The organism is Pseudomonas sp. UBA6310 (genome assembly GCF_002438225.1).
GTDB lineage: Bacteria > Pseudomonadota > Gammaproteobacteria > Pseudomonadales > Pseudomonadaceae > Pseudomonas_O > Pseudomonas_O kuykendallii.
This window is the reverse complement of the sequence record NZ_DJTK01000076.1, coordinates 54,584-112,254: the sequence shown is the minus strand read 5'-3', so window position 1 is coordinate 112,254 and position 57,671 is coordinate 54,584. Positions and strand designations below refer to the sequence as shown.

General features: G+C 66.9%; 41 protein-coding genes and 1 pseudogene (2 of these 42 running past the window's edge). 26 read left to right on the top strand and 16 right to left on the bottom strand.

The features are described from left to right. From B3E91_RS19000 to B3E91_RS18990, 3 genes are all read left to right on the top strand, one after another. Positions 1–1,325, top strand: partial view of a GMC family oxidoreductase gene (locus tag B3E91_RS19000; protein ID WP_287030995.1) — the 3' portion only. The gene continues 268 nt to the left of window position 1, outside the view; the window shows 1,325 of its 1,593 coding nt (coding positions 269–1,593); its start codon lies off the left edge, out of view; the stop codon is at positions 1,323–1,325. A gap of 132 nt (positions 1,326–1,457) precedes the next feature. Then, entirely contained in the window at positions 1,458–1,889 is a 432-nt protein-coding gene (locus B3E91_RS18995) for a PaaI family thioesterase (RefSeq protein ID WP_287030994.1), read from the top strand. Between the two features lie 4 nt (positions 1,890–1,893). Then, positions 1,894–2,907, top strand: a complete 1,014-nt coding sequence (locus tag B3E91_RS18990) for a zinc-dependent alcohol dehydrogenase (protein WP_287030993.1) — start codon at positions 1,894–1,896, stop codon at positions 2,905–2,907. Between the two features lie 5 nt (positions 2,908–2,912). Here B3E91_RS18990 and B3E91_RS18985 read toward each other — a convergent pair whose 3' ends face one another. Beyond that, a complete protein-coding gene (locus B3E91_RS18985) occupies positions 2,913–3,374 on the bottom strand; it encodes a MarR family winged helix-turn-helix transcriptional regulator (protein WP_287030992.1) in 462 nt (153 codons plus the stop codon). A gap of 91 nt (positions 3,375–3,465) precedes the next feature. On the opposite strand from B3E91_RS18985, the gene B3E91_RS18980 reads away from it, so the two are divergent. Beyond that, entirely contained in the window at positions 3,466–4,074 is a 609-nt protein-coding gene (locus B3E91_RS18980) for a glutathione S-transferase N-terminal domain-containing protein (protein WP_287030991.1), read from the top strand. 34 nt (positions 4,075–4,108) lie between these two features. On the opposite strand, the gene B3E91_RS18975 is transcribed toward B3E91_RS18980, so the two are convergent. From B3E91_RS18975 to B3E91_RS18950, 6 genes are all read right to left on the bottom strand, one after another. Further along, complete coding sequence (locus B3E91_RS18975) at positions 4,109–4,846, bottom strand: SDR family oxidoreductase (RefSeq protein WP_287030990.1); 738 nt, start codon at positions 4,844–4,846, stop codon at positions 4,109–4,111. 233 nt (positions 4,847–5,079) lie between these two features. After that, the gene (locus tag B3E91_RS18970) at positions 5,080–9,279 is read right to left on the bottom strand and encodes an OmpA family protein (RefSeq protein ID WP_287030989.1); all 4,200 of its coding nucleotides are present in this window, start codon (positions 9,277–9,279) and stop codon (positions 5,080–5,082) included. Further along, positions 9,276–16,877, bottom strand: a complete 7,602-nt coding sequence (locus tag B3E91_RS18965; protein ID WP_287030988.1) for an SdrD B-like domain-containing protein — start codon at positions 16,875–16,877, stop codon at positions 9,276–9,278. The genes B3E91_RS18970 and B3E91_RS18965 overlap by 4 nt, the downstream gene beginning before the upstream one ends. 543 nt (positions 16,878–17,420) lie before the next feature. Further along, a complete protein-coding gene (locus tag B3E91_RS18960) occupies positions 17,421–19,772 on the bottom strand; it encodes a TonB-dependent receptor (protein WP_287030987.1) in 2,352 nt (783 codons plus the stop codon). Then, on the bottom strand, positions 19,756–22,137 hold the full coding sequence (locus B3E91_RS18955) for a hybrid sensor histidine kinase/response regulator (protein ID WP_287030986.1): 2,382 nt from the start codon (positions 22,135–22,137) through the stop codon (positions 19,756–19,758). The genes B3E91_RS18960 and B3E91_RS18955 overlap by 17 nt, the downstream gene beginning before the upstream one ends. Then, a complete protein-coding gene (locus tag B3E91_RS18950) occupies positions 22,134–22,937 on the bottom strand; it encodes a helix-turn-helix domain-containing protein (RefSeq protein WP_287030985.1) in 804 nt (267 codons plus the stop codon). Before B3E91_RS18950 ends, B3E91_RS18955 begins: the two co-directional genes overlap by 4 nt. 244 nt (positions 22,938–23,181) lie before the next feature. Between B3E91_RS18950 and B3E91_RS18945 the strand changes: the two genes are divergently transcribed. Then, positions 23,182–24,156, top strand: coding sequence for a LysR family transcriptional regulator (locus B3E91_RS18945; RefSeq protein ID WP_287030984.1), 975 nt, complete (start codon positions 23,182–23,184; stop codon positions 24,154–24,156). Positions 24,157–24,209: 53 nt separating this feature from the next. Here B3E91_RS18945 and B3E91_RS18940 read toward each other — a convergent pair whose 3' ends face one another. Further along, entirely contained in the window at positions 24,210–25,079 is an 870-nt protein-coding gene (locus B3E91_RS18940; protein ID WP_287030983.1) for a helix-turn-helix transcriptional regulator, read from the bottom strand. 98 nt (positions 25,080–25,177) lie between these two features. On the opposite strand from B3E91_RS18940, the gene B3E91_RS18935 reads away from it, so the two are divergent. Continuing rightward, positions 25,178–26,107, top strand: a complete 930-nt coding sequence (locus B3E91_RS18935; protein WP_287030982.1) for an SDR family oxidoreductase — start codon at positions 25,178–25,180, stop codon at positions 26,105–26,107. Here the strand turns inward: B3E91_RS18935 and B3E91_RS18930 are convergent. Next, positions 26,104–26,727, bottom strand: a complete 624-nt coding sequence (locus B3E91_RS18930) for a LuxR C-terminal-related transcriptional regulator (protein ID WP_414708302.1) — start codon at positions 26,725–26,727, stop codon at positions 26,104–26,106. The two genes, B3E91_RS18935 and B3E91_RS18930, sit on opposite strands and share 4 nt — an antisense overlap. A gap of 210 nt (positions 26,728–26,937) precedes the next feature. On the opposite strand from B3E91_RS18930, the gene B3E91_RS18925 reads away from it, so the two are divergent. From B3E91_RS18925 to B3E91_RS18875, 11 genes and pseudogenes are all read left to right on the top strand, one after another. Then, on the top strand, positions 26,938–27,462 hold the full coding sequence (locus B3E91_RS18925; protein ID WP_287030980.1) for a dimethylamine monooxygenase subunit DmmA family protein: 525 nt from the start codon (positions 26,938–26,940) through the stop codon (positions 27,460–27,462). Further along, the gene (locus tag B3E91_RS18920; RefSeq protein ID WP_287030979.1) at positions 27,459–28,385 is read left to right on the top strand and encodes a PDR/VanB family oxidoreductase; all 927 of its coding nucleotides are present in this window, start codon (positions 27,459–27,461) and stop codon (positions 28,383–28,385) included. Before B3E91_RS18925 ends, B3E91_RS18920 begins: the two co-directional genes overlap by 4 nt. A gap of 15 nt (positions 28,386–28,400) precedes the next feature. Continuing rightward, positions 28,401–29,417, top strand: a complete 1,017-nt coding sequence (locus B3E91_RS18915; protein WP_287030978.1) for a heme-dependent oxidative N-demethylase family protein — start codon at positions 28,401–28,403, stop codon at positions 29,415–29,417. Positions 29,418–29,449: 32 nt separating this feature from the next. After that, the gene (locus tag B3E91_RS18910) at positions 29,450–30,580 is read left to right on the top strand and encodes an aminomethyltransferase family protein (RefSeq protein WP_287030977.1); all 1,131 of its coding nucleotides are present in this window, start codon (positions 29,450–29,452) and stop codon (positions 30,578–30,580) included. Positions 30,581–30,647: 67 nt separating this feature from the next. After that, entirely contained in the window at positions 30,648–32,018 is a 1,371-nt protein-coding gene (locus tag B3E91_RS18905) for a flavin-containing monooxygenase (RefSeq protein ID WP_287030976.1), read from the top strand. An 8-nt stretch (positions 32,019–32,026) separates the two neighbouring features. Next, positions 32,027–34,372 carry a DUF1989 domain-containing protein gene (locus B3E91_RS18900; RefSeq protein ID WP_287030975.1) on the top strand — a complete coding sequence of 782 codons (2,346 nt, stop codon included), beginning with the start codon at positions 32,027–32,029 and terminating at the stop codon, positions 34,370–34,372. 64 nt (positions 34,373–34,436) lie between these two features. Further along, positions 34,437–35,382 (top strand): annotated as a pseudogene (locus B3E91_RS18895) (methyl-accepting chemotaxis protein); the annotation flags it as partial. 251 nt (positions 35,383–35,633) lie between these two features. Continuing rightward, complete coding sequence (locus tag B3E91_RS18890; RefSeq protein ID WP_287030973.1) at positions 35,634–36,995, top strand: ammonium transporter; 1,362 nt, start codon at positions 35,634–35,636, stop codon at positions 36,993–36,995. Between the two features lie 60 nt (positions 36,996–37,055). Then, on the top strand, positions 37,056–37,235 hold the full coding sequence (locus tag B3E91_RS18885; protein ID WP_287030972.1) for a hypothetical protein: 180 nt from the start codon (positions 37,056–37,058) through the stop codon (positions 37,233–37,235). A gap of 350 nt (positions 37,236–37,585) precedes the next feature. Further along, entirely contained in the window at positions 37,586–38,905 is a 1,320-nt protein-coding gene (locus tag B3E91_RS18880; RefSeq protein WP_287030971.1) for an ammonium transporter, read from the top strand. An 11-nt stretch (positions 38,906–38,916) separates the two neighbouring features. After that, on the top strand, positions 38,917–39,255 hold the full coding sequence (locus B3E91_RS18875; RefSeq protein ID WP_287030970.1) for a P-II family nitrogen regulator: 339 nt from the start codon (positions 38,917–38,919) through the stop codon (positions 39,253–39,255). A 351-nt stretch (positions 39,256–39,606) separates the two neighbouring features. On the opposite strand, the gene B3E91_RS18870 is transcribed toward B3E91_RS18875, so the two are convergent. The 5 genes from B3E91_RS18870 to glnT all read right to left on the bottom strand — a co-directional run bounded on the left by B3E91_RS18870 (position 39,607) and on the right by glnT (position 44,419). Beyond that, complete coding sequence (locus B3E91_RS18870; RefSeq protein ID WP_090227985.1) at positions 39,607–39,942, bottom strand: DMT family transporter; 336 nt, start codon at positions 39,940–39,942, stop codon at positions 39,607–39,609. A gap of 65 nt (positions 39,943–40,007) precedes the next feature. Continuing rightward, positions 40,008–41,330: an FMN-binding glutamate synthase family protein gene (locus B3E91_RS18865; protein ID WP_287030969.1), complete on the bottom strand. Its 1,323-nt coding sequence runs from the start codon at positions 41,328–41,330 to the stop codon at positions 40,008–40,010. Between the two features lie 86 nt (positions 41,331–41,416). After that, a complete protein-coding gene (locus B3E91_RS18860; RefSeq protein WP_287030968.1) occupies positions 41,417–42,100 on the bottom strand; it encodes a protein glxC in 684 nt (227 codons plus the stop codon). Then, positions 42,097–43,011: a class II glutamine amidotransferase gene (locus B3E91_RS18855; protein WP_287030967.1), complete on the bottom strand. Its 915-nt coding sequence runs from the start codon at positions 43,009–43,011 to the stop codon at positions 42,097–42,099. Before B3E91_RS18855 ends, B3E91_RS18860 begins: the two co-directional genes overlap by 4 nt. Positions 43,012–43,084: 73 nt before the next feature. Then, on the bottom strand, positions 43,085–44,419 hold the full coding sequence (glnT, locus tag B3E91_RS18850) for a type III glutamate--ammonia ligase (RefSeq protein ID WP_287030966.1): 1,335 nt from the start codon (positions 44,417–44,419) through the stop codon (positions 43,085–43,087). Between the two features lie 245 nt (positions 44,420–44,664). On the opposite strand from glnT, the gene B3E91_RS18845 reads away from it, so the two are divergent. Further along, positions 44,665–45,264, top strand: coding sequence for a helix-turn-helix domain-containing protein (locus B3E91_RS18845; protein ID WP_287030965.1), 600 nt, complete (start codon positions 44,665–44,667; stop codon positions 45,262–45,264). A 146-nt stretch (positions 45,265–45,410) separates the two neighbouring features. Here B3E91_RS18845 and B3E91_RS18840 read toward each other — a convergent pair whose 3' ends face one another. Together B3E91_RS18840 and B3E91_RS18835 are read right to left on the bottom strand one after the other, a co-directional pair. Continuing rightward, positions 45,411–47,351, bottom strand: coding sequence for an ATP-dependent nuclease (locus tag B3E91_RS18840; RefSeq protein ID WP_287030964.1), 1,941 nt, complete (start codon positions 47,349–47,351; stop codon positions 45,411–45,413). Between the two features lie 200 nt (positions 47,352–47,551). Beyond that, the gene (locus B3E91_RS18835; protein ID WP_287030963.1) at positions 47,552–48,268 is read right to left on the bottom strand and encodes an IclR family transcriptional regulator; all 717 of its coding nucleotides are present in this window, start codon (positions 48,266–48,268) and stop codon (positions 47,552–47,554) included. A 131-nt stretch (positions 48,269–48,399) separates the two neighbouring features. Between B3E91_RS18835 and B3E91_RS18830 the strand changes: the two genes are divergently transcribed. The 8 genes from B3E91_RS18830 to B3E91_RS18795 all read left to right on the top strand — a co-directional run. Continuing rightward, entirely contained in the window at positions 48,400–49,695 is a 1,296-nt protein-coding gene (locus B3E91_RS18830; RefSeq protein WP_287030962.1) for an NAD(P)/FAD-dependent oxidoreductase, read from the top strand. Between the two features lie 752 nt (positions 49,696–50,447). After that, positions 50,448–51,314: a formyltetrahydrofolate deformylase gene (purU, locus tag B3E91_RS18825; RefSeq protein WP_287030961.1), complete on the top strand. Its 867-nt coding sequence runs from the start codon at positions 50,448–50,450 to the stop codon at positions 51,312–51,314. After that, the gene (gene folD, locus B3E91_RS18820; RefSeq protein WP_090228012.1) at positions 51,311–52,189 is read left to right on the top strand and encodes a bifunctional methylenetetrahydrofolate dehydrogenase/methenyltetrahydrofolate cyclohydrolase FolD; all 879 of its coding nucleotides are present in this window, start codon (positions 51,311–51,313) and stop codon (positions 52,187–52,189) included. Before purU ends, folD begins: the two co-directional genes overlap by 4 nt. After that, a complete protein-coding gene (locus B3E91_RS18815; protein ID WP_287030960.1) occupies positions 52,189–53,430 on the top strand; it encodes an FAD-dependent oxidoreductase in 1,242 nt (413 codons plus the stop codon). The genes folD and B3E91_RS18815 overlap by 1 nt, the downstream gene beginning before the upstream one ends. A gap of 13 nt (positions 53,431–53,443) precedes the next feature. Next, positions 53,444–53,740 carry a sarcosine oxidase subunit delta gene (locus B3E91_RS18810; RefSeq protein ID WP_287030958.1) on the top strand — a complete coding sequence of 99 codons (297 nt, stop codon included), beginning with the start codon at positions 53,444–53,446 and terminating at the stop codon, positions 53,738–53,740. Further along, on the top strand, positions 53,737–56,634 hold the full coding sequence (locus B3E91_RS18805; RefSeq protein ID WP_287030957.1) for a 2Fe-2S iron-sulfur cluster-binding protein: 2,898 nt from the start codon (positions 53,737–53,739) through the stop codon (positions 56,632–56,634). The genes B3E91_RS18810 and B3E91_RS18805 overlap by 4 nt, the downstream gene beginning before the upstream one ends. A 2-nt stretch (positions 56,635–56,636) precedes the next feature. Beyond that, entirely contained in the window at positions 56,637–57,311 is a 675-nt protein-coding gene (locus B3E91_RS18800) for a sarcosine oxidase subunit gamma family protein (protein ID WP_287030956.1), read from the top strand. 49 nt (positions 57,312–57,360) lie between these two features. After that, positions 57,361–57,671, top strand: the 5' end (the start) of a protein-coding gene (locus B3E91_RS18795) for an IclR family transcriptional regulator (protein WP_287030955.1). It continues 460 nt past the right edge of the window; 311 of the gene's 771 nt are visible here — the first part of the coding sequence; its start codon is at positions 57,361–57,363; its stop codon lies off the right edge, out of view.

Below are 57,671 nucleotides of genomic sequence, written 5' to 3'. Positions count from 1 at the left end.
GCGCGATGAACAGCATGATCTACATCCGTGGCGATGCCAGCGACTACGACCGCTGGGAAAGCGATGGCTGCCCCGGCTGGGGCTGGCAGGACGTCCTGCCGTGGTTCAAGCGCTCCGAAGGCAACCGCCTCGGCCAGTCGCCGCTCTACCACGGCACCCAGGGCGAACTGCTGGTGGACCGCCCGCGCGACCCCAACCCGCTGTCGGACGTCTACATCCGCGCCGGCGAGCGCCTCGGCCTGCGCCGCAACGACGACTTCAACGGTGGCACGCTGGAAGGTGTCGGCCTGTACAACGTCACGCAGAAGGACGCCAGGCGCCTGTCCAGCTACCGCGCCTTCGTCCACCCGGTCCTCGAGCGGCCGAACCTCAGCGTGCTCACCGGCTGCCAGGTCGGCCGGCTGATCCTCGACGGCAACCGCGTCAGCGGCGTGGAACTGCAGCAGGACGGCCAGTGGCGCATCCTGCACTGCAGCCGCGAGACCATCCTCTGCGCCGGAGCCCTGGGTTCGCCGCACCTGCTGCTGAATTCCGGCATCGGCCCGAAGGACGAACTGGAAGCCGCCGGCGTGGCCTGCAAGGTCGACCTGCCCGGCGTCGGCAAGAACCTCCAGGACCACATCGACGGCCTGGTCACGGTGCGTTCGAAGAGCCCGTTGTCGCTCGGCTTCTCCCTCGGCGCGCTGCCCAAGATCCTGGCCGCGCCGTTCAAATACCTGGCGCGCAAGACCGGCTGGCTGACCACCAACTACGTCGAGGCCGGCGGCTTCGCCCGCACCCCGCTGTCGGACACCCTGCCCGACGTGCAGATGCACTTCGTGCCCGGCTACCGCAGCCACCGCGGACGGCTGTTCGAGTGGGGCCACGGCTACGCCATCCACACCTGCGTGTTGCGCCCGAAAAGCATCGGCGAAGTGCGCCTCGGCGCCGGCCGCAGCCTGGAGATCGACTTCAACTTCCTCGACGATCCCGAGGACGCCAAGGTGCTGGTCGAAGGCGTGAAACTCGCCCGGCGCATCCTCGCCCAGCCGGAGTTCGACGGCCTGCGCGGCGCCGAGATGCTTCCCGGCCCGCAGGTGCAGAGCGACGAGCAACTGCTGGCGCACCTGCGCGACTATGCCGCCACCGTGTTCCACCCGGTCGGCACATGCAAGATGGGCAGCGACGCCATGGCGGTGGTCGACCCGTACCTGAATGTGCGCGGCGTGGACAACCTGCGGGTCGCCGATGCCTCGATCATGCCGACGCTGATCAGCGGCAACACCAACGCGCCATGCATCATGATCGGCGAGCGCGCGGCGGACTTCATCGCCAACCGGCGCTGACGCGCGGCACCCGCGCGGACGATTTCGACCTCGAAGCTATCAAATCAACAAAGTTGACTTGATAGCCGGGCGGCGTATAGCTTATCGGCATCCATCCCGCCGCGCGGGATACGTCGATGAGGACAGCGCAGCATGATCGAAGCGGAAATCTCCGGCCTGCAGGCCTTGCGTGCCCTGATTCGCGGGGAGCTTCCGGCTCCCTCCATCGGGCAGACCATGGGCGTCACGGCCGTCGCGGTGGAGCCGGGGCGGATCACCCTGGAGGCGCGGCCCGACGCTCGCCACCTCAACCCGGCGGGCGCGGTGCATGGCGGTTTCGCCGCCACCTGCCTGGACGGCGCCGCGGCGCTCGCGCTGTTCTCCACGCTGGAGGCGACCACCGCCCACTCCACCGTGGACCTCAACGTCAAATACCTGCGCCCACTGACGGCGGGCGAAACCTATCGCGTGGAAGGCTGGCTGGTGGAGCGCACCCGCAGCCTGGCGATCTGCGATGCCCACGTGCTCGATGGCGCCGGCAAGCTCTGCGCCAAGGGCACCACCACCTTCATGATCAAGGGGTGAGCCGATGCAGGAACTCAGGGTTCTTAGCGCCGGCCGCCTCGCCTGGGTGGATGCGCCCTCGCCCCGTCTTTCCGGACCGGGCGGCGCGCTGGTCCGGCCCATCGCCTCGGCCTCCTGCGACCTCGACCGGCGCCTGATCGCCGGCGTCACGCCCTTCAAGCCGCCCTTCGCCCTCGGCCATGAATGCGTCGCCGAAGTGCTCGAAGTGGGCGACGAGGTGAAGAGCGTGCGCCGCGGCGACCTGGTTTCGGTGCCCTGGAAGATCGCCTGCGGCCAGTGCCGGCAATGCCTCGCCGGCCGCGCCACGGCCTGCACCTCGGTGCCTCGCCACGCCGCCTATGGCGTACCCGCCGGAGGCAACTGGGGCGGCCTGTTTTCCGAGGTGGTGCAGGTGCCCTTCGCCGACGCGATGCTGGTGCCGCTGCCTCCGGGACTGAATCCGCTGGCGGTCGCCAGTGCCAGCGACAACCTGACCGATGCCTGGGTCGCCGCCAGCCGGCCGATCGCGTCGCGCGACGAGGCCCGCGTGCTGGTGGTGGGCGGAACGGAAAGCCTCGGCGTACTGGCGGTGCAGATGGCCGTCGCGGCGGGCGCCGGCAGCGTCGACTACCTGGACGACAGCGACTACCGACGCGCGCTGGCGCTGCGCAGCGGGGCCAACGTCGAGCCGGGCGAAACCCTCGACGAAGGCTACGACGTGGTGATTTCCGCCACCCGCGATCCGCAGGCGCTGCACCGCGGGCTGCTCGCCCTGGCGCCCGGCGGGCACTGCTCGTGCATCGGGATCATCTTCGAGGACCCGAAGATTCCGCTGTTCGGCATGTACCTGCGCGACGTCACCCTGTCGGTGGGCGTGTGCAACGTGCGCCCGCACATTCCCACGGTGTTCGACCTGGTCGGCAGCGGCCGCTGCGACCCGCTGCTGGTCAGCCCGACGGTGGTCTCCTGCGAGGACGCCCCCGAAGCGCTGGTCGCGCCGCAGGCCAAGTGCATCGTGGTGCGCGAGCGGATCACCTGAGCCGGTCAGTTCAGGCGTTCGGCGAGCGCACGCATCACCGCGTCCCAGGCGTCGCGGCCCGCCGCGTCGGTGGCGGCGAACGCCTCGCGCAGGGCGTTCCGCTCCAGCTCCGACGCCTGCCGCTCCACGGCCTCGCCGCTCTCGCTGAGGACCAGCAGCTTGAAGCGGTGACGCCCCGCCTGGCGCGTGTAGCCGACCAGCTCGCGCTCGAACAGGTGGGTCAGCGGCCGGTGCAGCGCCTGCTTGCTGACGCCCAGGGTGGCGGCCAGGTCGCCGACGTTGATTTCCTCGGAACGCGCGATGACATAGAGGATGCGGTGATGCACCCGCGACAGTCCCAGGGTGGCGAGAAACCGGTCCGCGTCCACCGTCAGCCCGCGGAAACCGAAGTGCAGCAGTTCCAGGGAAGGGTCGAGCGGGTCCAGCGGCTGCATGCGCACCGAGGCGACATTGATTTTCCTGTCCATGACCATGAGGCATTCACCCAGCTAAAGTGCCACGGAGCCTAAGCCTCCCCCACCTCCGGAACAACCCGGACAACGCCAACAGGACCTTGCCATGCAACTCATCCATGCCGCCGCCTCGCCATTCGCCCGGAAAGTCCGGGTAGTGGCCAGCGAAACCGGGCTACTGCAACGCATCGAGCTGATCGATACGGCCGTGCTGCCGACCACCCTCAACGAGCGGGTCAACCGCTTCAATCCGCTGGGCAAGATTCCGGTGCTGCTCACCGACGACGGCGAGGCACTGTTCGACAGCCGGGTGATCTGCGAATACCTCGACAGCCTGCACGACGGCGCGCCGCTGTACCCCGCCGAACCCGCCACGCGCTGGCGAACCCTGCGCCTGGCGGCGCTGGCCGACGGCCTGATGGAGGCGGCGCTGCTGGTGCGCTACGAGCGCGCGGTGCGCCCGGCCGAGCGGCAGTGGGACGACTGGGCCGAAGGCCAGTTGGGCAAGATCGGTCGCGCCCTGGCGGTGCTGGACGAACACGCCGGCGAACTGCAGGGGCCGCCGGACATCGCGCAGATCAGCGTGGCCTGCGCCCTGGGGTATCTGGATTTTCGCTTCGGCGATCTGGCCTGGAGAGACGCCTCGCCCCGGCTCGCGGCCTTCCAGGAGGCGTTCGCCGCGCGGGAGTCGATGCTCGGCACCCGCCCGGCGTAAGCGCTGCGCAGGCGGCGACCCGCGCGGCGCCGGGTCAGAACGGGCTGGCGGTAGGCCGCACGATCAGCTCGCTGACGTCCACGTCCGCCGGCTGCTCGACGGCGTAGGCGATGGCGCGGGCAATGGCCGACGCCGGGATCGCGATCTTGCGGAATTCGCGCATCTCGGCGCGTCCGCCCTCGTCGGAAATGCTGTCGGCCAGCTCCGACTCGGTCACGCCGGGCGCGATCACGGTGACCCGCACGTCGCCGCCGACTTCCTGGCGCAACCCTTCGGACAGCGCGCGCACGGCATACTTGGTCGCGCAGTAGACCACCGCCGTCGGGCTGACCGCGTAGGCGCCGATCGAGGCGATGTTGATGATCTGGCCCGACCGCCGCTGCTGCATGGACGGCAGGACCGCCGCGATCCCGTGCAGCACGCCGCGGATGTTCACGTCGATCATGCGGTTCCATTCCTCGATCTTCAGCGCGTCGAGCCGGGAAAGCGGCATCACCCCGGCGTTGTTCACCAGCACGTCGACGCGCCCGTGCAGCTCCAGCGCGAAATCGGCGAAGGCCTGCACCTCCTCCAGCCGCGTGACGTCCAGCGAGCGCACCTCGGCGCTGCCGCCCGCCGCGCGGATTTCGTCGGCGATGACCTGCAGGCGCTCCGTACGCCGCGCGCCGAGGACGACCCTGGCGCCCTGGCTGGCCAGCAGCCGCGCGGTGGCTTCGCCGATACCGCTGCTGGCGCCGGTGATGAGGACGACTTTTTCCTGATGACTGTGCATGGCTGATTCCTCGCTCGATTCGGAATTCCCGCCGAAGCGGGACTGAGACTGAGGGTAAGGGCTCGGGCAATGCGGGGTTATCCGATTCCTGCCGGTTGCTTGCACGATCCTGCGGCGGCCGGCGCAACGGCAGGCAGCGACGTCGCCGGGGTCGAATCACCGAGGCAGCGAGCGTTCGCCCCCGACTGCAGTCCCTGCGCGGCGGGGGCGAACGTGCGGGCTGCGTGCGCCCGTCAGTACTTGCCGATGGCGTTGAAGAACCAGCCCTGGCTGCGGTACGACAGGTCGGTGAGGTCGTCGCTGAAGTCGCTGAAGTTGTAGCCGACGCCCGCCTTGAAGTGGTTGCCGAAGTGCCGGTAGACGCCCACCAGCGCGCCGACGCGGCTGTCCTTGGCGGCGAACTCGTCGCGCCGGCGGACTTCGGCCATCAGGTCCCACTTGCGCACCACGTGCCAGTCCACCCGCGCGGCGATCAGTTGCCCGCGGCTGTCGAACCAGTCCGCCGAACTGTCGCGGCTCATGCGCAGTTCGCTCAGGCGATAGGCGTACTTGCCGCCGACGCTCCAGCGCTCGTTCAGGTCGTAGATGCCGTCGATGGCGAAGACGTGGCTGCGCTGGGCGTAGTCGACGTTGGTGCCGGTGGCGGTGGACACCTGGTCCGGCGGCGGCAGGTCCGCCAGGTAGGTGTACTTGGTCAGCAGGTTCAGCTTGTCGTTGAGCACCGGACGGTAGGCGTAGCCCAGCGAGGCCTCGACGAAGTTGCCGTCGTAGTAATCGCCACGGTCGGAGTCGCCGACGGAGAAATCCAGCTTGCCGATGAAACGCCAGTCCGGATTGACCTTGTAGCTGAGGTTGTTGCGCATCAGCCACACGCTGAGGTCCTGCACCTGGCTGCGGTCCTCGCGGTACTCCAGGCGGCTGGCGTAGCGCAGGTCGCCGTTGCTGTAGCCGACCTTGCCGCCGAAGGCACGGCGCTTGAGCTCGTACTCGGTCTCGGCATTGAAGGTGCCGAACTCGGTGGTCAGGCCGTAGCTCCAGTGATCGTCCGGGGCGAAGTCCAGGCCGTAGCCCTGGATCAGCCCGGCCTGATCGCCGCGCTGCACGCGCTGCTCGGCATACACGCTGGTGGTGTCGGTCCAGCGCGAACGGGCGCCGGAAACGAACTGCCCCACGCGACCTTCGCCGCCGCCCAGGCCGCTACGGCTGCCGAAGCCGTCGTCGGTGCGGTCGCTGTCCAGCGTGTAGTTGAAGTACAGGTTGGTGCGATCCGAGGCGTCGTAGTTGACCCCGGCCTTGGCGCCCAGGCCGAGGTTGCCGCTGGACAGCTCGCCGTTCAGCGCGGTGCGTTCGTTGAGGCGGTAGTCGCCGCCGACCCCGACGCGGTTGTTGGCGCTGCGCTCGCCGGTGCGGCTCAGCGTGCCCTGGGTGAAGCCGTACAGCGACCAGTCTTCCTCGGCGTGGTAGAGCGCCTGGACCACCGCGTCGTTGCGCTCGCCTTCGTCGTAAGCGCCGCTGTAGAGGCCGTCGTAACCGTTGAGGTAGGACGAGCTGCCGTTGCTGCGCCGGTCGTTGCGCAGGCCGCCGCTCAGGCGCCAGGCGTCACTGAGGTCGTAGGCCAGTTGCGCTTCGGCGGAACGCCGCGAGCGGCTGCCCTTCTCCTCGGTCTCGTCGGCCTTCACGGTCAGCTCGGTCTTCTCGCCCAGCGGCGCGGTGTAGCTGCCGCCGACCTGGTTGGCGGCGAGGTCCGACAGGCGTCCGGGCGCGGAGAAGCCGGCGTCGCGTTTCTCGTAGTAGAAGGTGCCCTTGCCTTCGCCGTCTTCCACCAGGTCCTTGAGGTCGAAGGCGGTTTCCACGCGGTTGGCGCGGGCCGCCGAATCGCCGCCTGCCTCGGCGCTGTCGAAACCGAAGCCGCCGTCATAGGAGAAGCGCTGGTCGAGGCTGTCGCCCTTGCTCTGCGCCGACTCGACCTTCAGCCAGGTGCCTTCGCTCTGCCGCAACAGCAGGTCGCCGCCGCCGAGGGTCTGGTCCTCGCGGCCGGTCTGCTCCTGCATGCTGCCGGTCACGCCGACCCTGACCTTGTCGTTGACCCAGTAGGAGGTGCGCCCGCCGTAGGCCATGTCGTCGAGCTTGTCGAGCCCTGGCGAGTATTCGTAGCCGACCACTAGGAACGCCGGGTTGCCGGACAGGCTGCCGCCGGAGCGGATCAGCAGGCTGCCGTCGGCGCTGGCCGAGAGCGGCTGGCTGAGGATGACGCGGCCCTGCAGGGAATTGATCTCGTAGTCGATCCCGGCGACCAGGTCCTGGGCGTAGAGCACCTGCCCGGAATCCGGATCGCGCACTTCGATGCGCACGCGCTCGCTGCCTTCGGTGATGTCCTGGTGACGCAGGTAGTACAGCGAACCCCCGGTGCCGCGGAAATCCTCGCGCGCCGACGCGGTGCCCGGCTCGGCGGCGAAGCCCTCCACCTGCAGGCGCCGTTCGCCGAAACCGGTGAACTCGTCGCTGCGATAGCGCACCTGGCCGCCGTAGAGGCTGCGGTCGATCTGGGTCAGTTCGGTATCGCGGATCTGCTCGCGGAAGTTGCCCCACATGGCGTGGGATTTCTCGTCCTCGACCTTGGCGTAGAACTTGCCCCGCGTCGGCGCATCCTCGACCAGCGTCGAGTCGTCGCCGAAGGTCGCCCAGCCCTTGTCCGAGTCGGAGTCCAGGCGGCGCAGGAACTCGCGCGGGTCCTTGTCGTTGAAGTTGCTGAACAGGCTGTCCACGGCCTCCTCGCCGGTATCGACGCTGCCGGTGACGGTGTACTTACCGTCGATCTTGCCCTTGGTGTAGAACGCCAGGCGGCCGTCGGCGTAGAGCTTGTCGTCGTAGTAACGGTCTTCCTGGGTGACCAGGCGCGCCGGGCCGCTGGTGTTCTGCTGGCCGACGGTGAAGTCGGCGATGGCCACGGTGAACCAGTCGTTCTGCGGCAGGCGCAGGTCGCGGCGGTAGATGCGCCCCTTGCCGTCATCGTCGAGCACCGCGACTTCCACGGTGTGCACGCCGCGCGGAATGATCTGCGCCGCGGCGAACTTGCCCTGGTTGTCCACCGGCACCGGACGGCCCATGACGAAGACGTGCTGGCCGTCCTTGACCTGCTTGCCGTTGATGGTGACGGTGCCGCCGGCGACCGGAATGGCATGGCGTTGCAGGCGATTGCCGCCGTAGCCGGCGAGCAGGTCGGCGGCGACTTCCGCCTCCGGCTCCTCGGCCAGCTTGCCGCGCGCCACGCTGAGCGCCTGCGGGCTGGTTTCGTCGTAGCGGCCCTGCTCGTCGTACACGCGCAGTTGGTAATAGATGCGCTCGGGCAGACCGGCCGTGGGCGTCCAGTCGGCCTTCAGCTCGGGATCGAGCGGCAGCGTCTGCAGCAGCTCGGGGGCGCCGAACAGGCGCTTGCGACCGAGGATGCGCACCTCGGCGCGCTTGATCCAGTGCAGGTAGTTGCTGTAGCCGCTGAACTGCTGGACCTCGCCGATCCGCGCCACGCGGGCGCCGGAAACGACGTTCAGGCGCGGCTGGGTGGAGAGGTTGTCGAAACGCACCTGCAGCAGGTCCTTGGCCAGCTCGACGTCGACGCAGCGTTGCGCGTCCGCGCTGCCCGCCTCGCCGTTGTTCAGGGGCGCGCCGTCGACGCTGATCATGAACGGCAGCACGTTCTGCAGCGGAACGTTGCCCGGCGCGCACTGCTCGGCCTTGGCCGGGGTGACGACCACCGCCTCGTCGTACCAGATTTCCACTTCGACGCGGCGGTTCAGCGCCCAGTCGCGCTCGTCGTCGCCGCGCGCCAGCGGCTCGTCCGGGCCGCGGCTGGCGAACTGCAGTTGCTCGGTCTTCAGGCCGAGGCGCTGGCGGAACAGCTCGCCGACCTCCTTGGCGCGCTGCAGACCCAGGCCATAGTTGTCCTGGTAGATCGACTGGGTACGTTGCGACAGGTGCTGCGGATCGGTATGTCCGATCAGCCGCAGGCGCAGGTTGCGCTTGCCGGCCAGGCGCTTCATCAGCGTGTCCAGGGCGTCGCTGTCGCGTTCGGGAATCGCCGAGCGACCGGAGGCGAAACGCACCACCGGCAGCCCTTCGCGCAGCACCACCGACTCGACCTTCTCGTCGCCGACGTCCAGCAGTTGCTCGCGCTTGCCGAGGGCGCCGTCGAGTTCCCAGAGAATCAGGTGTTCGCGCGGCAGCTCGCGCTCGGCGTTCGCCGGCAGCGCGGGCAACCCGCCCGGCGTGAACGGCCGGCGCTGCACCAGGGATTCGTCTTCCATCGCGCCACGCGGGCCTTGCAGGCCGCAGCCCTTGCCCACTTCACACTGTTCGGCGGCGATCGCCACGGCGACCGCCAGCGGGTTGAGGGCCAGTGCGGCGATGCCGCACGCCACCAGATTGCGCATGCTCATCGGATCACCTCCACACTGTCACCTGCCGGTACGATTTCTTCTTCCAGTTGCATGTCGTAACAACAGTCGTGTGGCTCCCACTGCTCCTTGATCCAGTCCCTCACATGGCCGATCCGGGCCCGCGCGTCCTCGACGCTGCCGTCCACCGGCAGGCGATAGGCGATGCGCAGGATCGACGGCTCCGCGTACATCAGCGTCAGCACCTGGCCGAGCTGCGCCTGGTACTGCGCCGTCAGCTGGTTGTCCGCGCCGAAGGCCGCCGGGCTCAGGTCCAGGCGCACCACGCGGTGGATGCTGGCGCCGAAGTTGGCCTTGACCAGGCGCCCCTGGGTCAGGCGCACCACGCGCGGGTTCTCGGTGGTGATGCGGTAGCCGGACGGCAGCGTGCGTTCGTCGACCTTGAGGATGAAGTTGCTGCCACGCATCTCGCTGGGCACGTCGGCGCAGGCGATGTGGTAGCGGCCGTACTCGTCGGTGGTCACCAGCCAGCCCTTGGGCGTGGCCAGGCGCACGCCGGGAATGCCGGGCTCGCCCTCGTCCTGGTAGCCGTTGCGGTTCTTGTCGTCGAAGACCTTGCCGATCAGGTCGCTGCAGTCGAAGGTCGGGTCCGCCACCACGCGCACGCTGGCGCTGGCGACGTTGGAAACCCGCGCATCGGCGACCATGTTGCTGGCCCACGCCTGGTTGACGTACTCGTTGAAGCCGACGCCGGAGCCGACCACCAGGATCAGGCGGATGGTCACCAGTTGGCCGGCGTTCAGCGTGCGGTCCGGCCAGCGCAGCAGGCGACCGTTGACCTGCGGTTCGGCGGGTACGCCGTCGATCTGCGCGGAACCCTTGACGTACTTGAAGCCCGGCGGGATCTGGTCCTCGAGGGCGATCGCCGCGAGGCTCGAAGCCAGGGTGTTGCGCGCGGTCAGGGTGTAGGGCACCAGCTCGCCACGGGTGACGTTGACCTTGGGTGTGGTCTTGGTCATGACGATGGCGCCGGCGAGGATCGGGTCGACCGGAATGTGGTTGTTGACCACGTCGGCCGAGCCTCCGCCGAAGCTGAAGCTCGCGTAGTACTGCGTGGTATCGCTGCTGCCGGCGAGGCCGGCCGAGCTGGCCGGGCACAGCGCCGGGTCATGCGCGGTGATCGCGTCCAGCGGCGGCCGGTTGCTGTTCTGCACCAGCGCCGGGTCCGGGAAGGCACCCACCGCCAGGGTGGTACGGCACACCGGAATCAGCGCCGAGGGCTGCTGCAGGTAGCCCGAGGGCGGCGTCACCACCAGGGTGTAGGTGCCAGCCGGCGCGCTGGGCAACAGCACGATCTGGTACAGGCCATCGCTACCGGTGGCCTGTTCCAGCGCACCGCCGAGCACGTCGGCGGCGCTGAAGCCGGCCGGTCCTTCGATGCGCACCACCGCGCCGCGGACCGGCTCGCGGGTGATGGCGTCATAGACCACGCCGGCCGGGTCGATCGGCAGGCTCTGCTCCGGCGTGTGGCTGCCGGCGACCAGGGTCAGCTCGCTGAGCGTGCCGGTGGCGGTGCTCGCCCCTGCCGGGTTGCCGGCGCCCATGGCGCCGTCGGTATACGCGGCGCCGCTTTCGTTGGGGACCGGGCGACCGTAGACGGTACCGGTTTCCGGATGCCGGAAGCGCACTTCGTAGCCGCTGTTGGGGATCACGTCGGAGAAGGCGTAATGGCCGTTGGCATCGCTCAGGGTGGAAGCCACCACGCTGCCGCCACGCACCAGCTCCACGGTCCAGCCGGGCATCAGGCTTTCACCCGGATCGCGCACGCGGTCGTGGTTGCTGTCGAACCAGACGCTGCCTTCCAGGCTGGTCAGCGCGCGGCTGATGGTGGTCGGGTCCTCGGCGCGGTTGTTGCCGGTGTCGATGGACTGCTCGCTGCCGCCGGAGACCACGGCGACGTTGGTCAGGGTCACGTCGCCCAGGCCACCGTCGACGCTGACCGGCACGCTGATCGCGTTCGCCGCGTCGCTGGCCGGGGTGTTCGCCGGGATCGCCGCATCGGTGGTACAGCGGATCACCTGGCCGCTGACGGCGCAGCTCCAGCCGTTGCCGGTGGGCACGCCGGCGGCGGTCAGGCCGGCCGGCAGGGTATCGACCACGGTGACGGTGCCGCTGCTGGCGCCCACGCCGATGTTGCCGACGCGGATGACATAGACGCCGCGGCCGGCGGCGAGGAAGGTCGCCGGGTCGTGGGTCTTGCTGATCACCAGGTCGGGGGTCGGGATTTCGGCGAACCAGTTGTCCACCGAGAACAGCTGCCCGTCACCGCTCAGGTCGATGCCGGAGATGACGCTGGGCGCGACGCTGACCGTGGTCGCCGTACCGCCGGCGCTGCCCGCGGTGGTCTTGCCGGGCAGCGTGCCTTCGGGCTGCTGCGGCTGGGTCAGGGTGTAGGTGCCGGCCGGCAGGCCGCTGAAGCTGAAGCTGCCGTCGGCGCCGGTTACCACGCTGCGCGGGGGCACCGGGTTGCCGTTGACGTCGGTGCCGCTCAGCTCGATGGTCTGGCCGGGCAATCCGTGGTCGTCACCATAGGGCCGGCCATCGTCCTCGGGGTCGATGAACACCTGCCCGCTGAGGGTGCGGCCGTGCGGAATCTCGGCGAAATCGTTGCCGGTGGACGCCGTGGCCGGTGGCAGCAGGATGCCGGCGATGGCGCTGGGCAGCGTGCCGACCGCGGTGGGCGTGCCGCCGGTGCTGCCGGCGATGGTCTGGCCGTTGGCGGTGTTCTCCGGCTGGGTCGGCTCGGTCACCGTGTAGGTGCCCGGCGCCAGGTCGGTGAAGCTGTAGTGGCCGCTGGCATCGGTCACCAGGCTGCGCGGGGTAATCGCATTGCCCTGCCAGTCGCTGCCGGTGAGGGTCAGGGTGACCCCGGCCAGGGCCGGATCGCTGTTCTGGCGCACGCCATCGTTGTTCTGGTCGGCGAATACCGTGCCGGAGAGGCTCGACGGCCGCACTTCGGGGAAGTCGTTGCCGATCGAACCGCTGACCTCGCCGTCGGCGTTCGCGCCCAGGTTGATTCCGGCGATCTGGCTGCTGCTCGCCGTCGGGTTGCTGGCGACACCCGGCGCACCGCCGCTGCCGTTCAGCGAGATCAGGCTGCCGGCGCGCGGCAGGTCGTTCAGCGTCCCGGCCGGCTGGCCGGCCTGGCACACCGAGTAGACGCCGGCGGCAAGGTTGGCGAACAGGTAGTTGCCGGACGCATCGGTGAGCAGCGGATTGACGAAGCCCTCCGGGCCGCTGGCCAGCGGACCGGCGCAACTGTTGCCGCTGTGCAGCGCGATGGAAATGCCGGCCAGCGGCAGGTCGGTGCCCGGCGCGTAGCCGCCGTCGTTGAGATCGTCGTTGCGGTAGACCTTGCCGGCGACGTAGCCCAGCGTGCTGACGTTGAGCGGCGCGTAGGCCGGCTGCTGGTTGTTGCCGAAGTCGGTCTTCAGCTCGCCGGCGGCGATCACGTTGGTGTGTTCACCGGGCGTGCTGGCGGTCACGTCGACTTCCACGGTGCAGCCACCGGCCGGCACCACGGTGGCGCTGGCCAGGCGCACGAAGGCGGCGTTGGGCGTGGCGACGATGCTGGCGCTCGGGCAGGTGCCACCGACGTTGGGCGTGGCGGCCACGCGCACCGGTCCGGGTGAGGTCGGCAGGGTGTCGGTCAGCGCCGCGCTGAGGGTCATCGGCGCGTCGTTGGGGTTGCCGACGAAGATCGTCAGGCGCGAGACACCGCCCTGCGGGATCACCGCGGGCTGGAACTGCTTGGTCAGCGTCGGCGGGCTGGAAAAGGTGATCTGCGCGCGCGTCGGCTGTTCGTTGACGACCCCTTCGTAGCTGCTCACGCCGCCCGCCGGAATCTGGTTGAGGTAGCTGCCGGCGACGTTGCTCAGCACGTTGACGCTGACGGTGCAGGAGCCGTTCGCCGGCAGTTCGCCGCCGGCCAGGCTGACGCCGGTGCCGGACGGCGAAGCGCTGGCCAGGCCGCCGCAGCTGTTGGCCAGGTTCGGCGTCTGCGCCACCACCAGCCCGTCCGGCAGGCTGTCGCTGAAGGCGACGCCGGTCAGCGGCGCGGCGTTCGGGTTGCTGATGCGGATGCTCAGCGCATAGGCGTTGCCCGGCGTGCCGTTGGCGATGCCGGTGCTGAAACCGTCGGGGCTGCCGGCGTCCAGCGTGCGATTGACGAAGGCCTTGTGCACGCGCAGGGGCATCTTCACCCGCAGGGTGTCGCTGGTGCCCTGGTTGTTCTGCACCGGGCTGCCGCCGGCGCTGGCGGATACCGCGCCGACCGGGATGGCGTTGAGGTACTCGCCCTGGGTGGCCGAGAGCACGTCCACCTCGATGTAGCAGGTGGCGGGCGCCGAACTGCTGCCGGCCGCCAGCTGGCCGTTGCTCAGGGTCAGGCTGCCGCTGGCGACGCTGATGCTGCCCTGGCAGGTGCCCAGCGCGTTGGCCGGGCTGGCGCTGACCAGGCCGGCGGGGTAGCTGTCGGTCAGGGTCAGGCCGCTGAGCGGTTCGGAGGTGGGGTTGGTGAAGGTGATGCGCAGGCGCGAGCGCTCGTTGGCCGCGACCACGTTGGGGGTGAACTGCTTGACCACGCCGAGGCCGCTGCTGGTCTGCAGGCTGGTGGAGGCCGGCTGGTCGTTGCTCACGCCCTGGGCACTGGTGATGGCGCCCGTGGGGATGATGTCGTTCACCGTGCCGGTGACGGCCATGGTCACGTCGACGGTGACGGTGCAGCTCGCCCCCGCGGCCAGGCTGGCGCCGGCGAGCGACAGGCTGGTCGCGCCCGCTGCGGCGCTAACCACGCCGCCCGGACAGGTGGTGGAGGCATTCGCCACGCTGGCGATGCGCTCGCCGGTCGGCGTGCCGCCGGCGAGGCCGTTGCTGGTGAAGTAGTTGTTCAGCGCCAGGTCGCTGAGGTCCAGGCTGCCGGTGTTGGCCAGGCTGATCACCAGTTGGGTGGTCGCCCCCGGCGCGGCGATGCTCGCCTGCGCGTGGTTGACGCCGACCGTGATCTGGCCGCCGCTGGCGTTCTGCAGCGTCGCGCTGATCGGCGCGACGTTCTGCACGCCGCCGGACGCGGTCAGTTGGCCGGGCGCGATGCGGTTGACCCAGTTGCCGCTGCCGGTGGCGATCACGTCGAACAACAGGTCGCAGCTGCCGGTTGGAATGCGCGCGCCGCTCAGGCTGACGCGGCTGGCGCCCGCCGCGGCGACGACGCTCGGCGCACCGTCGCAGGTGGAATAGGCGTTCGCCGGCGTGGCGACGACCATCCCGCTGGGCAGGTCGTCGACCACCGCGACGTTGTCCAGCACGCCCGGCTGGTTGTTGCTCAGGCGCACGGTGACGGTGGAACGGCCGCCCGACTGCACGCGCGCCGGGGCGAACGACTTGGCGCCGCTCAGCGCCGACTCGAAGTTCAGCGTGGCATTCACCGGGCCGGGGCTGGCGATGCTGCGCACCAGGCCGCTGGCCGTGGTTTCGCTGCCCTGGGCCGCACCCGCCGGCAGGCTGTTCTGGTAGCTGCCGGCACTACCGGTGACGTTCACCGTGACCGTGCAACGCCCGGCGTCGCCCTGCCCGTTGTCGGCCCGCGCCGGGACCGTCGCGCCGCTGAGGGCGATGCGCTCGCTGCCGGGAACCGCCACCAGGCTGCCGCCACAGGTGGTGGACGCGTTGTTCGGCGTGGCCACCTGCATCGGCGTGTTGTTGCTGCCCAGCGGCAGGTTGTCGAGCAGGCTCGCCGCGCTGATCGGCTTCGCCGACAGGTTGACCAGGCTCAGCGTCAGGGTGACGGCGCTGCCTTCCGCCGCGCTGCTGCTGGCGAAGGCCTTCTCCACCGCCAGCGTGCTGTTGCTGACGCTGTAGCTGGCGCTGGTTTCGCTGTGGTTGCAGATGCCGCCGGGCGCGCACACGCCGCCGGACGGAATCTCGTTGCGGATGGTCGCGCCGGCGCTGGCGCCCTCGGGCACCATCGCCCAGAAACCCACGGTGCACTGCGCCGGATTCGGCCCCGTGCCCGCCGCCAGGCCGAAGGTGAACACCGGGTCGGTGGCACTGCCGCCGACGCTCAGGCTGTCGGCGATGCAACCGGTGCCGCTCAGCGCGGGCGCCGGGAAGCCCGGCTGGCCGAGCAGCGTCATGCCGTCCGGCAGCCTGTCGGTCAGCGCCACGCCATTCTGCACCTGGCTCGAGTAGTTGCTGGTGCGCACGGTGAAGTACACCGGGTTGCCGGGCGCGACCACGCTCGGGCTGCTGGTCTTGGACACGGTGAACTGGTCGTAGACGGTGACCGTGCTGCTCGCGGCCTGGCTGAACACGCCGCCGGGGCTGGTCACCGGCACGCCGCCGGCCGGGATGCTGTTGGTGAAGGTCTGCGAAGTACCGGGGGTATCCAGGGTCGCGGTGTAGGGCACGGTTATCCGGCAGTTGCTGTTGGCGTTCAGCGTGCCGCCACTGAAGCTCAGGGTCTGCGAGCCGTTACCGGCGAGGCCGCTGAGCGTCGAGCCGCCGGTACACACGGCGGTGGGCGCGCCGCTGATCTGCAGGCCGCTGGCGGCGCCGTCGATGTCATCGGCGAAAGCCCCCAGTTGCAGCGCGCTGAGCGGGCTGGCGTTGGTCAGGGTGATGGTCAGCGTGGATTGCTGGCCGGCGGCGATGGTGGCCGGGCTGAAGCTCTTGGCCACCCGCAGCGGCGCGGTGACCGTGAGGTTCGCGCTGGCGTTCTGGCTGGGCACCAGGCCGCGCCGGTTGGCGAAGTCGGTGCTGCGGTTGATGACGTTGGAAAGCGAGGTCTGATAGGCGTTGTCGACGCCCTCGGCCACCACCATCACGCTGAGTTCGCAGACCGAGCTGGCGGGCACGCTGCCGCCGACGGCGAGCAGCGTGGTGGCACCGGCCGCCGGCGCGAAAGTCGGCGGCGTGCTGCCGCAGTTGATCTGCACGGCCGGAGTGGCAGCCACGCGCAGGCCGCTGGGCAGCGTGTCGCGCAGGCCGAACGCCGGGCTGTCGCCGGCCCCGTTGAGCGGCAATGGCTGGTTCGCGTTGTTGGTGATGCGCAGGGTCAGCCGGCTCGGCTGGTCGGCGCGGACCACGCTGTTCGGGCTGAACGCCTTGCTCAGCGACGGCGCCTGCAGGCTGAGGAAGTTCAGCGACTGCTCGGCGCGGTCGGCGTTGCTGACCGTGGCGCCGGCGTGCTGGCCGCTCACCGAACCGGCGGCGAGCACGTTGGCCTGGCTGCCGGCGACGCTGGAAGTCACCTCGACGACGATGTCGCAGCGTCCGGCGACGCTGCCGCCGTTGCGCGGCGGGATGACGCCGTTGGCGAGGACGATCTGGTTGCTGCCGGGCGTGGCGCCGACGGTGCCGGAAAACGCCACGCTCGCGCCGTTGCCGTCGACGCAGGTCGCGCTGCGCAGGCCGCCGGCGGCCACGCGGAAGCCGTTGGGCAGGGCATCGGTGAAGGCGACACCGGTGATGTCGCCGCTCACGAAGTTGTTCGTCAGCCGGATCAGGAAGGCGTCGGTGTCACCGACGTAGCGGGTGCCCTCGTAGCCCGGCGCGCGGCTCTTGCTGACACCGAGGTCGGCCAACGCGGCGCCGGGCAGCAGGCCCGCCGCGGAGAAAAAACATCCGAGTCCAACCCGCAACAGGCGGGCCGCCATTCCTGGACGAAACATCATAGTGAAACCCTGCGTCTGGTTTTCCGGCCAAAAAACCAATGCGCAGCGCTCCACTGCGAACCACGGTTCGCACGTCTCCCCGGTAAACGAAGCCGCCCGGCCAACAGCACCGGATGCGGAGCACGCTCATTGTTTTTTCTGATTAGGTGCTCGGCGAAGCGAGTCGCCGAGGGTGCGCAAGATCGTTCAGCGGGATCAGCCCAACAAGGCGCCGGAGGTGAAAACAGGGTTGCGTGAAACGCAGGCCGGATACCGTCGAGCAAAACCCGGGGCGCGTCCTTCCCGTCCCAGGAATTGAGAAATTACTCTTTCAGATCAATGGGATGGATGAGATACGAAAAACGCCTGGCGGCTTTGCCTGACGGCGGGTCTTGCAGTCGCCCGGAGACGAGTCAGTCGTCGGGCGCCTGGCAACGCGGCGAACCAATGCTCCCGATGGCGGTATCGCCGGGGCTAGAAGCGCACCCGCACGGTCATCCCCGCGCTACGCGGATCGCCCACCAGAACGCCGTAGTCGCCGGCGCCCAGCAGCGAATAGACCGCCGTCACGTAGTGGCTGTCGAACAGGTTGTGCACCCAGCCTTCGACGTCCCAGCGCCGGTCCGCGCGGCGCAGGCCGACGCGCAGGTCGGTCAGGCTGTAGCTCGGCTGGTAGCTGCCCTCGCCGCCTTCGAGGGTGCCGTAGTAGCCCGTGCGCAGGCTGTAGGCCACCCCGCCATAGGCTTCCAGTGCCGCCGCCAGCGGATGGCTGTAGTCCAGCCCGGCGCTGAGGTTCCACTCCGGCGCGTTGTACAGCCGCTCGCCGGAGAGGTCGCAGCTGGTTTTGCCGGACGCCGGCGCGCAGGGTGCGTTGGCGAATTCGCGATAGCGCGCATCGCTCCACGCCAGCCCCAGGCGCAACTCCAGGCGCGGACGCAGCAGCCAGCTGGAATCCACCTCCACCCCGCGCAGGCGCACCTTGCCGACGTTGATCAGGTTGTCCCGCAGCGGCGGTGCGAACAGCGTGGCCGGCGGGCTGTAGGTGAGCGCCTGGTAGTCGTCGACATCGGTCTGGTAGAGCGAAACCCCGAGCAGCGCCCGGCCCTCCCAGAAGCGCGCCTTGACCCCGGCTTCCAGCGAGGTCGCCCGCTCGGTGCCGAAGGTGGGCTGGCTGTTGGGGCCGATCACGTCGAAGTTGATGCCGCCCGCCTTGTGCCCGCGCGACCAGCTGGCGTAGGCGAGCAGCGTGTCGCTGAAGCGATAGCTCAGGCCGAACAGCCCGGACAGGTCGCCCTCGTCGACCACATCCTCGCGGTAGTAGTCGCCGCCCAGGGCGATGTCGCGCAACAGCTGGCCGCCCAGTTGCAGCGGCAGCGGCAGCGCGTCCAGCGGCGCCAGCCCGTCGACCTCGCGGGAAATCCAGCCGTCCTTGCGCTCGCGGTCGTAGCGCAGGCCGAGGGTGGCTTCGAGTTTCTCCAGCGGGCGCCAGGACAGCTGGCCGAACACCGCCCCGCTGCGGCCGCGCTGGCGTCCGTCGAAGTGCTGGCGTGCGCCGTCGAGCAGCGCGGCGGGAATCTGCGACGGGTCGCTGATCGGCAGGTTGAACGGCGGCCCGCCGATCGCACCCAGCTGATCGCCGGCGAAGAACGCCGCCGCATCCTTGCCGAAGGCCACCTCGCTGCTGCGATCCAGGCGCTGTTGCAGGTAATGCGCGCCCAGCACGAAATCCGTCCGTTCGTTCAGCTCACCGGCCAGGCGCAGCTCCTGGCTGAACTGGCGATGGTCCAGCCCGGTGCCCGCCTGCGCCACCGACAGCGCGGTGCTGTCGCCGTCGCGCTGGTCGTGGAAATCCCAGCGTCGATAGGCGCTGATGCTGGTGAGGCGCAGCGACTCGGAAAGCGCCCAGTCCATCTGCAGGGACACGCCGCTCTGCAGGGTGTCGGAGCGCACCGGATCGTTCTGCTTCACGTCCCGCGCATAGGGATCGATGGCCGGCAGCGCGTAGTTCATGAAGGCCGCGCGCTGGCGTGTCTGCTCGCTGTAATGCGCCGGCGACAGGGCGTTGCCGTCCTCGCGCTGGCGGCCGTACTCGCCGATCAGGCGCGCGCTGAAGAGGTCGCCGGGCGTCCACAGCAACTGTCCGCGCAGGCCGCGGCTGCCGATGTCGTTGATCGACTCGCCGTTGTAGAGGTTTTCCACCTGGCCATCGCGGGCGTCGTCGAAAGCGCTCAGCCGGCCGGCCAGCACGCCGGGCAACAACGGGCCGGAAAGGCTGCCGCGGTATTCGCGCAGGCCGTCGCCACCGAGACGGCTCTCGGCCGTGCCTTCGAAGTCCTGAGTCGGCGCACGGGTGCTGATGTTCAGCGCCCCCGCCGTGGTATTGCGGCCGAACAACGTGCCTTGCGGCCCGCGAAGCACTTCGATCTGCTCGACGTCCAGCAACTCGCTGAAGACCATGCCCGGACGCCCCTGGTAGACGCCGTCGACGAACACACCGACGCTGCCGTCCAGGCCGTCGTTGTAGGCCGTGGCGCCGAACCCGCGCAGGCCCAGGCCCATGTAGCGCCCGCTGTGGCCGGAGACGACCAGGCCGGGAGCCCGTTGCTGGATATCCTTGAGCCGATGCAGGCCCTGCTGATCCAGCGTTTCGCCGTCCAGCGTGGTCAGCGACACCGGCACCTGCTCGGCCACCTCGTCGACGTAGCGCGCGCCGACCGTCACCGGGTCGAGCGCCAGCGGCTCGGCGAGCACCGGCGACGCCGTCAGCAGCAGCGGCCATGCGCGCCGCCACAGCGGCGCCCTCATGCGCTCAGGAAGCCGCCGCATGCAGCGCCCGCCCGATCAGCCCGTCGATGGTGCGCAGCAACTCGGCGGTATCCGAGGGTTTGAGCAGACAGGCGTCGAAGTCCAGTCGCTCGGAGAAACCCGCCGGCCGCTGCGCCGGGGCCGCCGAGTAGAGCAGCGCCGGCAGGCGTGGCCAGCCCACGCGCAGGACGCGCAGCAAGGCCCAGCCGTCCATGCGCGGCATGCTCTGGTCGCACAGCACCAGGTCGAAGGGTTCCTCCCGCAGACGCTCCAGGGCCTCCTCGCCATCCGCCGCGGATTGCGTCTCGAAGCCATAGCCTTCGAGCAGGTCGCACAGCCACTCGCGATTCATCGCCACGTCGTCCACCACCAGCACGCGGCGTCCGGCGCCGCTCACGGCGCCGGCGAAGCTCTCGCCGAACATGGCGTCGAGGTCGTCCTCGCTGGCCGGTTGCAGGTCGAGCGCGAAGGTGAAGCGGCTGCCGCGCGGCTCGGCGCGTTCGATCCGCAGTTCGCCGCCCATCGCGCCCAGCAGTTGCGCGACGATCGACAGGCCGAGCCCCGAGCCTTCGTAGTGCGTGGCGTTGTGCCCACGGCGGAACGGTTGCAGCAGCTTGTCGCGCTCCGCCGGATCGATGCCGATGCCGTTGTCGGTGACGCTGAAGCGCAGGCATGCGCGGCCGTCCGCGGCGCCCGACTCGCCACTCACCTCGAAGCGGATCAGGCCGTCGCGGGTGAACTTCGCCGCATTGCCGAGCAGGTTCATCACCACCTGGCGCATACGCCGGAAGTCCGCGTGCACCAGCGCGGGCAGTTGCCCGGCGGTGACGAATTCCAGCCGGTTGCCACGGCGCGCGGCGAGGAAATGCCCCTCCTCCGCCAGCTCGTTGAGAAAGGCGTGCAGGTAGCCGGGCGCCTCGAGCAGTTCCATCTGCTGCAACTGCCCCTGGGAGAACTCCAGCAGTTCGTCGATCAGGCCCATCTGGTAGCGGGCGTTGCGCTCGATGTTCAGCGAGTAGTCGTTGCCCCGGGGCGCCTGCCGCAGCAGCCGGGCGTAATCGATGATGCTCGCCAGCGGCGCGCGCAGGTCATGGCTGATCCGCGCCAGCAGGGAGCCGCGCGCATGCAGCGCTTCGCGCAGCTGCGCCGTGCGCAGCGTCACCGTGTGTTCCAGCTGCTCCTGGCTGGCCTCGAGGGCCTGCTGCGCGCGGCGCTCACGGTTGCGCCCGCGCCCCACTTCCATCACCAGCGTGCCGACCAGGAGCAGCACGCCCGGCAACGCCGAGGACAGGCTGTAGCGGTACTCGACGGATTGCCAGGGCACCTGCTGCAGCTCGAACACATAGCGCACCAGAAACTGCAGCAGGTACGCCGAGGTCACCAGCCAGGCCAGCCAGGTGTGGCGAATCCCCCGCCAGTGGCCGGCGAGCAGCGTCGCCGGCAGCAGCGCGTAAATACAGAACGCCAGGCAGGCATCGGCGATGCGGCTGCCCAGCAGCGGGTCGACGGCCAGCCAGCACAGGCGTCCCGCGCAATAGCCGAGCAGCACCAGGGCGAACGCGGCGTCCCAGTAGCGCGGCAGTCGGCGCACCTGCAGCAGTTCGCGAACGTAGGCAAGGAAGGCCAGCAGCGCGATGCAGGCGACCAGCACCAGCACGCTGCGAAACCAGGGCAACGCGGCGGGCCAGTAGACCAGGTAGCCGCTGATCAGGCAGGCCAGGGCGATATAGGAGAACACCGCGCCGGCATGCAGGATCAGCAGCCGCGAACGCAGTATCCAGCCGACCACCACGCTGAACGGCGCCAGCAACAGGACGATGCCCAGGGTCAGGCCATCCTCCAGATAGATCGCCTGGCGTTCCTCCAGCAGCGGCAGGTCGGGCCAGAGCGTCGGGCTGAGCAGCAGCGGCGCGCCACCGCTGACGCGGATCAGCACCACGGCGTATTCGCCCGCCTCCAGCGTCAGCGGGAACAGCGGCTGACGCTGGACCACCGGCCATTCGCTCAGCGGGTGAGCGCTGCCGGCGACGAAGCGCTGCCAGGCGCCGTTCCGGCGCACGTGCACCTGGATGTCCTCGAGCCGCGGCGCGCCGACGCTGAGCCAGCGCGAGCAGCTTTCCGCTCCGGGATTCACCAACGCCAGGCGCATCCAGAACACGGAGCGGGTGTAGCCCTTCTCGGGCCAGGTCGCGCTGGCCGGACGAAAGTTGACCTCCGCCAGACGCCCGACCTCGTCGATGCTGGCTCGGCCGCTGACATCCTCGTAGAGGCCCACGCGCGGCAGCAGGGCGACCTTGCTCTCCTGGCACAGCTGCAACGCCGCCCTAGCCGGATCGGCACCCAGCGCGCCGAGCAGCGCCAGCGCAGCGAACAGCAGCCGCCTCACTGAGGCTCGGCCCTCTCCACCGCCACATCGCCCTGCAGCGTGCGGCGAAACCCGCTGGGTGTGGTGCCCGTGCGCTCGCGGAACGCCGTGGTGAAATTGCAGGCGCTGCGGAAACCGAGCAGGTCGGCGATGTCCTGAATACTCATCGAACCCTCGGCGAGCAGCTCCTGCGCGCGCCGCAGGCGCACCTCGCGGATGTAGGCGAACACGGTGGTGTCCAGACGCTCGCGGAAGATCCCGGACAGGCGCTTGTCGTGGGTGCCCACCTTGCGTGCGATCTCGCCCAGCGACGGCAGCTCGCCGAGGTTCTGCTCGATGAAACGCATGGCCGCGAGCAGAACGACCTGCTCCGCCTCCACGCCTTCGGCGCTTTCCGTCGTCGGTGGCTGCTGCGGCGTGCGCCAGGTGAGTTGAAGATGGATGCGGATGCGCGCCAGCACCTCGGCCGGTTCGCAGGGCTTGAGCACGTAGTCGACGCCGCCGAGCTGCAGGCCTTCGAGGCGTTCCTCCACCGCGCCGGCGGAAGACAGGAAGATCACCGGGGTGCGCTGCGTGGCGGGCGCTTCGCGCAGCAGCCGGCAGAGCGTGAAGCCATCCATCTGCGGCATCCGCACATCCAGCAGGATCAGGTCGGGACGCAGCGCCAGCGCGCGCTGATAGCCCTGCCGGGGATCGCTGGCGACGGTGATGCGCCAGGGTTGCGCGCGCAACTGCACCAGCAGCGGCTGGATTTCCTCGGGAGTATCGTCGATGAGGAGAAGATGGGGCCGGTGTCCGCCCGTTGCGCTTCGTACATTCATACTGCTCTCTGATCCCTGGCCTTCGATACCCTGCCACGCTGTTGCCGAGCAAGCCGTGCGCCCGCTACGGGGGCCCGGAACTCGAAACGTCGCAGTGCGCATGCCGACTACATTGCGGGCGACCACTCGTCCGCCACCGACTTTTTCCTGTCTTCCGAACCGCGCCGGCAAAGGCAAAATCCGCTGCGGCAAAAGTCCGGGAGAAAAGAGGGACGTAAGATAGCGCACTGGCAGTGGAGGAAAAATGACCAAGCGTTCCGCTGGGAGCAACAGAGCGTCCCAATCGCAGTTACCGACGCCCGCCCTGACCGCCAGCCTGTTCGCCGATCTCTACTGGTACCTGCAGGTGGTCGAGGCCGGCAGCTTCTCCGGCGCGGCCGAGCGGACCGGTGTCGCGAAATCCAGCCTGAGCCGGCGCGTGGCCCAGCTGGAACGGCAACTCGGCGTGCAGTTGCTCAACCGCAGCACGCGGCTGTTCGCCATGAGCACCGTGGGCGAGCAGGTCTATCGACATGCCCTGGACATGCTGGCCGCCGCCGAAGCCGCCCGGGAATGCGCGCTGAACGCCACCGGCACACCCGGCGGGCTGGTGCGCATCGGCGTTCCCAGCATCCTTTCCGACTGGACCCTGGAGCTGCTCGCGACCTTCCGCAATACGCATCCGGCGGTGCAGTTCGCCTTGACCCTGCAGGACAACCCCGCCGATCTGGTCAGCCAGCGCCTCGATCTTTCGCTGAGCCTCAACGACGTCCCCAAGGACAGCGCCGCCGTGGTGGCACGCCCGCTGGCGCTGCTGAAACGGGTGGTGGCCGGCAGCCCGGCACTGCTCGACGCACTCGGCCAGCCGCGCTCGCTCGCCGACGTTGAGGACGAGCATCTGCTCACCCTCGCCTCGCCCACCGGGCTGACCTGGCAACTGCGTAGCGGCGCCCGCCAAATCCGCAACCCGGCGCTCAGCGCCGACAACACCCAGGCCCTGTTGCAGGGCGCCGGCGCGGGCCTCGGGTTGGCCTGCCTGCCGCTGTGCGCCTGCCTGCCGTCGCTGGAAAGCGGCGCGCTGAAACTGGCGTGCCAGGACGAAGGCCTGCCCTCCGCCACGCTCTACGCCCTCACCCCGCCGCACCGGGGCATCACCTCGACCGCACGAAAACTCATCGACCACATCCGCCAGGAACTCGCCAACCGCGAACGTCCGGGCGTGTCGGTGCTGTTCTCCTGACGCAGGCTTTCCCGGTTTTGACCGGGAGGGGCTTTCGTTAGCGCGGAAACCCGCTAGGCGCCGGTCGTCGAAGACGCGACGTCGGCAACCGGCGCCGGCTGAAAGTCCTTCAGCAGCGCCCGAACGCGCTCGACGTCGGCGGGCGTCGCCGGGTTGTAGACGATCATGCCGAGATCGGGGCGGCCATCCACGGCGAAACCGGAGTACTCCAGCTCGATCAGCCCCTGGCTGCCGTGGTGCAGGCGCTTGGTGCCCTCGCCATGGATGCGCACATCGTTGTCACGCCACAATGCGGCGAACTCGGGGCTCTGCGAGCACAGCTCATCCACCAGTTGGCCGACCTGCGACGTGGCCCCGGCACGCAAGGCATCGGCGCGAAACGTACCCACGAGGAAGCGCGCCATGCCGGTCCAGTCGTCCTGCCGGGCGCGCGCGGCCGGGTTGCAGAACATCAGGCGCAGGATGTTCCGCTGCCCCGTCGGCAGCCGGCCGTAATCGGTGAACACCGCCGCCGCGGCGCGGTTCCAGGCCAGCACATCCCAGACGGCGGTCCTGATGATCGCGGGGCTGTACTCGAACGTATCCAGCAGCCGCTGCAAGCGCGGCGTCACGCCCTCGGGGACGCGATAGACGACTTCCGGCGGATGGCCGAACGCGAGCAGGAACAGGTGTTCGCGCTCCGGCTCGGTCATCAGCAGGCTGGCGGCGATCCGGTTCAGCACCTCGGCCGACGGCGCACCGCCACGGCCCTGCTCGAGCCAGGTGTACCAGGTCGGGCTGATGCTGGCCCGCTGCGCCACCTCTTCGCGACGCAGCCCCGGCGTGCGACGACGCGCGCTGGAATAGCCGAAGTTCGCCGGGTCCAGCCGCGCCCGACAGTCCTTCAGATAAGCCCCCAGACGCTGAACCGACGACTCGCCCATAGCCACCCTGTTAGTCTTCATACCCTGATAACGTCACGTCTTTTACCGGGTAAACACTACGCGCAGGCTGCTCGCTCCCGCAAAGAGAGAATTGCACCATGCGCGTATTCGTAACCGGTTCCACAGGCTTCATCGGCACCCAGGTCACCCGCGAATTGCTCGCCGCCGGCCATCAGGTCCTCGGACTGACGCGCTCGGATGCCGGCGCTCGCGTCCTGCAGAAACTCGGCGCCGAGGTACACCGCGGCGATCTCGACGACCTCGCCCGCCTGCGGCGCGGCGCCGACGCTTGCGATGCGGTCATCCACACCGCCTTCGATCACGACTTCGCCCGTTTCGTCGCCAACTGCGAACAGGACGCCCGCGTGATAGCCGCCCTGGGCGCCGTGCTGGAAGGTTCGCAGCGCCCGCTGCTGATCACCTCGAGCACCGCCATGGGCTCCTCGACCCCGGGGCAGAGCGCGGACGAGGACCACGCGGACCTCCATCACCCCAATCCCCGGGTCGCGTCGGAACAGGCCGGGCACGCCCTGAGCCAGCGCGGCATTAACGTCGTGGTGATGCGCCTGTCGCAGATACACGACCCGGTGCGGCAGGGCCTGGTGAGTTACGTCACCGATCTGGCGCGGGAGAAAGGCGTATCCGCCTACCTCGACGAAAGCCTCAATCACTGGTCCGCCGCACCCCTGAGCGATACCGCCCGCCTCTACCGCCTGGCCCTGGAAAAACACCAGCCCGGCGCCCGCTACCACGCCACCGCGGAGTCGGCCATCCGCTTCCGCGACATCGCCCAGACCATCGGCGACTGCCTCGGCGTGCCCACCCGCGCGCTGCCCCGCGACGAGGCCGCGGCACATTTCGGCTGGCTAAGCGCCTTCGTGGGAAAGGACATGTCCGCCTCCAGCCAGAAAACCCGCGAGCGCCTGGGCTGGCACCCGGCCGGACCAGGGCTGCTATCGGATGTGGCGGATTGTTTGGCGTCCGGGGACATGGGCCTGGAGGGAAAGAATCGGGACAAAGGGCCTTAACCCGCCACCTCGAAGATCGCGCCCTCCACGCCCAGCACTTCACCGCTGGACGAGTACACACCAATGCCCGTCTCGCAGACTTCCTTGACGCGCCCATCGGCGCAGCAGATGCGATAGCGCAGTTGAAACGGCTCGTGCTTGAGCAGGGCGCATTGCACGCAGTACCAGACGTAGTCGGCGTACTCGGCGAGGATCAGCGAGCCGAAGCTGTGCGCGGGGTCGCGGGTCAGGTATTCGGCGGAGTAGCCGGTCAGTTGCAGGCAGCCTTCGCTGACGTAATCCATGTACCAGGTGCGGGCGTTGTCGCCGCGATAGATCAGCACCGGCAGGTCGTTGATCAGGCCGGCGACGCTCGCCGGCCCGACAGCCGGCTTGCTGACGGTCGAGGCCACGCCCTTGTGGCGGTGCACCCAGCTGGCCAGCTGCAGCCGCGAGTGCAGGTGAAACTTGCGCAGCAGGCTACGCACATAGATTTTCACCGTGCCATCGCTGATGCCCAGTTCGCGGGCGATCTGCTTGTTGCTGTTGCCTGCGGCGATCAACTGCAGGGTCTGCTCCTCACGATCGGTCAGCGCATCTGACACGGCTGCGGGGGCTGGGGCAAAACTGGCTGCACGCATGTTCTCCTCGCCGTCTTGTGCGGTGTGGGACGAATACGGACAGCAACTTCCATGCCTCCCGGCAGGCACTACCCCTTTTGGCATATCCCCTTGGGCAGATTGTGCGCATAGGCGTGACAGGAAACTATTTTGCCTACAGAGAAACACCAGTCATGCACCAACACATGACCTGATCGCTTCAATCCAGGGCAAGTCTGCACAAGGATCGCCATGAATCGCACAACCGAACTGCACCCTTTCAGCGTGCCGCGATACCCCAGCGGAAATCCCGCCCAACGGGTGATCGTTCAGGTACTGGTCACCCAGGACGCCGGGCAGCAACGCCATGCGCAATTGCTTGCCCGCGCCGATACGGAACTCCGCCACCTGGCGCTGCCGGAGTACGCCGACGAAGCCGCGCTGGGCGAGGCGCTCGCCACGCTGTTGAGCGAAGCCAAGGTCGGCGTGCACCTTGAGCTGCACGGTGATGAAGCCTTCATCTGGTCGCTGCGCGGGGTGGCCCGGGCTGCCGGCCTGCTGGCCGACGAGATCACCCTGCAGTGCAGCGAAAGCGGGCGGCGCATGCTGTTCTGCGTGCACTGCGCCAACCTCCAGCCAGGCACCTGCGCTGACCTGCAACCCTGCAGCCACTGTGGGGTCATGCTGGAAGTGCGCCGGCATTTTTCCGAGCGGCTGGGCGCCTACCTTGGCGTCTGCGCGGACGCCGACCAGCCCTATGCGCAGGCCCGGCCATGAGCGCCCTCGACGTGCGGGTCGGCGAAACGCGGCTGATCACCCCGGTCATTCGCGAGGTCTCGCTGATGCCCGTGAACGGCACGCTGCCGGCCTTTTCCGCGGGTAGCCATGTGCAACTGCACCTGCCCAACGGCAAGCGCAACGCCTACTCGCTGCTCAGCGACCCGGGCGACACCAGCCACTACCGCATCGCCGTGCGCCAGCAGGCCCAGTCCCGCGGCGGCTCGCGCTATGTGCACGAACAGCTGCAGACCGGCGATCAACTGAAAATCTCGCCGCCGGCCAATCTCTTTCCGCTGCACAGCACGGCGCGCCTGCACGTGCTGATCGCCGCCGGTATCGGCATCACCCCGTTCCTCGCCTATTGCACCGAGCTGCTGCGCCGCGGCGCCGCGTTCGAGCTGCATTACGCCTACCGCGCCGGGCTGAGCGATGCCTATGTCGAGGTGCTGCGCGAGCAGCTCGGCGAGCACCTGCACCTCTACGAAAGCAGCGCCCGGCGCCTCGACCTCGGTCAGTTGCTGGGCCATCGCCCGCTTGGCACCCACGTCTACGCCTGTGGCCCGCAATCGCTCCTCGATGCCCTGCGCGAGCAGAGCCTGGCGCTCGGCTGGCCCGCGGCGCGGGTGCACTGGGAAGCCTTCGCCGCGCCGGAGCCGGGCGTGCCCTTCGTCGTCGAGCTGGCCCGCAGTGGCCGGCAGGTGGCCGTCGGCGCCGAGCAAAGCCTGCTCGAAGCCCTGGAAAGCGCCGGCGTGGAGCTGCCCAACCTGTGCCGCGGCGGGGTGTGCGGCCAGTGCCGCACGCCCTACCTGAAAGGCGACGTGGAACACCGCGACCTGTTTCTCGCCCACGAGGAACGCGCCAGCAGCCTGATGCCCTGCGTCTCGCGTGGCTGCGGCAGCCCGATCCTGCTCGATATCTGATACCGGAGACGTGCCATGACCCTGACCTTCAAACCGGCAGAAACCTACCGGGACGACTTCAGCTTCCGTAACAGCCCGGCCGCCATCGCCCGGTTTCCGTTTCCGTTCCCGGAAGACGCCTACATGTACTCGGTGAACATCGAGCCGGCGGTGTCGCGCGATCCGGGCTCGGTGTTCGAGCACAGCTTCGACGTCGACGAGCATTACCTGTCGGAGATGGCCGAGCGTGCCCGCGTGCTGGAGCGCGACCCCGAGCGCTGCCTGGTGATGCCGCACATGGCCCAGGCCGCCTGGGACCTGCTGGAGATGCTCATGGAGCAGCTGGCAGGCGACTATCCGCAGCACTTCCAGCTGGAACGCAACGGCACCGCGTGGCGCTGGCAGAACCTGGCCATGGGCATCGATCAGTCGTTCACCTTCGGCGATGCCGACAGCCTGCCCTGCGAGCCGCTGGAGTACATCACCCGGCAGATGCAGGGCGATTTCGCCCTGCTCGACCAGCGCGACGGCGACCTGTTCATGGACGCCGGCATGGTCACCTGCCCGGCGGACTGGTCGCTGCGTTTCGATGCCGGCATGAGCTTCAAGCAATGGCACTCGCCCGTGCCGATGGCCAACCAGATGGGCATCTTCGAACGCGCGCTGAAGTTTCTGCTGAACATCCAGGTCGGCCACCCGGTACGCCGGCTGAACTGGACGCTGACCATCAACCCGCGCCTGGACACCTCACCGGAAACCTTCCACGAATGGGGCAGCGACCGCGGCTCGGTCACCCCGGACAACGTCGGTCGCCTCGTGCACCTGCGCGTGGAGTTGCAGCACATGGCCCGCCTGCCACGCTCCAACGCCGTGCTGTTCAGCATCCGCACCTACCTGATCAGCATGGAAGAACTGGTCAGCAACCCGGCCTGGGGGCGCCGCCTGCACCGCGTGCTGCGCGACCTGCCGGACGCCATCGCCGACTACAAGGGCATGACCCGCTACCGCCAGACACTGGTGGACTGGCTGCGCCAGTTCGACCCCGAAGCCTGACGCTCACCCCCCTGCATACGAGGAATTTTCCCATGGCCAATTCATGGCGCATCAGTGCGCTCCGCGAACGCCACCTGGCGCTTGGTTCGAACCTGGAAGACTGGAATGGCATGGGCACCGCCTGGACCTACGCCAGCGATCTGGCCGACCACCACGAGGCGATCCGCACCCGAGCCGGGCTGATGGACGTCTCGGGTCTGAAGAAGGTGCACTACGTCGGTCCCCACGCCGAAAGCCTGCTCGACTACGCCACCACCCGCGACATGGCCAAGCTCTATCCGGGCAAGTCGGTGTACGCCTGCATGCTCGACGAGGACGGCACCTTCATCGACGACTGCATCGTCTATCGCACCGGCCCCAACGCCTTCATGGTAGTGCACGGCGCCGGCACCGGCTACGAGATGCTGATCCGCTCGGCGCAGGGCCGCCAGGTGGCGGTGCTGTTCGACGACGATCTGCACGACCTGTCCCTGCAAGGCCCGGCCGCCGTGGACTTTCTTGCCGAGCACGTACCCGGCATTCGCGAGCTGCCCTACCTCCATCACCTGCAGACCAAACTGTTCGACCGCCCGGTGATGATCTCGCGCACCGGCTACACCGGCGAGCGTGGCTACGAGATCTTCTGCAAGGCCGCCGATGCGCCGCTGATCTGGGACGGCATCCTGGAAAAGGGCCAGGGCCACGGCATCATCCCCTGCGCCTTCACCGCCCTCGACTGGCTGCGCGTGGAGAGCTACCTGCTGTTCTTCCCCTACGACAACTCGCAGATGTACCCCTTCGCCGACCAGAAGGCGGGCGACACCCTGTGGGAGTTGGGCCTGGACTTCACCGTATCGCCGGGCAAGCGCGAATTCCGCGGCGCCGGCGAGCACTTCCGGCGCGAGGGCAAGGAGCGCTTCAAGATCTTTGGCGTGCTGCTCGAGGGCGAGAAAGCCGCCGAAGGGGGCGACACGCTCTGGCACGACGGCCGCCAGGTGGGCCTGATCACCTGCGCCATGTACTCGCGCCTGAGCGGACGCTCCATGGCCATCGCCCGCGTCGAACCCCACATCGCCGAGCAGGGTGTCCCCCTGGAGGTACGCGGCAGCCTGCAGGTCGGCGCCATCGCCCATAGCCTGCCCTTCGACGACCCCGAGAAGAAGAAACGTACCGCCAAGGGCTGAAGGCCTTGAGCGCTCCCGGGCGCTGCGTGGGTACGCGGCGTCATCACCGCCAATCGGAGAACCGAACATGAACCAACGCGTCGCCATCATCGGCGCCGGCCCCTGCGGCCTGGCGCAACTGCGAGCCTTCCAGTCGGCCCAGGCCGCCGGGGCGGAGATTCCCGAACTGGTCTGCTTCGAGAAACAGGCCGACTGGGGCGGCATGTGGAACTACACCTGGCGCACCGGCCTCGACGAGCATGGCGAGCCGGTGCACGGCAGCATGTACCGCTATCTCTGGTCGAACGGGCCGAAGGAATGCCTGGAGTTCGCCGACTACAGCTTCGACGAACACTTCGGCCGGCCCATGGGTTCCTACCCGCCGCGCGAAGTGCTCTGGGACTACATCAAGGGCCGCGTCGAGAAAGCCGGCGTGCGGCCTTACATCCGCTTCGACACCGCCGTGCGCAACGTCAGCTTCGATGCCGACAGCCAGCTGTTCACGGTCACCGCGCACGACCATCTGAACGACCGCACCTATAGCGAAACCTTCGACTACGTGGTGGTCGCCAGCGGCCACTTTTCCACGCCCAACGTGCCGAGCTTTCCGGGCTTCGAGCGTTTCGCCGGGCGCGTGCTGCACGCCCACGATTTTCGCGACGCGCTGGAATTCAAGGGCAAGGACGTGCTCATCGTCGGCGCCAGCTACTCGGCGGAAGACATCGGCTCGCAGTGCTACAAGTACGGCGCCCGCTCGATCACCAGTTGCTACCGCAGCGCGCCGATGGGCTACAAATGGCCGGCCAACTGGGAAGAACGTCCGTTGCTCACCCACGTGCAGGGCAGTACCGCCTTCTTCGCCGACGGCAGCAGCAAGCACATCGACGCGATCATCCTGTGCACCGGCTACAAGCACCACTTCCCGTTCCTGCCCGAATCGCTGCGCCTGAAGACCGGCAACCGCCTGTGGCCGCTGAACCTCTACAAGGGCGTGTTCTGGGAGCCGAACCCGAAGCTGATCTACCTGGGCATGCAGGACCAGTGGTACAGCTTCAACATGTTCGACGCCCAGGCCTGGTATGCCCGCGACGTGATCCTGGGGCGCATCGCCCTGCCCGACGCCGAGCACATGCACGCCGAAAACCTGGCCTGGCGCCAGGAAGAAGAAACGCTGGAAACCGCGCAGCAGATGTTCGAGTTCCAGGGCGAGTACATCCGCCAGCTGATCGCCGCCACCGACTACCCGAGCTTCGACATCGCCGAGGTCAACGCCACCTTCCTGCAATGGAAGGAGGACAAGTACGAAAGCATCATGGGCTACCGCGACAAGTGCTATCGCTCGCTGATCACCGGCACCCTCGCCACGCCCCATCACACCCCCTGGCTGGAAGCGCTCGATGACTCGCTGACGGCCTATCTGGCCGATGCCCCCACCGACTGCCTAAAGTCCGTCAGCTGAGGCCCGCCATGAATCTGCCCGTGACAAGCCGCCCGCTGGAGCCGGCCCTGTTCGCCCGTGCCGCCGACCTGGAGCGCCACCGCGTGGCGCCGGGCGGGCTGACGGTGGTCGCGCTGCAGGCCGGTGATCGCCTGCAGGTGATCGACATCGAAGGCGACCAGCCTGCCGAACTGCTGGCCTTCGCCGAGGACGGCCGCGAAGCGCTTTCGGCCCTGGGTCTGCAGGGCAGCAGCGGTGCCGATACCATCGCCCGCCTGTTGCACGACGGCAGCCGCGAATCGCGCCACGTCAGCAGCGGCTTGGCCCGGCGTGGCGTGGACTGCCGCCACCTGCCGGCCGCCGCCCGGTTGTGGCCCGCGGCAACACCGGCGGGCTTCAGCCGTGAATTGCAGGCCAGCGCGGCACTCTGCGTGATCGTCGCCGCGCCGGGCGGGCGTGTGGCCGTGGACAGCCAGCAGCGCGCCAGCGAGCTGCGTCTGCTGATCCACCGCGCCAATCCGTCAGGGCTCTGGCTGCCGCCACTGCCGGCGCCACTGGGCGAGGTGATCGACGAGTTCACCATCCACCCCGGCACTGCCCGCGACTACGTCGTCGCCGCCGGGCAGTTCATTCAGGTGATCGACGTCGCCGGGCGCCAGTGTTCGGATTTCGTCGCCTTCAACCGCCGCGGCCTCGACACCGGGCGCGAGATCGACCTCGACCCCACCGTCACCCGCACCCTGAATGGCAGCGCCTACCCGGGCCCCGGCCTGTTCAGCCGCTTCTACGACCGCGACATGCAGCCGATGCTCGAAGTGGTGCGCGACACCGTCGGCCGCCACGACACCTTCGCCTTGGCCTGCGCCGCGCGTTACTACGAGGCCCATGGCTACTTCGGCCACGCCAACTGCAGCGACAACATCAGCCGCGCCATGACCGCGCACGGCGTGAGCCCGCGTGCCGGCTGGCCGGCGATCAATTTTTTCTACAACACCGGCATCGACGCCCACCAGCATCTGACGCTGGACGAACCCTGGTCGCGTCCCGGCGATTACGTGCTGCTCAAGGCGATGACCGACCTGCTCTGCGCCAGCAGTTCCTGCCCGGACGACATCGACCCGGCCAACGGCTGGCAGCCCACCGATATCCATATCCGCGTGTATTCCGAGAAGGAGCGTTTCAGTCTCGCCATGGCCACTCGAAAAACAGCAGATGCCGACCCGGTACTGACCCGCGAAAGCGGCTTTCACGCCGGCACTTCGGCCCTCACCCGGCAGTTCGTCGACTACCGCGGTTTCTGGACACCGACCCGTTTCGACGGCTATGGCGCCACCGAGGAATACCACGGCTGCCGGGAGCGCGTGGCGGTGATGGACCTCTCCGCGCTGCGCAAATTCGAGGTGCTCGGCCCCGACGCCGAAGCGCTGCTCGACTACTGTCTGACCCGCGATGTACGCAAGCTCGCGGTGGGCCAGGTGGTCTATTCGGCGATGTGCTATGAGCATGGCGGCATGCTCGACGACGGCACCCTGCTGCGCCTGGGCGCCGATGCGTTCCGCTGGATCGGCGGCGAGGACTACGCCGGCGTCTGGCTGCGCGAGCAGGCCGAGAAACTGGGCATGAAGGTGTGGATAAAGAGCGCCTCCGAGCAGATCCACAACGTCGCGGTGCAGGGCCCGCTGAGCCGCCAGTTGCTCGCGCAGATGATCTGGACGCCCGGCACTCAACCCAAGCTGGAAGAACTGGGCTGGTTCCGCTTTCTGGTCGGCCGCCTGGACGATTACAACGGCCCGCCCGTGATGGTCTCGCGCACCGGCTACACCGGCGAGCTGGGCTACGAAATCTGGTGCCATCCGCAGGATGCGCTGCAGGTCTGGCAACGCCTGTGGCAGCTCGGCGAACCCATGGGCCTGGTGCCGTTGGGCCTGGAGGCGCTGGACATGCTGCGTATCGAAGCCGGGCTGATCTTCGCCGGCTACGAATTCGACGACCAGACGGACCCGTTCGAGGCCGGCATCGGCTTCTGTGTGCCACTCAAGAGCAAGGCCGCGGACTTCATCGGCCGCGACGCCCTATCGCGGCGCAATGCCGCACCTCGCCACAGGCTGGTCGGCCTGCACCTGGAAGGCAACGAAACCGCCGCCCATGGCGACTGCGTACACGACGGCCGCGCGCAGATCGGCGTGATCACCAGTGCCACACGCTCGCCCGTGCTGGGCCGCAACATTGCCCTGTGCCGGTTGGATGTCGGCTACTGCGAGCCCGGCACCGTGGTCGAGATCGGCAAGCTCGATAGCCAGCAGAAGCGCATTCGCGCGCAGGTCAGCGCCAGCACCGTCGCCTACGACCCGGACAAGAGCCGGGTGCGCGCCTGAACGCACCGGGTGTGGACGGAGAATTGCTTGGGGATGGCCATTCAATCTCACGGAGGATGGGCCGATGTGGTTCCGCAATGCATCCCGAAACCTGGCCAGCGAACTCAGTCAGTGGCTCAACCGCCTGTGCGACGGCCAGCCCGTCTCCGCGCCCGCGCCGCTGCAACAGCACACCGCGCTGTCCAGCAGCCTGCAGCGGCTGCAGCACGAGTGGGACGCGCTGCAGCACGCTCGCCAGCAGGCCGAACGCCAGCCAGCGCCCCCCTGCAGTGCCGACGAATACGTGGCACTCGAGGCCGATCTCAAGGAGGCACGGAAGCAGATTGGCGAGCTGCTCCAGGAACGCGAGGACAGCCAGCGGTGCCTGCACGCGCTGGACGCCGAGCGTGCCCACTGGGAAGAAGAGCGCCAGGTGTGGGAGCTGACCAAGCGCACGCTCACCGAAGGCTGCTGGGCGATGAACGTGGTGGCGGGCGACCCCGATCACCCGCAGAACCTGATCCGCTGGTCCGAGCAGTTCCGCGAACTGATCGGCTACAGCGCCCAGGAATTTCCGGACGGTTGGGACAGCTACTTCAAGGTGGTCAACCCCGATGACCTGAAACAGGTCATGCAGGTGTTCAACGCATCGATGGTCGACACCGGCGGCGACGGCTTCTACGCCGTCGAGTACCGCATGCGCCACAAGGTGCGCGGCGAGGTGTGGTTCCGCGAACGTGGCCGCTGCCTGCGCGATGCCCAGGGTCGGCTGGTCTACGTCACCGGAGCGGTACGCGAGATCACGGACGAGAAGACCGCCGCCACGCTGCACCAGCGAGAGCAGGCCAACATCCAGGCCACCTACGCGCAGATCGCCCAGGTCGCCGGGGTGATCCGCAGCATCGCCGAACAGACCAACCTGCTGGCGCTCAATGCCGCCATCGAAGCGGCCCGGGCGGGCGATCAGGGCCGCGGCTTCGCCGTGGTCGCCGATGAAGTGCGCAACCTGGCGCGGCGCACCCAGGAGTCGGTGCAGCAGATCCAGGGCATGTTGCAGAAGGAGCGCGCCGGCGAACCGGCGGCAGGTACGCCGTTGAAAACGTGAACGGAAAACCTGCGTGAAAAATAGCCAACGGCTCCGCTCGCCTCGTCGTCGATCTCCCTCCCGCTGGCACACACATTGCTTTCTCAAAGAGAAACTTTGTTTATCAAAAATAAAAAATTTCGGTTCAACCTGCCTTCGCACCACTTAGTCCAATAAACCGCTTTCGAGGATTCAGTAATGGAAGACAAGAAGACCCCGCCGACGCTCGAGGAGCTGCAGGCCCTGATCGAAATGACCAACACCCTGAACATGGAAATGTTCTATTGGTGGTGTACCGCGTTGATGATCTGCATCCACGCAGGTTTTCTGTCCTACGAGATTGGCGCCTCGCGCCTGAAAAACGCCCTGGCGGCGGGCGTGAAGAACATCCTCGCGTTCGGCTTCATCGTCCCCAGCGTGTTCCTCCTCGGCTGGGCCGTTTACAACGCCTTCCCCGACGGTCTGGTGCCGCGCATGGACGCGCTGATGGCCGGCATGCCGTGGAGCCAGTCCATGGGCCCGAACATCCAGGACAATGCCACCGGCATCTTCTGGGGCGCGTTCGCGCTGTTCGCCGCCACCACCGGCTCGATTCTCTCCGGCGCGATCATCGAACGGGCGCGGATGAGCGCCTTCATCATCATGACCATCGTCCTCGGCGGCTTTCTCTGGCTGCTGGCGGCGGCCTGGGGCTGGCACCCGGAAGGCTGGCTGACCGTGAAATGGGGCTACCATGACGTCGGCGCCGCGGGCGTGGTGCACATGATCGCCGGCTTCTTCGCCCTCGGCGTGCTGATCAACCTCGGCGCGCGCATCGGCCGCTTCAACCCGGACGGCAGCGCCAACGCCATCGTCGGCCACAGCATGCCGATGAGCGTGGTCGGCCTGATGCTGATCATCGTCGGCTTCTTCGGCTTCCTCGGCGGCTGCATCATCTACAACTCGGGTGCGCAGTGGATCAACATCTATGGCCAGCCGACCAACCTCTCGGCGTTTTCCTTCAACACCCTGATGGGCTTCGCCGGCGGCCTGATCGGCGCCTACCTGACCACCCGTGAACCCTACTGGATGATGTCGGGTGGCCTGGTCGGCATCATCTCGGTGGCGCCTGGCCTGGACCTCTACCATCCCGGGCTGGCCTACCTGATCGGCATGGGCGTTTCGGCCCTGGCACCGCTGGTCAACAACCTGCTGCTCAAGCTCAAGCTGGACGATGCGGTCGGCGCCTTCGCCGTGCACGGCTTCGGCGGTTTCGCCGGGCTGGTGATCAGCGGCATCTTCCTGGCCGGTTACCCCAACGTGAACGGCATGGCGGAGGTCAGTTTCTTCGGCCAACTCGGCGGCGCGCTGGTCATGGCGGCGCTGGGCTTCTTCCCCGGCTACGGCATCTCCTATGCCTTGAAAAAGGCCGGCATCCTGCGGGTTCCGGCGCATGCCGAAGAGCGCGGCCTGGACCTCACCGAAGTACCGGCTCAGGCCTACCCGGAGTGGAGCAGCATGTACGGCCAGAGCAGCACGGTGGGTGGCAGCGCCGCACCGGGCACCGCCATAGCCCAATGACCCCCGGCCGGCCGCGAACGCGGCCGGCTCACCTAAGGACTCACCCAAAGGAGTAGTGCCATGAGCATCACCACCTACGAAGGTGCCAGCGCCGTATTCACCTTCGCCGACAAGCCCGCCATCCTGGCCGTCATCAGCTTTCTGGTGGCGGCCACCAGCCTCTACGCATTGATCGCCACCGTCATTCACGAGAACCACAGCTACGCGCTGCCGGACGAAGACCTCGACAAGCTGAAGTGACCCCCTCGACCGGCAGCGATCGCTGCCGGTCATCCCCCCGCTCCACGCCCCTCCGCGATACCCATCAGGCAGCAGAACAGCGCCTCGCGCACCATGACAATGCATTGCATTCGCGCCCCGCTCGGCGGCATTCCCGGCCCCTCGTAACAAGTTGTTTCAGCTCAAGGGGTTAGCGGAAAAACAACCGGAGGACGGCACTTTTGGCAGGCCAATTGCTTTACTGAAAGGGAATTTAATTGCCCCACAGGAATAAAATCAGCGCGCTCGCCTGATGGTTCCAGGGGCAGAAAAATCCGGTGCGCCGCCGACAGCGGCCGGATAACTTTCCCGTCGGTTGGAGGCAGCAGGCAATGGTTCGGTTTGCACAGATTGGCCGCAGTATGTTCGTTCTTCCCCTGGTTCTTGGCAGTACCGTCGCCCTCGCCGACGAGGCGGTACCGACGATCGACAGTGGCGATACGGCCTTCGTGGCGCTCTGCTCGCTGGTCGTGTTGCTGATGACGCTGCCGGGGCTCGCGCTCTTCTACGGCGGCATGGCACGGACCAAGAACGTGCTGTCGATCCTCATGCAGGTGTTCTGCACCGCCTCGCTGATGTCGGTGCTGTTCGCGATCTACGGCTACAGCCTGACCTTCACCGACGGCGGCCCGCTGCAGGCGATGATCGGCGGCGTGGACAAGCTGTTCATGCTTGGCATCACCAAGGACTCGATAGTCGGCACCATTCCGGAGTACCTGTACTTCCTGTTCATGCTGCTGTTCGCCGCCATCACTCCGGCGATCATCGTCGGCGGCTTCGCCGAGCGCATGAAGTTCTCGGCGGTGATGGTGTTCATGGCCGTGTGGCTGACCATCAACTACATCCCCATGGCGCATATGGCCTGGGGCGGCGGTTGGGTGTTCAACCTAGGGGTACAGGACTTCGCGGGTGGCAACGTGGTGCACCTGAACGTCGGTATCGCCGCGCTGGTGGGCGCCTGGTTGCTGGGGCGCCGCCATGGCTTCGGCACGCCGTCGCTGGCGCCGCACAACATGACCATGACGCTCACCGGCGGCTCGCTGCTGTGGGTCGGCTGGCTGGGTTTCTGCGGTGGCTGCGCGCTGGCGGCCAACGGCTACGCGATGCTGATAATGGTCAACACCATGCTCGCCAGCTGTGCCGGCGCATTGGGCTGGATGGTCGTCGAATGGCAGCACCGTGGCCGTCCGAGCATGTTCGGCGCGCTGTCCGGGGCCATCGCCGGCTTGGTGGCCATCACCCCGGCCTGCGGTTTCGTCGGGCCCATGGGCGCCATCCTGCTCGGCCTCATCGCCGGCCCGGTGTGTGTCTGGTCGGTGGAAAAACTCAAACCGATGATCGGCCTGGATGACTCCTTCGACGTGTTCGGCGTGCATGGCGTGGCCGGCATCCTCGGCGGCCTGCTGACGCCCGTGCTCGCGCACACCGCCATCGGTGGCCAGGGCTTCGCCGAAGGCCGCGACCTGTTCAGCCAGTTGCTGGTCAACGGTGGCGCCATCCTGTTCAGCATCACCTTCTCGGCCATCACCAGCCTGATCGCCTACAAGGTCGCCGGCCTGCTGTGCCGCGGTCTGCGTGTGGATGAAGAAACCGAGCTCGACGGCCTCGACCTCTCCTCCCACGGCGAAGTGGGCTACAAGTACTCGAACTAAGGGCTAAGGCGATGAAACTGATCACCGCGATCATCAAACCGTTTCTACTCGACGGCGTGCGTGAGGCGCTCACCGAGGTGGGCGTCAATGGCGTCACGATCACCGAAGTCAGGGGCTACGGCCGCCAGAAAGGCCACACGGAAGTCTACCGGGGCGCCGAGTACGAGGTGCAGATGCTGCCCAAGGTCAAACTGGAGCTGGTGGTGGCGGACAACTTCTCCCCGGCGGCCGTGGAGGCCATCCTGAAAGCCACCCGTACCGGCAAGATCGGCGATGGCAAGGTGTTCATCCAGGACCTCGAAAGGGTCGTGCGGATCAGAACCGGCGAGCTGGACGACAGCGCCGTCTGACGACGGCAGCCGGCCCCACCCGGGGCCGGCTGATATCCCCTTTGCCTGGACGGGGTGCACTGGCACCTCGCTCGGGCAGCCCCCCTGGCCCTGCCCTCGCGCCCAGGATCTGCCGAGGTTTCAGCGCGACCCGCCTTGCCGCGAGCACTCACCCGGCGATCCGCGAAACGAAAGACGCAGGGACCGGCACCCCTTCCCCTCTTCCAACGATGCATGGCGAGATTTCCCGCGCACTCCGCAAGGCCGGGCTGCTTCGACGCACGGCGTCACTCGATGGCGCATCTGCCCGCCAGACTTCGCCTCTCATGCCCTACCTCGCGCCAAACAAGCTCCGGCGCGGCGTCGACAGCCCTAGCTCACCGGACTGAACAGCTTCAGGCCGACCACCCCGCAGATGATCAGCATCAGGCACACCAGCCGCGCCAGCGTGGCCGGTTCGTGAAGAAAGAGAATCCCATAGATAGCCGTACCGACCGCCCCGATGCCGACCCATACCGCATAGGCAGTGCCCATCGGCAGGTAGCGGGCCGACAGGGTCAGCAGGTACATGCTCAGTGCGATGAAGAAGAGGCAGTAGAGGCTCGGCCAAAGCCGCGTGAAGCCCTGCGTACGGGGAATGGCAGAGGCGTACATCACTTCGCAGATGCCGGCGGTGAGCAGGATCGCCCAGGCCCAGGATGCAGTCATTTGACGCCTTTCAGATGCACAAAAGCCGGCTTTTCCGCTTGGGAAAAGCCGGCTGATGGGTGAGGTCAGTAACCCTGTCCAGGCACCCAGCTGGTGCCGGCCAAGGGTACGCGTGCCATGGCGGCGGACTCGACGGTCAGCGCGACCAGATCCTCGGGGTCGAGGTTGTGCAGGTGCGACTTGCCGCAGGCGCGGGCCATGGTCTGGGCTTCCAGCACCAGCACACGCAGGTAGTTCGCCAGGCGCCGGCCGCCTTCGACCGGATCGAGGCGCTTGGACAGCTCCGGGTCCTGGGTGGTAATGCCCGCCGGATCGCGACCATTCTGCCAATCGTCGTAGTAGCCGGCGGCCGAACCGATCTTCTTCAGTTCCTCGTCCAGGCGCGGATGGTTGTCGCCCAGGGCGATCAACGCGGCAGTGCCGATGGCAACGGCATCGGCGCCCAGGGCCATGGCCTTGGCCACGTCGGCGCCGTTGCGGATGCCACCGGAGACGATCAGTTGCACCTTGCGGTGCATGCCCATTTCCTGCAGCGCCTGCACGGCCTGCGGGATGGCCGGCAGAATCGGGATGCCGACGTGTTCGATGAACACTTCCTGAGTCGCGGCGGTGCCGCCCTGCATGCCGTCCAGCACGATCACGTCGGCACCGGCTTTCACCGCCAGTTTCACGTCGTAGTACGGCCGGCTGGCGCCGACCTTCACGTAGATGGGTTTTTCCCAGTCGGTGATCTCGCGCAGCTCGGCGATCTTGATCGCCAGGTCGTCCGGGCCGGTCCAGTCCGGGTGACGGCACGCCGAACGCTGGTCCACACCGATGGGCAGCGTGCGCATGCCCGCGACGCGCTCGGTGACCTTCATGCCCAGCAGCATGCCGCCGCCGCCCGGCTTGGCGCCCTGCCCCAGCACGATTTCGATGGCGTCGGCCTTGCGCAGATCGTCCGGGTTCATGCCGTATCGCGACGGCAGGTACTGATACACCAGGTGCTGCGACTGGCCGCGCTCTTCCGGGGTCATGCCGCCGTCGCCGGTAGTGGTGCTGGTGCCGGCGATGCTGGCGCCACGGCCGAGGGCTTCCTTGGCGTTGGCCGACAGCGCGCCAAAGCTCATGCCGGCGATGGTTACGGGGATCTTTAGGTGCAGCGGCTTCTTGGCGAAGCGGTTGCCGAGGATGACATCGGTGCCGCACTTCTCGCGGTAGCCTTCCAGCGGATAGCGCGACATGCTGGCGCCAAGCAGTAGCAGGTCGTCGAAGTGCGGCAGCTTGCGCTTGGTGCCGCCGCCGCGAATGTCGTAGATGCCGGTTTCGGCGGCACGCTGGATTTCCTGGATGGTCAGGCGGTCGAAGGTGGCCGACTCGCGCAGGACAGGGGGTTGTTTCTCGCTCATGGAGACGCTCCTCGAAAGATGTCACCCGTGGGAGCGCGCGGGACGCCTGGTCCGGGCACGCTGGTCCGCTCCCACAGGGAAGTTGGTCAGTACGCGCTGGCGTTATCGACCTTGAAGTTGTACAGCTGGCGAGCCGAGCCGTAGCGTTTGAAATCGGCTGCGTTTTCCTGGAAGCCGGCGCGATTGAGCAGCGCCTGCAGCTCCTCGATGTGCTCGGCACGCATCTCCTTCTCGATGCAGTCCGAACCCAGCGACTCGACGCTGCCTTTGACGAAAATCCTGGTTTCGTACAGCGAATCGCCCAGCGCATCGCCGGCATCGCCACACACAACCAGCCGTCCGGCCTGGCCCATGAAGCAGCTCATGTGACCGATGCTGCCGCCGACCACGATGTCGATGCCCTTCATGGAAATGCCGCAACGTGCGCCGGCATCGCCTTCGATGACCAGCAGGCCGCCATGGGCGGTCGCACCGGCCGCCTGGGAGGCGCTGCCCTTGACGCGCACATAGCCGCTCATCATGTTCTCGGCGCAGCCCACGCCGACGTTGCCATGCACGGTGACCGAGGCCTTCTGGTTCATGCCCGCGCAGTAATAGCCGGCATGCCCCTGGATATCGATGGAGATGGCTTCGTTGACGCCGACCGCCAGGTTGTGGGCGCCGTTGGGATGGGTCACGACCCACTCGCGCTCGTCGACAGCCTGGGCCTGGTCGTGCAGGGCCTGGTTGAGGTCACGCACGCTGGCGCTGGAAAGATCGATGGTTTTCATGCTGCGTGCTCCTTCTTGCGTTCCCAGATGTACAGGGTGGCGGGAACCGGTTCCCAGACCTTGGCCTTGTCGATGCCCGGCAGGCTCGACAGCGCCTGGTATTCCGAGGCCATGGCGACGTAGTCTTCGGTCTCGGCGAGGATCGCCGGCTTGCAGGCGATCGGGTCGCGAATCACCGCAAAGCCGTTGCGGGTGCCGATGGCGAAGGTGAAGAAACCGTCCAGCGCCTCCAGCGAGCTGTCCAGCGCCTGCTTCAGCGAGTCACCCTGCTGCAGGCGCCAGGCCAGGTAACCGGCGGCGACCTCGGTGTCGTTCTCGGTCTCGAAGTGGATGCCTTCGCGGCGCAGTTCCTGGCGCAGGCGGAAGTGGTTGGACAGCGAGCCGTTGTGCACCAGGCAGAGGTCTGCGCCGGTGGAGAACGGGTGGCTGCCTTCCATGGTCACCGCACTTTCGGTGGCCATGCGGGTGTGGCCGATGATGTGGCTGCCCTTCATCGAAGCCAGGCCGAAGCGTTCGGAAATCTCCCGCGGCAAGCCCATGCCCTTGAGAATCTCGATGCTCTGCCCGGCGCTCATGATGCGCACGCTCGGCGCCAGCTCGCTCAACGCGGCGCGTACGGCGCCTTCTTCGGCCTTGATCTTGAGCACGATGGCGCTGGCGTTCTGAAACCAGTCCAGCTCGGCGCCGAGCTTTTCCCCCACGGCCTTCACCAGGGCCGCGAAGTCATAACCCTCGGTGGTCGCCTGCAGGGTCAGCTTGACCCAGCCATCGGCCACTTCATCGCCATAGATGGCAAAGCCGGCACTGTCCGGGCCGCGGGCGGTCATGGCCTCGAGCATCGGCTCGAACAGCTTGCCGAGCTGCGATTCCAGCTGCGGATTTTTCAGGTAAAGCCCCACGATTCCACACATAGCTAAAACTCCTGGGCAGAAGGCGCCCTACCCATGGGCGGGCGCCGGAAAACGGTTGAACGAAGAGGTCGGATCAGAAGAATTCGGTGTAGCGCTTGATCTCCCAGTCGGAGACGTGGCGGCTGTACTCCACCCACTCCATGCGCTTGAGCTTGATGAACTCGCCGACGATCTCCTTGCCCATCACCTCGGCGAACAGCGAGTCGGCTTCCAGCGCATCGCAGGCTTCCTTGAGGGACTGCGGCAGGGTCTTGATGCCTCGCGCGGCAATGGCTTCGAGGCCCAGCGCGTAGAGGTTTTCGTTGCAGATCTGATCGGGCATCAGCTGGCGGTCGATGCCGTCGAGCCCGGCGGCGATGATCGCGGCGCTGACCAGGTACGGGTTGCAGCCAGCGTCCGGCAGGCGGAACTCCAGGCGGCCATAGGGCACCCGCACCATCGCCGAGCGGTTGTTGGCGCCAAAGGCGATGAACGCCGGCGCCCAGGTGGCGCCGGACAGCGAGTTGCCGACCACCAGGCGCTTGTAGGAATTCACCGTCGGCGCGGCGAAGGCGCACAACGCCGGGCCATGGGCCAGCAGGCCGGCGGCGAAGTGATAGGCGAGCTTCGACAGGCCCATGCCGTTCTTGTCACTGGCATCGAAGAACAGGTTCTTGCTCTCGGCACTGGCGAGGGACAGGTGGAAGTGCATGCCGTTGCCGGCCCGCTTCGGGTCCGGCTTGGGCATGAACGAGCAGATCATGCCCAGGTCGTTGGCGATCTCGCCGGCGGCCATGCGGAAGAAGGTGAAGCGGTCCGCCGACTCCATGGCATCGCTGTAGGTGTAATTGATCTCGAACTGGCCGTTGGCGTCTTCGTGGTCGATTTGGTAGATGTCGAAACCGACCGGCTGCAGCGCCTCCGTCAGCTTTTCCAGAAACTCGCGGGAGCGCGACAGGCCCTTGTAGTCGTAGCAGGGCTTGTCGAGGTTATCGCTGGCATCGACCAGTTGCAGCGTGCCGGACTCGTCGCGACGCATCAGGTTGAATTCCGGCTCCAGACCGGTATTGAGCGTCCAGCCGCGCGCCTTCAGGCGTTCCACTTGTTGCTGCAGTACATAGCGGCTGTCGTAGGGCCAGGGTTGCCCGTCGACATGCCCGATACACACGACCCGCCCGTAACCCGGCTGCCACGGTACGGGGATCAGCGTCGACAGATCGCCCTTGGCCATGAAATCCGGCCCGTGGGGCTCCATGCCCATGCCGCAGATGGCGAAACCCGCAAACCCTGCCCCCGCTTCCGCCACCGCCTCCAGGCCCGACACCGGCACCGATTTGGTCTTGGCCGAGCCATGGATATCCACGAACTGGGCAAGGACATACTTGATCGCGTGTTTCTCGATGACCTGTTGGGTTTCGCTTGGCAACATCACGTGGCTCCTGTCGACTCGGTGATTATTCCAATAAGGAAATTAACTTTCCCATTAAGAATGCAATCAACTTGCCAATCCCGGCCACCGCAGGCGAGAGCCAGACACCACGCGGGTTTTCTTCTATCCGCAGGGGAAAAGTGTTTTCATAGCAGGAAATTCACACCCCCTGGCATGCACCGTTGCAATGCAGCCTGATCATTCCTGGTGCGAATCTATTATTCATATTTAGAAAATGGCAGTGCATGAGCAAGAGCATAGAGACTCCACCCCGTTTACAGCTTGAGCAGTACCTGGGTATGCAGATTCGCCGCCAGCGCCTCGCCCAGGAATTGAAAATCGCCGAGGTCGCGCGCATTGCCGGCATCAGCCAGGGCATGCTAAGCAAGATCGAGAACGCCCAGGTATCCACCAGCCTCGACACCCTCAGCCGGCTCTGCGACGTGCTCGGCATGCCGATGTCCAAGCTGTTCAGCCAATATGATCAGCAAGGCAGCGGCGCGCTCCTGGTGAAAGCCGATGAAGGGCTCGAGGTGGTACGCCGTGGCACCGAGAAGGGCCATACCTATCATTTGCTGAACCACACCCGCGGGCCGAAGAAGAGCTTCGAGGCCTACATGGTCAGCATGGACGATGCCAGCGAGGAGTTTCCGACCTTCTCCCACCCGGGCACCGAGTTCCTGCACCTGCTCGAAGGCGAGTTGGTATACCGCCACGGCAACCAGCTCTATGCCATGCAGGCCGGCGACAGCCTGACCTTCGACGCCGAGGTGCCGCATGGCCCGGAACAGTTGGTGCAGGTACCGATTCGGCTGCTGTCGATCATGAACTACGGGAAGGATTGATCGAACAAGGAACCGCCCAGACTTTTAGACGCGTCGATAGATAAAAGGTATGGGCGGTTGGTTGGAGGCGAATGGCTGCAAGCGGCCAGAAGGGGACACTGCTCAGTGCTTATGACTCCCTAGACGGTTCTACTCGGCAATGCGAGTCAACCTCTAAATCGAGGCTCATCCTGCAAGCCGTGACCCGTAGCCCAACTCATTACGTTGGCAAGGAGAAGAGGCAAGTACCCTTGTGCAGCAATGTCTGCAGAGGGAAATGGATCGTGGGTATCAGCACTGAGCAACTCCGTAAGCAACTCCTGAACCCGTCCGGCGAGGGCGTCGTCCGACGACACGCGGATGTATGCGTTCAGCGGCTTATCTTTCGACTCCTCCTCACCACCAAGGAATCGCTCAAAATCTGGAATGCTCACTCGGTGACGCACGATTGAGCCTGACGCTCTAGCTGCCACTATCGAGGCTCTTATTTTCTCGTTTTCCGTCCACATTCCATTTGCAGTACGGTTCTTTTTATAGGGAGCATCAGCATCATGAACGATGCCGAAATTCATTTTGAAGTGAGCCAGTACTTTCACCAGCGGCGCCAGAATTGCCTTACCTCGAGCGCGGATAACGGTGACACGATCAATCAGATCGTGTTGTCGTTCGATAATCGAAGATAGGAAAGCCGCATGCTCTGTATCTCCTTCAACCAGTATCGGGTAGGAGCCGAAGAAAACTTCAGAGAAGCTCGGGTCTATGTGCTGCAGCGCTTGTAGTCTCCGCTTGTCGTCTGCTTCAAACTCAATTGCATCCGACCTATAGGTTCTAGGCGCAATTGGGCCGGCATCAGACGATCTTTCGAGGCGAACAATCGTCGTATGATCCTCGAACGGGTTTATGAAGTACGGAGAGTGCGTGGTGATCATCACCTGCCAGTCCGGGCTCTCCGCGAGCCGATACAGATGCCGTTGGGCAGCCCGTGCGGCTAATGGATGCAAGGCATTTTCCGGCTCATCGATAAGCAACAGATAACCAGGGAAGGCGGGGTCATCTGGGCTGTCGGGTATAGGCGCACCGGCCGCATGCGCCTCAAGCTGAGCGTTAACCTGGCGTAGCTCTTCTTCGACCTCTTGCCGCTGGGCATCCTTTGCCTTCACAAGTCTCTTTTTCAGATCAGCTTGTGTCTTATCCAGCACCTTCTTGTATTCAGCGCGAATTTCTTTGTTCCTAGTCAGCTCGTTGTGCACCTGCAGCATCGACCAGAACAGAGCACGCTGCGCACCCGCACCTTGCTGGGAAAGCTGGGTTTCTACTTCGCCATCCTTAACCTTTAGCTTCGAGCCGCTTTTTAGAAGCTCCGCAAGCTTTGGAACCAGCGGCGCAGTCCCTATTGCAAGCAGAATATCTAGACTGGGAAACACTCCCCTAAAACCTGCCGCGACTTGACCCGCGATCACGTTGAAATGCTGTTCATGGGCCCCGCCGATAGCACTTACGCGAGCAGATACAGCTGAAATGGCTCGGGCCAGCTCAGAACCCTCAGTCATCCGTTCCTGCTCAAGCGCTTCGATGAGAGGCGTCAGCGCCAATGCTAACAGCATGGCTTCCGTCTTCTCTGGGTCATCAAACGACCCAATTCTCAATGGTCGGGGCAAGCGTGCCCCGAAGACTGGATCGGCACCACCTGCTTTTCCGTCTGCCGCCCAGTCACCTTGTCCATTCTCCCCGGCAACCGGATCCCAAGTTGTTCGACTTTTTACGAATCCTGGAAAGCACCACTGCCATCGACTTCTGACAATTAGTAGTCCGTCACGCTCCGATTTCCACCGTGCATCCACGTTGCCAATGTTTTCGGGGATGTGCACCTCAAGCTGGATTTCTGACTCTTGGTCGTCAGCCGTATGCTGATAACGGTCACGGCTGGCATCGAAGGTGGTAGACCCTTTCGCTAGTTCATACGCTCGTAACACTGTGGATTTGCCAGAGTTATTCTTTCCTACCAAACACACGACGTTATCAAGTGCGACAGAGATACCTTCATTACCGATGCATCCGATGTTACGAACAAAGATACGGACAAGTTTGGAGCGATTTTCGCCAGGCATTTTTCGCCTCCTTGGACATCAGTCCTTCCCTGAAAGCCCTAAAAGCTGCTTCGACTGAAAATAGACCATTTCTAATAGAAGACATCGGCTTACCGATATCTGTCTTGAAGGGCCGCTTCTGGCCGTTTGCTGCCCCTTCCCACCCAAGCTCAGCCCTTACCACCTACTCAACTTACTAGCCAACACCTGCGCCTCCTCCCTCATCGCCCCGCCAACGCCTTGCGCCTCGCTTCTGTCATTCGCGGTCGCGCCAGAGCGCAACTAAGCGCCCCCAGCGCCGCGCCGTCGGCGATCACGATGGGCACCGCCAGGCCGGTGTAACCGGGTAACCGCCGATCCGCCAGGCCGCTGGCGAAGCCCAGGCGGCGCACGCTGTCCAGGCTGTCGATGATTCGTTCGATTTCCAGGCCGTAGTCCAGGCGCAACACCGCCGCGTTGTGCTGCAGGATCTCGTTGCGCTCGGTGCGTGGCATCTGCGCCAGCAGCACTTGCGAGGCCTGGCCCACGCCCATGGGGATGCGCCCACCGACGGCGCCGCTGTAGCTCTGCACCGGCTGTTCGCCCGTCAGCAGGTCCAGGCACAGCACGTGGTAACCGTCCGGTACCAGCAGGAAGAAGCTGTCGCCGAAACGTTGCGCCAGGCGCAGCAGCACCGGCCGCGCCAGTTCGCGGATGGCGCTGGCATTGCCGGCCTGGGCGCCGAGGGCGAAGAGTTCGTAGCCCAGCACGTAGCGCCCGCGTTGCGTGGCCGGGCGCACGAAGCCCTGGCGGCGCAGAGCCTTCAACAGGCGGTAGGCGGTCGGTCGCGAACAACCACACGCCTCGCACAGCTCATCCAGCGCGGCGCCCTGCACGCCTGCCGTCGCGACGCGGCGTAATAGATGAAAGGCCCGCTCCAGGCTCTGGGTGCCACTCATGCCGTTCTCACATGCTGATAAAGAAGTGCCGGCGAACACGGTGCAAGTTGCGCGCCGCCCTCTCCACGGCAAGCTCGACGCAGGTTCTTTCGGTGCGCACGGCGCATCCCACGTTGCCCTGGGGAATGTGCATGTACCCGCAGATCGAACGCGTCGATGGCGACAGCCAACTGCCCAGCGAAAGCGAGGTCGCCATCATCGGCGGCGGCATCATCGGCATCTGCACCGCCTACTGGCTGGCTGCGCGCGGCATTCCGGTGGTGCTCTTGGAAAAGGGCGTGATCGCCGGCGAGCAGTCTTCGCGCAACTGGGGCTGGTGCCGCAGCATGGGCCGCGACCTCGCGGAAATCCCCCTGGCCCTGGCCAGCCTGCAGCTATGGCAAACCTGGCAGGACGAGTGGCCCGGCGACCTCGGCTTTCGCCGCAGCGGCGTGCTCTATGCCTGTGAAACCGCGCAGCAGTTGCAGCAACAGGCCGACTGGCTGCAGGCCGCCCGCCACTACGGCGCCGATGCTCATCTATTGCAGCGTGATGACCTGCGCAACCACTGGCCGGATGGCCTGCGTGCCGGCTGGAGCGGCGCCCTGCACGCCCCTGCCGATGGCCGCGCCGAACCGCAGCAGGCCACGGCGGTGATCGCTCGCCAGGCACAACGCCTGGGCGCACGCGTGCTGACCGGTTGTGCGGTGCGCGGCCTGGATATGGAAGGCGGCCGCGTGGTCGGGCTGTTCACCGAGCGCGGTCGGCTGCGCTGCAACACCGTGGTGCTGGCCGGCGGCGCCTGGTCTTCGCTGTTCTGCCGTCAGCACGGCATCCGCCTGCCACAGCTCAAGGTGATCGCCTCGGTCCTGCGCACCGCGCCGATGCCCGGCGGCCCGGAGATCGCCGTGGGCGCCAGCCGCTATGCCTTTCGCAAACGCCTGGACGGCGGCTACACCATCGCCCAGCGCAACGGCAACCTGGCGCCTATCACTCCGGACAGTTTTCGTTATCTGCGCGACTTTCTTCCGGCACTGGGCAAGCAGTACCGCGAGCTGCGCCTGCGCCTGGATCACCACTTCCTCGATGAACTGCGCATGCCGCAGCGCTGGGCGATGGACCAGGCCAGCCCGTTCGAGAGCTGCCGGGTGCTCGACTCGCAACCCTCGGCGAGCATCCTTGGCGAAGCCCGCCGCGAGCTGGCCAAGGCCTTTCCGTTCTTTCGCGACCTGCAGGTGGCGCAGAGCTGGGCCGGGGTGATGGACGTGACCCCGGACGCGATCCCGGTGATCGGCCCGGTCGACAGCCTGCCGGGCCTGCTGCTCTCCACCGGCTATTCCGGCCACGGCTTCGGCATCGCTCCGGGTGCCGGGCACCTGCTCGCCGACCTCATCACCGGCGCCACGCCGTTGGTCGATCCCACGCCGTTCCGCTTTTCGCGGCTGTGACCGTAGGGTGCGCCGTGCGCACCAACAGGCAGCGTGGTAGCACCCGGTGCGCGCGGCGCACCCTACGCATGATCGCTCCGGGTGCCGGGCATCTGCTCGCCGACCTCATCACCGGCGCCACGCCGTTGGTCGATCCCACGCCGTTCCGCTTTTCGCGGCTGTGACCGTAGGGTGCGCCGTGCGCACCAACAGGCACCGTGGTAGCACCCGGTGCGCACGGCGCACCCTACGCACGATCGCTCCGGGTGCCGGGCATTTGCTCGCCGACCTCATCACTAGCGCCACGCCGTTGGTCGATCCCACGCCGTTCCGCTTTTCGCGGCTGTGACCGTAGGGTGCGCCGTGCGCACCAACAGGCACCGTGGTAGCACCCGGTGCGCACGGCGCACCCTACGCATGATCGCTCCGGGTGCCGGGCATTTGCTCGCCGACCTCATCACTGGCGCCACGCCGTTGGTCGATCCCACGCCGTTCCGCTTTTCGCGGCTGTGACCGTAGGGTGCGCCGTGCGCACCAGCAGGCACCGTGGCAGCACCCGGTGCGCGCGGCGCACCCTACGCACGTACCTGGGCTGCGATCCTGTTTCCCTTAAGGATAAAAAAATTCCTTACAGGCATGGACACGAAGAATCCGTTCGCTTATAAAAACCACCAACACGAAAAATATATTCGTAGCAGTTAATTATCTTCGCGAGCGAATAACCATTTCATTACTGAATATCTTCCTGCCGCCGCCCCCGCAGAGGACTCGACATGCAACACGCCCAGAACCAGTACGTGATCAACATCAGTTGCCCGGCCACCTCGGGTATCGTCGCCGCGGTGGCGTCGTTTCTTGCCGAGCATCAGTGCTACATCAGTGAGATGTCGCAGTTCGATGACGAGGTCAGCAGCACCTTCTTCATGCGCGCGGTGTTCCGCTTCAACACCGGCGTGACCGATGACCTGGCGAAGATCGAGGAAGGCTTCGCCGCGGTGGCCAGCACGTTCGACATGACCTGGGGCCTGTTCAGCACCAGCAAGCCCATGCGTGTGCTGCTGATGGTCAGCAAGTTCGACCATTGCCTGGCCGACCTGCTCTATCGCCACCAGAAGGGCGAGCTGAACATGGAGATCACCGCCATCGTCTCCAACCACCTCGACCTGCGGCCCATGGCCGAGCGCGAGGGCATTCGCTTCATCTACCTGCCGGTGACCAAGGAGAGCAAGAGCGCCCAGGAAGCCGAGCTGATGAAGATCGTCGACGAAACCGGCACCGAGCTGGTGGTGCTGGCGCGCTACATGCAGATTCTCTCCAACAACCTGTGCAAGCAGTTGACGGGCCGCGCGATCAATATCCACCACTCCTTCCTGCCCGGTTTCAAGGGCGCCAAGCCTTACCACCAGGCGTTCGAGCGCGGCGTGAAGCTAATCGGCGCCACCGCCCACTACGTCACCTCGGATCTCGACGAAGGCCCGATCATCGAGCAGGAAGTGCAGCGCGTGGATCACGCCCTGAAGCCCGATGACCTGGTCGCCATTGGCCGCGATACCGAAACCGTGGCGCTGTCGCGGGCGGTGAAGTACCACACGGAGCACCGCGTGTTCCTCAACGGCGACCGCACGGTGATCTTCCGATGAGTACCTTGATCGACGGCAAGGCCGCGGCCGCCCGCGTACTCGCCGAAGTGCAGGCGGAGGTCGGGCAACTGCAGGCCCAGGGCGTCGAACCGGCCCTGGCCGTGGTGCTGGTGGGGGACGATCCGGCCAGCCACGTCTACGTGCGCAACAAGGTTCTGCGCGCCGGTGAAGTGGGCATTCGTTCGCTCGAGTATCGCTTGCCGGCCGAAGCCAGTGCCGAGGCAGTGCTGGAAGTGGTCGCCGGGCTGAATGCCGACGCGGCCGTGCACGGCATCCTGGTGCAGTTGCCACTGCCCGGACACATCGACGAAGTGCGCGTGCTGCAGGCCATCGACCCGGCCAAGGACGTCGACGGTTTCCACAGCGAGAACGTCGGCGGCCTCAGCCAGGGCCGCCCGGTGCTCACACCCTGCACCCCGGCCGGCTGCATGCGCCTGCTGCGCGACACCCTGGGCGATCTGTCCGGCAAGCACGCCGTGGTGGTCGGCCGCTCGAACATCGTCGGCAAGCCGATGGCGGCGCTGCTGCTGGCGGCCAACTGCAGCGTCACCGTGCTGCACTCGCGCAGCATCAAGCCGGAGAAGCTCTGCGGCCAGGCCGACATCGTGATCGCAGCGGTCGGCCGCCCGCGGATGATCGGCGCCGACTGGATCAAGCCCGGCGCGGTGGTGATCGATGTCGGCATCAATCGCATCGACGAGAACGGCCGCTCGCGCCTGGTCGGCGATGTCGACTTCGACGCCGTGTTGCCGGTGGCCTCGGCCATCACCCCGGTGCCCGGCGGCGTCGGCCCCATGACCATCGCCCTGCTGATGCGCAACACCGTACTCGCCGCCCGGCAGCAGACCGGCCAGGCCCTTCAGGAGACTCGCTGATGCCTTTCTCGCTGCTCAAGTACGGCCTGTCGTCGGAGTATCCCGTCGAGGTCGACCTGCCCGCCCCCAGGGAGCTGAAAGCCGCCTATGACGTGGTGATCATCGGCGCCGGCGGGCATGGCCTGGCCACCGCGTACTACCTGTCCAGGTACCACGGCATCAGCAACATCGCGGTGCTGGAGAAGGGCTACCTGGGCGGTGGCAACACCGCGCGCAACACTGCGGTGATCCGCTCCAACTACCTGACCAGCGAAGGCGTGAAGTTCTACATCGAGTCGGTCCGTCTGTTCGAGAACCTCTCCAACGAGTTCGACTTCAACATCATGTATTCCGGCCGGGGCCAGCTCACCCTGGCCCACACCGACGCCACCGTGCGCGCGTTCCGCCAGCGCGCCGAAGTGAACAAGCACTTCGGCGGACGCACCGAGATGATCGACCGCCAGCAGATCCGCGAGCTGGTGCCGAGCCTCAACCTCGACCCCGGCCATATTCCGGTGCTCGCCGGCCTCTGGCACATCGACGGTGCCACCGCCCGCCACGACGCCGTGGCCTGGGGCTACGCCAAGGGCGCCGCCAAGCGCGGCGTGGAAATCCATCAGCTCACCGAGGTGCAGGACTTCGTCGTCGAGAACGAGCGCATCCGCGCCGTGAAGACCAACCGCGGCACCATCGCCTGCGGCTGCGTGGTGCAGGCAGTCGCCGGCACCAGCTCGCTGCTGATGAACAAACTGAAGATCAAGGCGCCGATCCACACCTACCCGCTGCAGGCGATGGTGACCCAGCCATTCAAACCGTTCCTCGATCCGCTGGTGAGCTCCTCGGCCCTGCATTGCTACGTGCAGCAGACCAGCCGCGGCGAGATCGTATTCGGCGGAGGCTCCGATCCCTACCCGCTGTACAACACCCGCTCGACCCTGGACCTCAAGGAAAGCCTGCTGGCCTCGGCCATCGAGATGTTCCCCTTCATGGCCAACGCCAAGCTGATGCGCCAGTGGGCCGGCATCACCGACATGACGCCCGACTACAGCCCGATCATGGGCCTCTCGCCCATCGACGGTTACTACCTCGACGCCGGCTGGGGCACCTGGGGGTTCAAGGCCACGCCGATCTGCGGCAAGACCATGGCCGAGCTGGTCGCCAGCGGCGGCAAGGTGCCGGAGCTGATCGCGCCGTTCGGCCTGGACCGCTTCAGCCGCTTCCAGCAGGTCAACGAAATGGGCGCCACGGCGGCCAGCCACTGACGGGTTACAGCCAATGAAGATCATGACCTGCCCGCTCAACGGGCCGCGCAACATCAGCGAGTTCACCTACGGCGGCGAACTCAAGCAGATGCCCGACCCGGGCACCTGCAGCGTCGCCGAATGGGCCGACTACGTGTTCAACAGCGAGAACCTGCTCGGCGTGGTCACCGAGTGGTGGATGCACACCCCCTCGAACTACTGGTTCCTGGCCGAACGCCACACCGGCAGCGACGAAATCCTGCGCACCTTCGACCCACGTGAACTGTTCGACCAGCGTGTCGATTTCGCCGCACCGGAGGCCGCCCAATGAACCGTCTGCCCGCTCCCATGGGCTTGCTGATCGACCGCAACAAGCCGCTGACCTTCAGCTTCGACGGCAACGCCTGCCAGGGCTTTGCCGGCGACACCGTCGCCAGCGCGCTCGCAGCTAACGGCCGCTGGCTGCTGTCGCGCTCGTTCAAGTACCACCGCCCGCGTGGCCCGCTGACCATGGCCGGCCAGGACGCCAACACCCTGGTGCAGTTGCCGGACGAGCCCAACGTGCTGGCGGACGAGTGCTCCCTCGCGGCGGGTCTCGCGGTTACGCCGCAGAACGTCAACGGCAGCCTGGAAAAGGACCGTGACGCGATCATCGGCACGTTCTCCAGGTTCATGCCGGTGGGTTTCTACTACCGCGCCTTCTACAAGCCCAAGGGCATGTGGAAACGCTGGGAACCGCTGATCCGCAAGAAGGCCGGCCTCGGCGTGCTCGACCTCAGGTTCGAGCCGACCTACCACGACAAGGCCTACCTGTTCTGCGACCTGGCAGTGATCGGCTCCGGCCCCGCCGGCCTGTCCGCCGCCCTGCACGCGGCCAACGGCGGCGCCAAGGTGCTGCTGATCGAACAGAATCCGGTGCTCGGCGGTTCGCTGACCTACGCCCGTTTCGGCCTCGACGCCAACGTCGCCCTGGGCCTGCGCGAGGAGCTGGTCAGTGCGGTGCAGGGCCATGCCAACATCAGCGTGCTCGACTCGGCGGTCTGCAACGCCTGGTTCGCCGACAACTACCTGCCGGTGATCCAGGGCAACCGGCTGTACAAGGTGCGCGCTAGGCAGTGCATCGTCGCCAGCGGCTCCTTCGACCAGCCAGTGATCTTCCGCAACAACGACCTGCCCGGCGTGATGCTGACCAGCGCCGCCCAGCGGCTGATGCGCCTGTACGCGGTCAAACCGGGCAAGCGCGCGGTGGTCCTGACCGGCAACGACGACGGTTATCTGGCCGCGCTCGACCTGCTCGACGCGGGTGTGGAGGTCGCCGCCGTGGTCGACATGCGCGAGCGCAGCGACACTCCGGGGCTGATCACGGCCGTGCAAGCCAAGGGCATTCCCTGCCACACCGGCCACACCGTGTATGAAGCGTTGGCCGGCAAGAACGCTCAGCACCTCGGCGCCGTCGACATCAGGCGTATCCGCGGGCAGGGCAAGGTGGCCGAGGCCAGCACGCGGATCGACTGCGACCTGCTGTGCATGTCCGCCGGTTACATGCCGGTCTATCAGCTGCTTTGCCAGGCCGGCGGCAACCTGCGCTACGCCGACGAGCACGCCGCGTTCTCGATCCAGAACCTGCCCGGCATCCTGCGCGTCGCCGGCTCGGTGAATGGCCGCCACGATCTGCAGCGCGTCCTAGCCGACGGCCAGCGTGCCGCCAGCGAAGCCCTCGCCGACCTCGGCCTGGAGGCGACCGCGGTAGCCGGTGCGGACAAGGACGACAGCCGGGTCAACTTCCCCTGGCCGATCTTCGCCCACCCGCAGGGCAAGGAATTCGTCGACTTCGACGAAGACCTGCAGATCAGGGACATCGTCAACGCCACTCGCAACGGCTACCGCGACGTGCAGCTGGTCAAGCGCTTCTCCACCGTCGGCATGGGGCCGTCCCAAGGCCGCCACTCGGCGCTGCCCACGGCGCGCCTGGTGGCCGATGCCACCGGCCGCAGCGTCAGCGAAACCGGCGTGACCACGGCGCGCCCACCGTTCACGGCGGAGAAGCTGGCGCACATCGCCGGCCGCGGCTTCGACCCCTATCGGCAGACCGCCATGCATCGCCGCCACATCGAACTCGGCGCCAAGCTGATGCCCGCCGGCGTATGGCAACGCCCGGCGTTCTACGGCAAGGCCGAAGACCGCGAAGCCTGCATGCAGGCCGAAGCCCGCCATGTGCGCGAGAAGGTCGGCCTGATCGACGTCTCCACCCTGGGCGGCCTCGACGTGCGCGGGCCGGACGCCGCCGAGCTGCTGGAGCGGATGTACACCTTCGGCTTCAAGAAACTCGCCATCGGCCGTACCCGCTACGCGCTGATGACCGCCGAGGATGGCGTGGTGATCGACGACGGCGTGGCCTGCCGCCTCGGTGAACAGCACTTCTACGTGTCGGCCACCACCAGCGGCGTTGATCGCGTGTACCGCAGCATGCTCAAGTGGAACGCCCAGTGGCGCCTGAACGTCGACATCGCCAACGTCAGCGCCGCCTTCGCCGCGGTCAACCTGGCCGGCCCGCTGTCACGCCAGGTGCTGGAAAAGGTCTGCACGGACGTCGACCTGTCGCCCGAGGGCTTTCCTTACCTCGGCGTGCGCGAGGGCAAGGTCGCCGGGATGCCGGCGCGGCTGCTGCGCGTGGGTTTCGTTGGTGAGCTGGGCTACGAAATCCACGTGCCGGCGCGCTTTGGCGAGCACCTGTGGGATGCGCTGATGGAGGCCGGTGCAGCCTTCGACATCCGTCCGTTCGGGGTGGAAACCCAGCGCCTGCTGCGTCTGGAAAAGGGTCACGTGATCATCAGCCAGGACACCGACGGCATGACCCACCCCGCCGAGATCGACATGGGCTGGGCCATCGGCCGCAAGAAGCCGTTCTTCGTCGGCAAACGCACCATCGAGATCCTCGAAGCGCAGCCGCTCAAGCGCAAGCTGGTGGGTTTCACGTTGCCCAAGGGCAGCAGCAAACCGCTGGAAGGCCATCTGGTGCTCAAGGGCGCGGACATCAGCGGCAACGTGACGTCCTGCGAGTACTCGGAAACCGTCGGCGCGATCATCGGCATGGCCTACGCCGGCGCCGACCAGGCCACGCCCGGCATGCAGATCCCGATTCGCGTGGAAGGCGGCGAAGTGGTCCAGGCCACCGTGGTGCAGCTGCCCTTCTTCGACCCTGAAAGCAAACGCCAGGAGCTGTGACCATGAGCCTGACCATTCGCGAGCATGCTGAACGCAGCCCCATTTATGACCTGCACGGCGCGGCGCCGCTGACCCTGCTGGGCGAGCGGCTGTTCGTCGCCGGCTCCAGGGACGACGGCGAGCAACTGCAACGCTGCGCGCTGATCGACCTGAGCAACCTGCCGCGGGTCGGTTTTCGCGGCACCGACAGCGCAACCTATCTGCAGAACAAGGGTTATCAGCTGCCGGACAAGCCCAACCAGGCCTGCCTGCAAAGCACCGGCGAGCAGGTGCTGCGCCTGTCGCAGACCGAATACTTTCTGCTCGGCAGCCTGACCGATGGCGGCGCCCGCATCGCCGCAGACGAGGCCGGCTGGCACTACGACGAGCGCCAGGCCAATTACCTGCTGCCCCGCCAGGACAGCCATGCCTGGCTGGCCCTGACCGGCGCGCACCTGCCGGAGCTGTTCGCCAAGGTCTGCGGCGTCGACCTGCGCGCAGAAGCCTTTCCGCTCGGCGCCGTGGTACAGACCTCGGTGGCGCGCCTGAACGCCATCGTGGTCAATGCCTGTACGGCGACCCTGCCGGTCTTCCATCTGCTGTGCGATCGCGCGTCCGCGCACTACCTGTGGGGCGCGCTGCTGGACGCCATGGACGAGTTCGGCGGCAAACCGGCGGGCATCGAGGCGCTGCGTTAAGCGCCGGTGACCGTCGCCATGCCCGAGCCATCAATGACAGAGATCCGCCATGGCCGCCGATAAAGAAGAGCTGACCGACTACCGCGTTCCCGCGCTGCAACGCGGCCTGAGCATCCTGCAGATGTTCAACGCCAGCGAGCGCAGCCTGAGCAGTAACCTGATCGCCGAGCGCCTGGGCGTCAGCGTCTCGGCCATCTACCGGATTCTGGTCACGCTCACCGACATGGGCTACCTGAACAAGCTGGGCACCAACAGCTACGAACTCGGCCCGCAGGTGCTCTGCGACGGCTTCGCCTACCTGGCCAGCCGTGACCTGGTGGATATCGCCATGCCGCACCTGAACGCGCTGAGGGACCGCAC

What these genes read in the sequence shown, in the direction of transcription:
- B3E91_RS18995 (WP_287030994.1), top strand. Translation starts at nt 1,458, where the DNA reads ATGATCGAAGCGGAAATCTCCGGCCTGCAGGCCTTGCGTGCCCTGATT.
- B3E91_RS18990 (WP_287030993.1), top strand. Translation starts at nt 1,894, where the DNA reads ATGCAGGAACTCAGGGTTCTTAGCGCCGGCCGCCTCGCCTGGGTGGAT.
- B3E91_RS18985 (WP_287030992.1), bottom strand. Translation starts at nt 3,374, where the DNA reads ATGGACAGGAAAATCAATGTCGCCTCGGTGCGCATGCAGCCGCTGGAC.
- B3E91_RS18980 (WP_287030991.1), top strand. Translation starts at nt 3,466, where the DNA reads ATGCAACTCATCCATGCCGCCGCCTCGCCATTCGCCCGGAAAGTCCGG.
- B3E91_RS18975 (WP_287030990.1), bottom strand. Translation starts at nt 4,846, where the DNA reads ATGCACAGTCATCAGGAAAAAGTCGTCCTCATCACCGGCGCCAGCAGC.
- B3E91_RS18970 (WP_287030989.1), bottom strand. Translation starts at nt 9,279, where the DNA reads ATGAGCATGCGCAATCTGGTGGCGTGCGGCATCGCCGCACTGGCCCTC.
- B3E91_RS18960 (WP_287030987.1), bottom strand. Translation starts at nt 19,772, where the DNA reads ATGCGGCGGCTTCCTGAGCGCATGAGGGCGCCGCTGTGGCGGCGCGCA.
- B3E91_RS18950 (WP_287030985.1), bottom strand. Translation starts at nt 22,937, where the DNA reads ATGAATGTACGAAGCGCAACGGGCGGACACCGGCCCCATCTTCTCCTC.
- B3E91_RS18945 (WP_287030984.1), top strand. Translation starts at nt 23,182, where the DNA reads ATGACCAAGCGTTCCGCTGGGAGCAACAGAGCGTCCCAATCGCAGTTA.
- B3E91_RS18940 (WP_287030983.1), bottom strand. Translation starts at nt 25,079, where the DNA reads ATGGGCGAGTCGTCGGTTCAGCGTCTGGGGGCTTATCTGAAGGACTGT.
- B3E91_RS18935 (WP_287030982.1), top strand. Translation starts at nt 25,178, where the DNA reads ATGCGCGTATTCGTAACCGGTTCCACAGGCTTCATCGGCACCCAGGTC.
- B3E91_RS18930 (WP_414708302.1), bottom strand. Translation starts at nt 26,727, where the DNA reads ATGCGTGCAGCCAGTTTTGCCCCAGCCCCCGCAGCCGTGTCAGATGCG.
- B3E91_RS18925 (WP_287030980.1), top strand. Translation starts at nt 26,938, where the DNA reads ATGAATCGCACAACCGAACTGCACCCTTTCAGCGTGCCGCGATACCCC.
- B3E91_RS18920 (WP_287030979.1), top strand. Translation starts at nt 27,459, where the DNA reads ATGAGCGCCCTCGACGTGCGGGTCGGCGAAACGCGGCTGATCACCCCG.
- B3E91_RS18915 (WP_287030978.1), top strand. Translation starts at nt 28,401, where the DNA reads ATGACCCTGACCTTCAAACCGGCAGAAACCTACCGGGACGACTTCAGC.
- B3E91_RS18910 (WP_287030977.1), top strand. Translation starts at nt 29,450, where the DNA reads ATGGCCAATTCATGGCGCATCAGTGCGCTCCGCGAACGCCACCTGGCG.
- B3E91_RS18905 (WP_287030976.1), top strand. Translation starts at nt 30,648, where the DNA reads ATGAACCAACGCGTCGCCATCATCGGCGCCGGCCCCTGCGGCCTGGCG.
- B3E91_RS18900 (WP_287030975.1), top strand. Translation starts at nt 32,027, where the DNA reads ATGAATCTGCCCGTGACAAGCCGCCCGCTGGAGCCGGCCCTGTTCGCC.
- B3E91_RS18890 (WP_287030973.1), top strand. Translation starts at nt 35,634, where the DNA reads ATGGAAGACAAGAAGACCCCGCCGACGCTCGAGGAGCTGCAGGCCCTG.
- B3E91_RS18885 (WP_287030972.1), top strand. Translation starts at nt 37,056, where the DNA reads ATGAGCATCACCACCTACGAAGGTGCCAGCGCCGTATTCACCTTCGCC.
- B3E91_RS18880 (WP_287030971.1), top strand. Translation starts at nt 37,586, where the DNA reads ATGGTTCGGTTTGCACAGATTGGCCGCAGTATGTTCGTTCTTCCCCTG.
- B3E91_RS18875 (WP_287030970.1), top strand. Translation starts at nt 38,917, where the DNA reads ATGAAACTGATCACCGCGATCATCAAACCGTTTCTACTCGACGGCGTG.
- B3E91_RS18870 (WP_090227985.1), bottom strand. Translation starts at nt 39,942, where the DNA reads ATGACTGCATCCTGGGCCTGGGCGATCCTGCTCACCGCCGGCATCTGC.
- B3E91_RS18865 (WP_287030969.1), bottom strand. Translation starts at nt 41,330, where the DNA reads ATGAGCGAGAAACAACCCCCTGTCCTGCGCGAGTCGGCCACCTTCGAC.
- B3E91_RS18860 (WP_287030968.1), bottom strand. Translation starts at nt 42,100, where the DNA reads ATGAAAACCATCGATCTTTCCAGCGCCAGCGTGCGTGACCTCAACCAG.
- B3E91_RS18855 (WP_287030967.1), bottom strand. Translation starts at nt 43,011, where the DNA reads ATGTGTGGAATCGTGGGGCTTTACCTGAAAAATCCGCAGCTGGAATCG.
- glnT (WP_287030966.1), bottom strand. Translation starts at nt 44,419, where the DNA reads ATGTTGCCAAGCGAAACCCAACAGGTCATCGAGAAACACGCGATCAAG.
- B3E91_RS18845 (WP_287030965.1), top strand. Translation starts at nt 44,665, where the DNA reads ATGAGCAAGAGCATAGAGACTCCACCCCGTTTACAGCTTGAGCAGTAC.
- B3E91_RS18840 (WP_287030964.1), bottom strand. Translation starts at nt 47,351, where the DNA reads ATGCCTGGCGAAAATCGCTCCAAACTTGTCCGTATCTTTGTTCGTAAC.
- B3E91_RS18835 (WP_287030963.1), bottom strand. Translation starts at nt 48,268, where the DNA reads ATGAGTGGCACCCAGAGCCTGGAGCGGGCCTTTCATCTATTACGCCGC.
- B3E91_RS18830 (WP_287030962.1), top strand. Translation starts at nt 48,400, where the DNA reads ATGTACCCGCAGATCGAACGCGTCGATGGCGACAGCCAACTGCCCAGC.
- purU (WP_287030961.1), top strand. Translation starts at nt 50,448, where the DNA reads ATGCAACACGCCCAGAACCAGTACGTGATCAACATCAGTTGCCCGGCC.
- folD (WP_090228012.1), top strand. Translation starts at nt 51,311, where the DNA reads ATGAGTACCTTGATCGACGGCAAGGCCGCGGCCGCCCGCGTACTCGCC.
- B3E91_RS18815 (WP_287030960.1), top strand. Translation starts at nt 52,189, where the DNA reads ATGCCTTTCTCGCTGCTCAAGTACGGCCTGTCGTCGGAGTATCCCGTC.
- B3E91_RS18810 (WP_287030958.1), top strand. Translation starts at nt 53,444, where the DNA reads ATGAAGATCATGACCTGCCCGCTCAACGGGCCGCGCAACATCAGCGAG.
- B3E91_RS18805 (WP_287030957.1), top strand. Translation starts at nt 53,737, where the DNA reads ATGAACCGTCTGCCCGCTCCCATGGGCTTGCTGATCGACCGCAACAAG.
- B3E91_RS18800 (WP_287030956.1), top strand. Translation starts at nt 56,637, where the DNA reads ATGAGCCTGACCATTCGCGAGCATGCTGAACGCAGCCCCATTTATGAC.